This is a genomic window from Rosettibacter sp. KY25, assembly GCF_057554405.1.
Window position 1 is genome coordinate 57672 of sequence record NZ_BAAJAO010000008.1, and the last position, 57671, is coordinate 115342.

At 31.2% G+C, this 57671-nt stretch carries 45 protein-coding genes (2 of these 45 cut by a window edge); 19 read left to right on the plus strand and 26 right to left on the minus strand.

Annotated features, from left to right (window positions below):
- On the plus strand, window positions 1-507 hold the final stretch of the coding sequence (gene thrC / locus AC27L2_RS06620; protein ID WP_487210925.1) for a threonine synthase. It extends 795 nt beyond the left edge of the window; only the last 507 of its 1302 coding nucleotides appear in the window; its start codon lies off the left edge, out of view; the stop codon is at window positions 505-507.
- Between the two features lie 4 nt (window positions 508-511).
- Here thrC and AC27L2_RS06625 read toward each other — a convergent pair whose 3' ends face one another.
- The 4 genes from AC27L2_RS06625 to mnmE all read right to left on the minus strand — a co-directional run bounded on the left by AC27L2_RS06625 (window position 512) and on the right by mnmE (window position 5710).
- Window positions 512-1630, minus strand: a complete 1119-nt coding sequence (locus AC27L2_RS06625) for an SIR2 family protein (protein WP_487210926.1) — start codon at window positions 1628-1630, stop codon at window positions 512-514.
- 66 nt (window positions 1631-1696) lie between these two features.
- On the minus strand, window positions 1697-2341 hold the full coding sequence (gene rsmG / locus AC27L2_RS06630) for a 16S rRNA (guanine(527)-N(7))-methyltransferase RsmG (RefSeq protein ID WP_487210927.1): 645 nt from the start codon (window positions 2339-2341) through the stop codon (window positions 1697-1699).
- A gap of 51 nt (window positions 2342-2392) precedes the next feature.
- Complete coding sequence (gene mnmG / locus AC27L2_RS06635) at window positions 2393-4267, minus strand: tRNA uridine-5-carboxymethylaminomethyl(34) synthesis enzyme MnmG (protein ID WP_487210928.1); 1875 nt, start codon at window positions 4265-4267, stop codon at window positions 2393-2395.
- Window positions 4268-4342: 75 nt separating this feature from the next.
- Window positions 4343-5710, minus strand: coding sequence for a tRNA uridine-5-carboxymethylaminomethyl(34) synthesis GTPase MnmE (gene mnmE / locus AC27L2_RS06640; RefSeq protein WP_487210929.1), 1368 nt, complete (start codon window positions 5708-5710; stop codon window positions 4343-4345).
- Window positions 5711-5895: 185 nt separating this feature from the next.
- On the opposite strand from mnmE, the gene clpB reads away from it, so the two are divergent.
- Window positions 5896-8514: an ATP-dependent chaperone ClpB gene (gene clpB / locus AC27L2_RS06645; protein WP_487210930.1), complete on the plus strand. Its 2619-nt coding sequence runs from the start codon at window positions 5896-5898 to the stop codon at window positions 8512-8514.
- Between the two features lie 35 nt (window positions 8515-8549).
- Window positions 8550-10370, plus strand: coding sequence for a VIT domain-containing protein (locus AC27L2_RS06650; RefSeq protein WP_487210931.1), 1821 nt, complete (start codon window positions 8550-8552; stop codon window positions 10368-10370).
- A 47-nt stretch (window positions 10371-10417) separates the two neighbouring features.
- On the opposite strand, the gene AC27L2_RS06655 is transcribed toward AC27L2_RS06650, so the two are convergent.
- Window positions 10418-11653: a DNA polymerase Y family protein gene (locus AC27L2_RS06655; protein ID WP_487210932.1), complete on the minus strand. Its 1236-nt coding sequence runs from the start codon at window positions 11651-11653 to the stop codon at window positions 10418-10420.
- An 89-nt stretch (window positions 11654-11742) separates the two neighbouring features.
- On the minus strand, window positions 11743-13803 hold the full coding sequence (locus tag AC27L2_RS06660) for an acetate--CoA ligase family protein (RefSeq protein ID WP_487210933.1): 2061 nt from the start codon (window positions 13801-13803) through the stop codon (window positions 11743-11745).
- A 150-nt stretch (window positions 13804-13953) separates the two neighbouring features.
- Here AC27L2_RS06660 and AC27L2_RS06665 point away from each other — a divergent pair, with 150 nt between their 5' ends.
- The gene (locus AC27L2_RS06665) at window positions 13954-14160 is read left to right on the plus strand and encodes a hypothetical protein (protein WP_487210934.1); all 207 of its coding nucleotides are present in this window, start codon (window positions 13954-13956) and stop codon (window positions 14158-14160) included.
- Here AC27L2_RS06665 and AC27L2_RS06670 read toward each other — a convergent pair.
- On the minus strand, window positions 14157-14594 hold the full coding sequence (locus AC27L2_RS06670; RefSeq protein ID WP_487210935.1) for a copper chaperone PCu(A)C: 438 nt from the start codon (window positions 14592-14594) through the stop codon (window positions 14157-14159). The two genes, AC27L2_RS06665 and AC27L2_RS06670, sit on opposite strands and share 4 nt — an antisense overlap.
- Before the next feature lie 125 nt (window positions 14595-14719).
- Here AC27L2_RS06670 and AC27L2_RS06675 point away from each other — a divergent pair, with 125 nt between their 5' ends.
- The 6 genes from AC27L2_RS06675 to AC27L2_RS06700 all read left to right on the plus strand — a co-directional run bounded on the left by AC27L2_RS06675 (window position 14720) and on the right by AC27L2_RS06700 (window position 22974).
- Window positions 14720-15691, plus strand: a complete 972-nt coding sequence (locus tag AC27L2_RS06675; RefSeq protein WP_487210936.1) for an aldo/keto reductase — start codon at window positions 14720-14722, stop codon at window positions 15689-15691.
- 40 nt (window positions 15692-15731) lie between these two features.
- Window positions 15732-17921: a S9 family peptidase gene (locus AC27L2_RS06680; protein WP_487210937.1), complete on the plus strand. Its 2190-nt coding sequence runs from the start codon at window positions 15732-15734 to the stop codon at window positions 17919-17921.
- 30 nt (window positions 17922-17951) lie between these two features.
- Window positions 17952-18422 carry an alanyl-tRNA editing protein gene (locus tag AC27L2_RS06685; RefSeq protein WP_487210938.1) on the plus strand — a complete coding sequence of 157 codons (471 nt, stop codon included), beginning with the start codon at window positions 17952-17954 and terminating at the stop codon, window positions 18420-18422.
- A gap of 6 nt (window positions 18423-18428) precedes the next feature.
- Window positions 18429-18755, plus strand: coding sequence for a thioredoxin family protein (locus tag AC27L2_RS06690; protein ID WP_487210939.1), 327 nt, complete (start codon window positions 18429-18431; stop codon window positions 18753-18755).
- A gap of 617 nt (window positions 18756-19372) precedes the next feature.
- Window positions 19373-21994, plus strand: coding sequence for a valine--tRNA ligase (locus tag AC27L2_RS06695; protein ID WP_487210940.1), 2622 nt, complete (start codon window positions 19373-19375; stop codon window positions 21992-21994).
- Window positions 21995-22008: 14 nt separating this feature from the next.
- Window positions 22009-22974, plus strand: a complete 966-nt coding sequence (locus AC27L2_RS06700; protein ID WP_487210942.1) for a pyridoxal-phosphate dependent enzyme — start codon at window positions 22009-22011, stop codon at window positions 22972-22974.
- 77 nt (window positions 22975-23051) lie between these two features.
- Here AC27L2_RS06700 and glnA read toward each other — a convergent pair whose 3' ends face one another.
- The 3 genes from glnA to AC27L2_RS06715 all read right to left on the minus strand — a co-directional run bounded on the left by glnA (window position 23052) and on the right by AC27L2_RS06715 (window position 26192).
- Window positions 23052-24479 (minus strand): type I glutamate--ammonia ligase, encoded by a 1428-nt coding sequence (gene glnA, locus AC27L2_RS06705; RefSeq protein ID WP_487210943.1) that lies wholly within the window; start codon window positions 24477-24479, stop codon window positions 23052-23054.
- A 12-nt stretch (window positions 24480-24491) separates the two neighbouring features.
- Window positions 24492-24938: an Lrp/AsnC family transcriptional regulator gene (locus tag AC27L2_RS06710; RefSeq protein WP_487210944.1), complete on the minus strand. Its 447-nt coding sequence runs from the start codon at window positions 24936-24938 to the stop codon at window positions 24492-24494.
- Window positions 24939-25052: 114 nt separating this feature from the next.
- Window positions 25053-26192: a 4-phosphoerythronate dehydrogenase gene (locus AC27L2_RS06715; RefSeq protein ID WP_487210945.1), complete on the minus strand. Its 1140-nt coding sequence runs from the start codon at window positions 26190-26192 to the stop codon at window positions 25053-25055.
- A 215-nt stretch (window positions 26193-26407) separates the two neighbouring features.
- Between AC27L2_RS06715 and aspS the strand changes: the two genes are divergently transcribed.
- Window positions 26408-28174: an aspartate--tRNA ligase gene (aspS, locus tag AC27L2_RS06720; RefSeq protein WP_487210946.1), complete on the plus strand. Its 1767-nt coding sequence runs from the start codon at window positions 26408-26410 to the stop codon at window positions 28172-28174.
- Between the two features lie 317 nt (window positions 28175-28491).
- Window positions 28492-30321: an ATP-binding protein gene (locus tag AC27L2_RS06725; protein WP_487210947.1), complete on the plus strand. Its 1830-nt coding sequence runs from the start codon at window positions 28492-28494 to the stop codon at window positions 30319-30321.
- 6 nt (window positions 30322-30327) lie between these two features.
- On the opposite strand, the gene AC27L2_RS06730 is transcribed toward AC27L2_RS06725, so the two are convergent.
- From AC27L2_RS06730 to AC27L2_RS06745, 4 genes are all read right to left on the minus strand, one after another.
- Window positions 30328-32004: a capsule assembly Wzi family protein gene (locus tag AC27L2_RS06730; protein ID WP_487210948.1), complete on the minus strand. Its 1677-nt coding sequence runs from the start codon at window positions 32002-32004 to the stop codon at window positions 30328-30330.
- 217 nt (window positions 32005-32221) lie between these two features.
- Window positions 32222-33526: an MFS transporter gene (locus tag AC27L2_RS06735; protein ID WP_487210949.1), complete on the minus strand. Its 1305-nt coding sequence runs from the start codon at window positions 33524-33526 to the stop codon at window positions 32222-32224.
- 47 nt (window positions 33527-33573) lie between these two features.
- Window positions 33574-36687 carry an efflux RND transporter permease subunit gene (locus tag AC27L2_RS06740; RefSeq protein ID WP_487210950.1) on the minus strand — a complete coding sequence of 1038 codons (3114 nt, stop codon included), beginning with the start codon at window positions 36685-36687 and terminating at the stop codon, window positions 33574-33576.
- A 42-nt stretch (window positions 36688-36729) separates the two neighbouring features.
- Window positions 36730-37791 carry an efflux RND transporter periplasmic adaptor subunit gene (locus AC27L2_RS06745; RefSeq protein WP_487210951.1) on the minus strand — a complete coding sequence of 354 codons (1062 nt, stop codon included), beginning with the start codon at window positions 37789-37791 and terminating at the stop codon, window positions 36730-36732.
- A gap of 465 nt (window positions 37792-38256) precedes the next feature.
- On the opposite strand from AC27L2_RS06745, the gene AC27L2_RS06750 reads away from it, so the two are divergent.
- Both AC27L2_RS06750 and AC27L2_RS06755 read left to right on the plus strand, forming a co-directional pair.
- The gene (locus AC27L2_RS06750) at window positions 38257-40677 is read left to right on the plus strand and encodes a TonB-dependent receptor (protein ID WP_487210952.1); all 2421 of its coding nucleotides are present in this window, start codon (window positions 38257-38259) and stop codon (window positions 40675-40677) included.
- A 242-nt stretch (window positions 40678-40919) separates the two neighbouring features.
- Complete coding sequence (locus tag AC27L2_RS06755; protein ID WP_487210953.1) at window positions 40920-42923, plus strand: GDSL-type esterase/lipase family protein; 2004 nt, start codon at window positions 40920-40922, stop codon at window positions 42921-42923.
- A 275-nt stretch (window positions 42924-43198) separates the two neighbouring features.
- Here the strand turns inward: AC27L2_RS06755 and AC27L2_RS06760 are convergent, their stop codons facing one another.
- On the minus strand, window positions 43199-43627 hold the full coding sequence (locus AC27L2_RS06760) for an FKBP-type peptidyl-prolyl cis-trans isomerase (RefSeq protein ID WP_487210954.1): 429 nt from the start codon (window positions 43625-43627) through the stop codon (window positions 43199-43201).
- A gap of 321 nt (window positions 43628-43948) precedes the next feature.
- On the opposite strand from AC27L2_RS06760, the gene trmB reads away from it, so the two are divergent.
- The gene (gene trmB, locus AC27L2_RS06765; protein WP_487210955.1) at window positions 43949-44596 is read left to right on the plus strand and encodes a tRNA (guanosine(46)-N7)-methyltransferase TrmB; all 648 of its coding nucleotides are present in this window, start codon (window positions 43949-43951) and stop codon (window positions 44594-44596) included.
- 2 nt (window positions 44597-44598) lie between these two features.
- Here trmB and AC27L2_RS06770 read toward each other — a convergent pair whose 3' ends face one another.
- Complete coding sequence (locus AC27L2_RS06770; protein WP_487210956.1) at window positions 44599-45033, minus strand: hypothetical protein; 435 nt, start codon at window positions 45031-45033, stop codon at window positions 44599-44601.
- A 39-nt stretch (window positions 45034-45072) separates the two neighbouring features.
- Window positions 45073-45780: a pseudouridine synthase gene (locus AC27L2_RS06775; RefSeq protein WP_487210957.1), complete on the minus strand. Its 708-nt coding sequence runs from the start codon at window positions 45778-45780 to the stop codon at window positions 45073-45075.
- A gap of 113 nt (window positions 45781-45893) precedes the next feature.
- Here AC27L2_RS06775 and AC27L2_RS06780 point away from each other — a divergent pair, with 113 nt between their 5' ends.
- Window positions 45894-47474, plus strand: a complete 1581-nt coding sequence (locus AC27L2_RS06780) for a sensor histidine kinase (protein ID WP_487210958.1) — start codon at window positions 45894-45896, stop codon at window positions 47472-47474.
- Here AC27L2_RS06780 and AC27L2_RS06785 read toward each other — a convergent pair.
- Genes AC27L2_RS06785 through AC27L2_RS06805 form a run of 5 tightly spaced genes read right to left on the minus strand, consistent with a single transcriptional unit; the run spans window position 47452 to window position 51949 of the window.
- Window positions 47452-48450: a hypothetical protein gene (locus AC27L2_RS06785; protein WP_487210959.1), complete on the minus strand. Its 999-nt coding sequence runs from the start codon at window positions 48448-48450 to the stop codon at window positions 47452-47454. The genes AC27L2_RS06780 and AC27L2_RS06785 overlap by 23 nt on opposite strands.
- A gap of 8 nt (window positions 48451-48458) precedes the next feature.
- The gene (locus tag AC27L2_RS06790) at window positions 48459-49451 is read right to left on the minus strand and encodes a methyltransferase (RefSeq protein ID WP_487210960.1); all 993 of its coding nucleotides are present in this window, start codon (window positions 49449-49451) and stop codon (window positions 48459-48461) included.
- A 2-nt stretch (window positions 49452-49453) separates the two neighbouring features.
- A complete protein-coding gene (locus tag AC27L2_RS06795) occupies window positions 49454-50389 on the minus strand; it encodes a YitT family protein (protein ID WP_487210961.1) in 936 nt (311 codons plus the stop codon).
- Between the two features lie 57 nt (window positions 50390-50446).
- The gene (locus AC27L2_RS06800) at window positions 50447-50767 is read right to left on the minus strand and encodes a hypothetical protein (RefSeq protein ID WP_487210962.1); all 321 of its coding nucleotides are present in this window, start codon (window positions 50765-50767) and stop codon (window positions 50447-50449) included.
- Between the two features lie 30 nt (window positions 50768-50797).
- On the minus strand, window positions 50798-51949 hold the full coding sequence (locus AC27L2_RS06805; RefSeq protein WP_487210964.1) for a T9SS type A sorting domain-containing protein: 1152 nt from the start codon (window positions 51947-51949) through the stop codon (window positions 50798-50800).
- Window positions 51950-52054: 105 nt separating this feature from the next.
- On the opposite strand from AC27L2_RS06805, the gene AC27L2_RS06810 reads away from it, so the two are divergent.
- From AC27L2_RS06810 to nhaA, 3 genes are all read left to right on the plus strand, one after another.
- Window positions 52055-52717, plus strand: a complete 663-nt coding sequence (locus AC27L2_RS06810; RefSeq protein WP_487210965.1) for an SCO family protein — start codon at window positions 52055-52057, stop codon at window positions 52715-52717.
- A gap of 18 nt (window positions 52718-52735) precedes the next feature.
- Window positions 52736-52927, plus strand: a complete 192-nt coding sequence (locus tag AC27L2_RS06815; protein ID WP_487210966.1) for a hypothetical protein — start codon at window positions 52736-52738, stop codon at window positions 52925-52927.
- 113 nt (window positions 52928-53040) lie between these two features.
- Entirely contained in the window at window positions 53041-54195 is a 1155-nt protein-coding gene (gene nhaA / locus AC27L2_RS06820; RefSeq protein WP_487210967.1) for a Na+/H+ antiporter NhaA, read from the plus strand.
- Window position 54196: 1 nt separating this feature from the next.
- Here the strand turns inward: nhaA and AC27L2_RS06825 are convergent, their stop codons facing one another.
- The 4 genes in view from AC27L2_RS06825 to AC27L2_RS06840 are tightly spaced (at most 14 nt apart) and all read right to left on the minus strand, a layout consistent with a single transcriptional unit that may run on beyond the window.
- On the minus strand, window positions 54197-55348 hold the full coding sequence (locus tag AC27L2_RS06825) for a SpoIIE family protein phosphatase (protein ID WP_487210968.1): 1152 nt from the start codon (window positions 55346-55348) through the stop codon (window positions 54197-54199).
- A 14-nt stretch (window positions 55349-55362) separates the two neighbouring features.
- The gene (locus AC27L2_RS06830; protein WP_487210969.1) at window positions 55363-55707 is read right to left on the minus strand and encodes an STAS domain-containing protein; all 345 of its coding nucleotides are present in this window, start codon (window positions 55705-55707) and stop codon (window positions 55363-55365) included.
- Between the two features lie 8 nt (window positions 55708-55715).
- Complete coding sequence (locus tag AC27L2_RS06835) at window positions 55716-57086, minus strand: sigma-54-dependent transcriptional regulator (RefSeq protein WP_487210970.1); 1371 nt, start codon at window positions 57084-57086, stop codon at window positions 55716-55718.
- Between the two features lie 14 nt (window positions 57087-57100).
- Window positions 57101-57671, minus strand: partial view of a PAS domain-containing sensor histidine kinase gene (locus AC27L2_RS06840; protein ID WP_487210971.1) — the end only. 1313 nt of this gene lie beyond the right edge of the window; the window shows 571 of its 1884 coding nt (coding positions 1314-1884); the start codon falls outside the window, past its right edge — the gene reads right to left on this strand; its stop codon occupies window positions 57101-57103.

The window sequence follows — 57671 nt, forward strand, 5'->3', positions numbered from 1 at the left end:
CCAATATCAAAATTTATTGGTGCAGTAAACAGCAATAGTGTATTTGCAGAATTCTTAAGAACAGGAACATTTAATCCTCGCCCTTCAATTCAAACACTATCAAATGCAATGGATGTTGGAAATCCAAGCAACTTAATTAGAATTCGTGAAATTTATTCCAATATTTTGAAAGACATGCAGAATGATATTCATTCAGAATCTTACGATGATATTCAAACACGAAAAGGAATTAAAGAAGTTTATGAAAATTATAAATACATTATTGACCCGCATGGTTCGGTTGGATATTTAGCACTAAGAGATTACATAAAATTCAATCAGCAGTTTAACGGTGTAATTCTTGAAACAGCTCATCCAGCAAAGTTCAAAGATGTAATTGAAGAAGAATTAAAAATAGAAGTAGAAATTCCGGAAAGATTAGCAGTTTGCTTGAAAAAGGAAAAGAGAACAGTGGAACTAAGTTCGCAATATGAAGATTTGAAAGATTATTTGATGAAATTAGTGTAAGAATTTATTTTCTAATTATTTCTTTCAGTAAATCCCTCTCCAGCAGCTCTTCAAACGATGCATTTATAAATTTTGCATCTTTTGATATTGACTTGTAACTAAGCTCAAGTGATTCTTTCTTTTTCGGATTTATTACTGTTACTTCAGTTCCTGCTTGAATATGTTTCTTAAATAATGCAATTATATGTAAATCAGCATCAGACATTGAATATCCAATAAAAATTATTTTTCTTGTCGAGCGAATCTCTCGCGATGCTTCTACAAGTAACTGTGAAATCACAGGATGATGCAGTCTCTTCAAATAAGATGGCGGCATTATCAATGTTTCAAACTCTGTTTCATCAATCGGACATTTAAATTCATATTCCTCTTTGTCGGGATAAGTATAACCAAGAAATTTTCCTCTGTTCAAATCTATTTTTCTATCCCAAGGAGTAAGCAAAGTTAGATTGCAGCAGTTGCAGTATTTCCAGTTCAAGCTACCATGAAGTTTTATAATTTTAATTGGAACTGGAGAAACATTCTCTTCAACCAGAACAGGTTCACGAGGATTAATCCAAAAATTGTAATTTGTTAATTGCGGTATCTTTTCATAATTCATTAATGGAATGCAATAATCAAGATAAAAATTTTGTTTGAATAAAAATTCAAACGACTGTTCAAGCAATGTATCATAATTTAATGTGATGATTGATGAATTAGGAACATTTTCGGCGAGTGTTTTCCAGAAGAGATGATAGTAGTGACTGTTTTTATCTGTATTCAAATTAACAATGTAATGAACAAGTTTAATTAAATATTCTTTAATATCTCTCAATACTGAATTTGTGTATTTCGAATTCAGACTTTCATTATGCTGAATAAAATAATCAATAAAACCAAAAACTGCTTCAAGACGAGGATAAAGATTCAATTCTCTGTTAAACTCAAAATTATCGTTAATAAATTCGATAACAATTTTTCCAATTGCAGAATTTTTTATTTCTTCATTTTCATTTGATAAAATTTGAGGAAGAATATCTCTTTGAAGTGGAACTCCATCGGGATGCGAAGCACCTGCGCCAAGCACAAAAATCAAATCACGATGCTGTGGATATTTTATAAACTTTTCAATTTTATTCATAAACTCAAACTGAGAATATCAGCCAAATCTGCGCAATCTGCGTGCTTTTTAATTAAAAAAGGAAAATCATTTATTGATTTCAAAAAGTATCAGCTTTTTTCCTTTTTCGTTTCTTGAATTTGTTGGCTTATAGGCAAGTTCAAAAATTGTAGACTTCTTGATATAAGCTTTATACTTTAGTTCTGCAGCACTAAATTCATCATTCAAATCGCCGCCTTTGATTGATGCAATAAAAGATTTTTCTTTTAACAATGGCAATGCATAACTAAAAAGAATTAACAATGGAACTGTTGCACGACTAATAACAAGATCAAACGACTGTGAATATTTTTGTCTGAATTCTTCACTTTCTACTCTGCAATTTTCAGCTGTTAAATTATTTAATTTAAGTTTAGAAATGAATTCTTTTACTGCATCAATTTTTTTTGCAGTTGAATCTACAAGAACACCTTTAAGTTGTGGACGAGTTATTGCAAGAGGAATTCCAGGGAATCCGCCGCCAGTTCCAATGTCTACAAAATTATTAATTTTTTGAGGAAGAAATTCAGAAACATAAGATGAGATAAACACATGATTTTCGATTATCTTTTGAACATCTTTGCGGGAAATTAAATTAACTTTAGAATTTTTTTGAGCCACAAGAACAGCAAAATTTGCAAGGCGCTCGAGCTGATACTCATCTGGGTTTATATTGTTTTCCCAGAAGAGCATTTTCAACTCACGAAGATACTGCTCGTATGAATTCAAAGAAAAACCTCAAAATTAACTCTTCAAATATACTAATAAAACTGAAATATCTGAAGGTGTTACGCCAGAAATTCTTGAAGCCTGACCAATTGACCTTGGCTTTACCTTACTCAACTTTTCCCTGCCCTCTGCTGATATTGCTTTCAAATTAGAATAGTCAAAATTTAATGGGATTAATACGTTCTCTAATTTTTCCATTTTTTCTATTAATTCCATTTGTCTCTGAATATAACCTTCATACTTAAATTCAATTTCAATTTGTTCTAAGGCTTTCAAATCTTTAATTAAACTTTCATACTCTCTATTTTTATTTTTTATTATTTCTAGTAAGTCTTTTAGACTAACTTCAGGTCTTTTGACAAGCTTATCAATTGTTTCTGCATTATCAATTGGTGCAGTATTTAATTGAATTAAATACGGATTAATTTCTGAAGGAAGAAGTTTTGTTTTGCTCAAAAGTTCTTTTGATTTTGTAATCAATATCTCTCGTTCTTTCAATTCATCATAAAGTTCTTTTGGAATTAAACCAAATTCATAACCATATTTCATTAATCTTCTATCTGCATTATCCTGTCTTAAAATCAATCTATGTTCAGCACGAGATGTAAACATTCGATATGGTTCATCGGTTGACTTATCAACAAGGTCATCAATTAAAACACCAATGTAAGCTTCACTTCTTTTAAGAACAAATTCCGGTCGTTTTTGAATTTTTAATGCAGCATTAATTCCTGCAACAATACCTTGAGCTGCAGCTTCTTCATATCCTGAAGTTCCATTAATCTGTCCGGCAAAGTAGAGTCCCTCAACAAGTTTGGTTTCAAGAGTTAAATCTACTTGATGAGGAGGAAAGAAATCATATTCGACTGCATAACCGGGACGAGCCATTTCAACATTTTCGAGACCTTTAATTTTTCTCAAAGCTTCAAATTGAATATCTTCTGGAAGAGAAGTTGAGAATCCATTAATATAAATCAAATCGGAATCCAGACCTTCTGGCTCAAGGAAAAGCTGATGTCTTTCTTTATCTGAAAATCGATAAATTTTATCTTCAATAGATGGACAATATCTTGGACCTCTTCCTTTAATTTTTCCTGTAAATAGTGGTGACCTGTCAAATCCTTTTTCTAAAATTTTATGAACTGTTTTATCCGTATAAGTTATATAGCAGCTTAATTGAGGAAGATATGGAAATTCTTCTTTAGGAGTTCTAAGAGAAAATGGCTGAGGTGGATTATCTCCTTTTTGTTCTTCAAGAATATCCCAATTTATTGTATCTTTTTTCAATCTTGGTGGAGTACCGGTTTTAAGTCTTCCTGCTTCAAATCCTAATTTAACAAGTGATTCTGTTAAACCTACTGCAGGTGGTTCACCATATCTTCCGCCTTGAAATGACCTCAAACCAGTATGCATTAAACCATTCAAAAAAGTGCCTGTAGAAATTATAAGTGCTTTACATTTAAATTCCTGACCTTTTTGAGTTTTAACTCCTACAATTTTTTTATCTTCAACAATAACTTCTGTTACAGAATCTTCAATTATATCAAGATTTGGGACAGAAAGAACAATTTTTAATGCTTCTACAGAATAAAGTTTTCTATCATTTTGACTTCTGCCTGCCCAAACTGCGGGACCTTTAGATTTATTCAAAGTTCTAAATTGAATTCCAGACCTATCGGCAATCATGCCAATCATTCCGCCAAGTGCATCAATTTCATGAACAAGGTGACCTTTTGCACTTCCCCCGACTGCAGGATTGCATGACATTCTGCCCATTGCATTTTTATCCATTGTAATCATAGCAACAGAGCAGCCCATTCTTGCTGGAGCAGTTGCTGCTTCTATACCTGCATGACCACCACCAACTACAATTACATCGTATTCCTTCATATTAATCCTTTCTGTTTCACGTGAAAAATTTTAATCGATATTGGAAAAATTTTTAAGGTTTCACGTGAAACTGATTTATTTCCCAATGCAAAATTTTGAAAATATATTATTTAATATATCGTCCGTTGTAACTTTGCCTATAATTTCACTTAAAGCATTTTCAGCATTTCTTAAATCAACAGCAATAAATTCTCCTGTTAACTTTTCTAAGATTGAATTTTTTGCATTTATTAGATGCTCTTTTGCTTTTTTGAGTGCATTATAATGTCTTATGTTAGATACAATCGCTGTTTTTTCTGTGTAGACATTTGTTCCAATTGCTTTTTCTTTTAATTTATGAAATAAATTTTCGATTCCTTCCCCTGTTTTTGCAGAAATCCCAACATCAAATCTATTATCATTAATCTTCTTCAAATCTATTTTGTTTACCACCTTTAATATTTTGTCTTCCTTATTTAATGATAAAATTTCTTCAAAAAGTTCATTATCAAATCCTGTTTCTACATCATTCAAAAATAAAACTATATCTGCATCTTTCACCACATTTCGGCTTCTTAAAACTCCTTCTTTTTCAATCGCATCTTCAGTCATTCTAATGCCTGCAGTGTCATGAAGTCTAAATAATATTCCATCAATTGTTAATTCTTCTCGAATTACATCTCGTGTTGTTCCAGGAATTTCACTTACAATTGCTCTTGCTTCTTTAAGCAAATAATTCAATAGTGATGATTTACCTACATTTGGTTTTCCAACCAATGCAACATTAACCCCATCTCTTATTACTCTTCCAAAGGAAAATGTGCTCAATAAGTTATCTATTTCATTTTCTATTTCATTAATATTCTTCAAAATTTGTTCTACCGGCAAAAGTTCAATATCTTCTTCAGCAAAATCAAGTTCTAATTCAATCAAAGAAGATGTATTAATTAGTTTTTCTCTCAATGAATCGACTTTTTTTGAAAGAATGCCATCAAGTTGATTTCTTGCACCACGTAGCGATGCTTCTGTTCTTGAATTAATTACATCTGCAACTGCTTCTGCTTGAGCAAGGTCCATTTTACCATTTAGAAAAGCTCGTTTAGTAAATTCACCTGGCTCTGCTAATCTGATATCTTGTTCAACAAGCAAAGAAATTATTTTTTCTACAATTAATTGACTTCCATGCGTGCTAATTTCAACTGAGTCTTCTCCAGTATATGAATTAGGAGCTCGAAAAACTGAAATTAAAACATCATCTATTATTTCATTATTCGAATCAATTATTTTACCATAATGAATTGTGTGCGTTGGACTTTCTGTAATTTTTCTTTTGCCTTGAAATATTTTATCTACTTTAGCAAAAGTTTCCGGTCCGCTTACTCTTATAACAGATATTGCACCAATTCCTGGAGGAGTAGCAAGTGCAACTATTGTATCTTCGTTTTGTGATAGTATTTGTGACATAAAAATTCTTTCAAATTGAAATGCAAAATTAAAATAAAAGAAAAGCAGTAACAAGGTAATTGAAAAGAATCAGTATTAAGATTTATTATATTACGAGTTAGTAATGTTTTGATTAGTATTTTTTTATTTATTATGAAACTTTATTAAATTAATTTTGTATGAGCGAAAAAAATAGGTGAGAAATTATGGCATTTAATTTTAACAAATTTACAGTAAAAGCTCAGGAAACAATTCAGGAAGCTGTTGAAATTGCACAGAATTACAACAACCAGATTGTTGAACCTGAACATATTCTTGCGGCGTTGCTTCAGGATTCAAATGGTGTTGCTGTTTCTACAATACAAAAAGCTGGTGGAAATGTTAATTTAATAAAAATAAAAGTTGGTGAACTGCTTGAAAGACTGCCTAAGGTTACAGGCGCTGGTCTTGGAAGTCAACAGCTTTCTATGCATTCAGCAAGATTATTTGATAAAGCTTTCGAAGAAGCTAAAGCTCTTAAAGATGAATATGTTTCAACAGAACATATTTTACTTGCTTTAAGTGAAGATGATGGAGTTACTGGAAAACTGCTTCGAGAAAATGGCATAAACAAAAATGTATTACTTGCAGCATTAAAAGATATTCGAGGCACACAAAGAGTTACATCACAAAATCCAGAAGATACATATCAAGCATTAAAAAAATATGGAAGAGATTTAAATGAACTTGCTCGTTCCAACAAACTTGATCCAGTCATTGGAAGAGATGAAGAAATCCGAAGAGTTCTTCAAGTTCTTTCAAGAAGAACAAAAAATAATCCTGTTTTGATTGGTGAACCTGGCGTTGGTAAAACTGCAATAGCAGAAGGAATTGCTCATAGAATTGTTGCTGGAGATGTTCCTGAAACATTAAAGACAAAAAGAATTGTTGCACTTGATATGGGGGCTTTGGTTGCTGGTACTCAATATCGGGGTCAATTTGAAGAGAGAGTAAAAGCAGTTGTAAAAGAAGTTCAGGAATCGAATGGTGAAATAATTTTATTCATTGACGAGCTTCATCTTCTTGTTGGTGCAGGCAGAGCTGAAGGTTCAATGGATGCAGCTAACATTTTGAAACCAGCTCTTGCACGCGGAGAACTTCATGCAATTGGTGCAACAACACTCGATGAATACCGCAAATACATTGAAAAAGATGCTGCACTCGAAAGAAGATTTCAACCTGTTTATGTTGCAGAACCAAACGAAGAAGATTCAATTTCGATTTTACGCGGATTAAAAGAACGATACGAAGTTCACCATGGTGTTCGAATTACAGACGGTGCTATAGTTGCAGCAGTTCAGCTTTCCAATCGATACATTACAGACAGATTTTTACCTGATAAAGCAATCGACCTGATTGACGAAGCTGCATCAAAATTAAGAATTGAAATTGATTCAATGCCCGAAGAACTTGATGCAATTGAAAGAAAAGTAAAACAATTAGAAATTGAACGCGAAGCTCTTAAGCGAGAAAAAGATTCTGATTCTGCTTCGAGACTTGAAGAACTGCAAAAAGAATTAAGTGAACTCGAAGAAGAAAGAAACAGATTAAGAAGTCACTGGCTGCTTGAAAAAGAAAAGATTCAAAAAATTCGTTCAATGAAAAGTGAAATCGAAAAAGCTAAAGCTGAAGCCGATAGATATGAAAGAGAAGGAGACCTTGGCAAAGTTGCAGAACTTCGTTATGGAGTAATTAATGAACTTGAAAGAAAACTTAAAAAAGAAACTGAAGAACTTGCCGAGATTCAAAAACAAAATAAAATGTTGAAGGAAGAAGTGGATGCCGAAGATGTTGCAGAGGTAGTTGCTAAATGGACAGGAATTCCAGTAAGCAGAATGCTTGAAAGTGAAAGAACAAAATTATTGCGTCTCGAAGAAGAACTTCATAAACGAGTTGTAGGTCAAGATGATGCTGTTGCAGCTGTTGCTAATGCAATTAGAAGGTCGCGTGCTGGACTTCAAGATACTAATCGTCCAATTGGTTCATTTATCTTTATTGGAACAACTGGTGTTGGTAAAACAGAACTTGCACGTGCATTAGCTGAATTTTTGTTCAATGATGAACGTGCAATGGTCAGAATTGACATGAGTGAATATATGGAAAAATTCTCTGTATCTCGTTTAATTGGCGCTCCCCCAGGTTATGTCGGCTATGAAGAAGGAGGTCAATTAACAGAAGCTGTTCGCCGCAGACCTTACTCGGTTGTTCTGCTTGATGAAATTGAAAAAGCTCATCCTGATGTATTTAATATTCTGCTTCAAGTTTTGGATGACGGCAGATTAACTGATAATAAAGGTAGAACTGTTGATTTCAAAAATACAATTATTATAATGACTTCAAATCTTGGTTCTCATTTAATACAAGAAAAACTAAGTGTGATAGACGAAAATAATTTTGAATATGTAATGGGAGAATTAAGAATTGCTTTGACTGAATTATTACGGCAGACAATCAGACCAGAGTTCTTAAATCGTATTGATGAAATTGTTCTTTTCAAACCATTACTGAAAAATGAGATTAAACAAATTATCGACATACAATTACAAAAAGTTGGCAACATGCTTGCTGAAAAAGGTTTATCCCTTGAAGTTGAAGAAGATGTAAAAGATTTCTTGATGGAACATGGTTATGATGTAACTTATGGTGCTCGACCATTGAAGCGAACCATTCAGAAATATTTAATCAATCCACTTGCTACTGAATTGCTAATGAATAAATACGAAGCAGGAGATACTGTTGTTGTTCGTTATCCAGGTGCTGGAAAATTAGTGTTTGAGAAAAAATAATATTTAATAAATTATTAACAAAGAATTATTAATAAATGAAATACTATAATAAATTATTAATAATAGTATTTATCTTTAATGGAATTTCATTTGGGCAGGTAATATTAGATTCATTAGCAATCAATACTGAATTTTATGGGGTTATAAATAAAACTTCTGTAGAATTATATTTTTACAATCCTACTGAAAAAGACAGTTTAGAAGCAATTTTTAGTTTTAATACAAATAAATGTTCTTTTGTTGAAAATTTATATCTTGATATAGATAATAAATTGACAAAAGCAAGATCATTTCAAAAAACTATTGGTTGGAATTTATACAGAAAAATAGTAGGAAAAAAACTTGACCCAGCATATTTAACAACAACTTTCCCAGGTTATTTCATATTAAGAATATTTCCTGTAAACAAGCATCAATTTAGGAAAGTTGTAATTGTATATTATACTATTTTAGAAAGGAACAATAATTCCAACATAAATAATAGTTTTACCGATTTGAACTGGTATTTTAGACCCCATAAGACTGCTAATAAGAAAATTATAAATATTTTTTCACTACAACCTAAGAATGTGTCAATTAATTACTCTCAAATAAACAACGGTCTAAAACCAATTATAAGACTACACAAAAACTTAATAGAACATAGAATTAATAATACTACTGTAGATAATTATTTAATCACATTTAACTTTGATAAATGTAGTTCCTATACAAAATATTATAACAAATCAGTTTATTATTTTTCTAATAATATACCAGTAAATGAATATAACTATCCATTAGAAGGTTATTCTTCACTAACCAATACATCTCCATCAAATTTTATTAAATATCTTATCATAAACAGTTCTAGATTAAAAGATACAATTTATTATGATAATTATTATTCTGAACATAATTCTTTCCTTACAGACATGCTAAACTATCTTTCTAAGAAAAAATTAATCAACATAAAATTATTAGATAATAAAACATATAATAAAACTAACTACTTATGGAAAATAAATGATAGTATAATGTTTACAGGGGACATAAAATTTCATTTTACGAAACCTAAAAGATATATTAGCATTTTTTGCCCATTTGCAAATAAAATTAAAGAATATTGTAAAATCATCAATAGTAATACTTCTTCACAGTTAAAATCAGGTTTTTTAACTTATGAATTATCCAAAGTAGTTTTAGAAAATGAAAAATCTTATAAAAAAATAATTGATTCTTTAATTTATAGATATGATTATATTTATTATAATAAATACTTAGATGAACCCGTTTCTTTTTATATAGGTATCGATAAATTGCCCAATATAAAGAGTTTTGAAAAAGTAAATGCACAACTTATCTATCCAAATATTGATGAAGAAATAAAACCTCACAAATTATATATCAGGGTCATGGTTAATAACTTGGGTGAGCCAATTTTTACAGAACCAGTAAAATGGGAGAACGATATTATTGCACAGGGTTGTCAATTTGTTTTAAGTTTAGCTTCATATGAGCCTGGTTTTCATAATGGATTTAATATTACATGCCCATTAATAATCCCTCTTGTAATACGTGCAGATTCTATAAATATTTACAAGAATAAAAACTGGTCTAAATCATACATTATTAATAAGAAAAATTTCTGGACCAAATTGCTTAATAATTCATTGTTTATTTCTGAGGAGAATTTCGATATTAATAAAGCATATATTATTAAATTTAAAACCGAAGAGTTCTTTGAATTACTCTATAAAAATCCTGATGTTATTGAAATTGTTTACAAAACTCTATACGTGGGAAATATCAAAAATTTGGGGCTAGTATTAGAAAAAAATGATATTAAAAATCACATTTTAATATGTAAAGAATAAATATAATACTTCCAACTTCGATAACAATATTAGGATACTCTATTTATTTATATCTCTTCTATATCATCCTCTTCAATTTCCAGATTTGGAATTTGAGTAAATGCTATTCTCATTGGTGCTGAATTAATTGCAAAATGTGAACCGGCAAAGTATGCTGCTCCATATCCATATTTTTTATTTAACAAATCAATTGCATGGTTGAGAGATTGAAATTTTTCGTCATCTTCAAAAAGTGAAAGTGTGTATTGATTCTCTGGCATTAAATTATATAACGTAACTGCAACAGCTAAAGGTTTTTCACTTGTTGAAGGATAAAATTTCCACATTTCTTCAAAAGCTTTTATAAGCAGCAAAGTATTTTGTGTATGATTAAATGAAATTTCATTGCGCCATTTTTTACCATTCATAAATTTTACTTTTATAGACATTGTAGCACATACAAAACCCATATACCTCAATCTCATTGCGGCTTTTTGCAAAAGCCTATGCAATACTGAATAAGCTCCTTCTTTTGAACGAAATTCCGGAGGCATTACATGCGAATGTCCAACTGTTGTTCGATGTGTAGGAGGTCTTTTAACAACTTCGCCGCGCAACTGCATATACATTCTTTCACCTTCAATCCCTCCCCAAACTTTTCTTAACATAGATTTACTTGCATTACAAAGTTTTTCAACTGTATCAATTCCAAATTTTTTTAAGCGAGGTTCCATTCTTCTTCCAATTCCAACAAGGTCATTCAATTTCAATGAATATAAAATCTGCGGCAAATCTTTTTCTTCAATAACAACGAGTCCATCGGGCTTTTGCATATCTGTTGCTGTTTTAGCAAGATATTGATTTGGGGCAATTCCAATTGAACATCTTAAACATTCACCAACCTGCTCGTAAATTGTTTTTTTAATTTTTTTTGCAAGTTCAATTGCGTTTTCACGAATTTGTTGTTTACCAATTAATGTGCATGACATTTCATCAATCGAAAAAACACTATCAACTGGAATACAGGATTCGACTGCTTGAACAAGTTTATGGTGATACTCGATATAAACTCGATGACGTGCTTGAACTATAATTAAATCTGGACACACTTTCTTAGCATCAGCAACGAGTGTTCCTGTTTTAATTCCATATTTTTTTGCTTCGTAACTTGCAGCAATGCAGCAAGTTGTATCTGCTTTAACTGGAACTACTGCAACTGGTTTTCCTCTTAAATGAGGGAACTGCTGCTGTTCGCACGAAGCAAAAAATGAATTGAAATCGATGAATAAATTTCTAAGCGGCATAGTTCACAAACTTGTTTCTAAAATTATAATCACTATTTCCAAATTATGAAATGCAAAAGAAATTCACTTTTTCACATACTTAAAAACTATCAACTCATTTTAATTCTTACATCAACTGCATAAAGATTATTCTTACTGTCAATTATTAATGGATTTATATCAAATTCTTTAATCGAAGGATTTTCAATCATCATTTTCGCACATGATTTAATTATTCTTTTTAATTCATTTATGTTACTAAATTTTTCATTCCGCACACCTGAAAGTATTTTCCCAATTTTTGTTGATGCAATCATCTCTTCAACATCTTCATTGCTTAAATAACATGATTTGATTGATACATCATCAAATACTTCAACATATTTTCCGCCAAGTCCAAACATTATTATTGGTCCAAAAGAAACATCTCTATAGCCGCCAATCAATATTTCATGCATTGGCTTAATATATTTTTGAATTAAAAATTGCTCAAGTTCATATCCGCTTTGAGTTAAATTGTTTTCAATATTTCTGGCAGCAGTCAAAAGTTCTTCCATATTTTTAATATTCAATGCAACTGCTTTTGCTTCTGTTTTGTGAGTTAAATTTTTTGAAAGTCCTTTAAGAACAAGAGGATAAAAATTTAGTTCTATGTTTTTCAAATCATCTGGCAAACATATTTTGCTTTGAACTAAAGGAATACCATATTCAGAAAAAAGTTCTTCAATATCTGAATGATTCAAAACTTGATTTGATTGAAATGCAAAATCTTTTTTTTCACTTGAAGAGAAAAACAGATGCTTATTTTGATTTATACTTTTTTGAAAATAAAAGAGCATATTAGAAATAATTTCTGGCGGGTCTTCTGGATTTCTAAAAATTGGCAATTTATATTTTGAATTAATTCGATAATACTGCCAGAATTCAGGCAAAGGCATTGCAACTTGAAATATTGGTTTACTGCTCTGAATTGAGTTTATCTCTTCAATTACATCAAAAGCAGAAACCATAACCGGCTCAACAAAAATTGAAATTACAGCATCAACATTTTCATCTTGAATTATTGTTTCAATAACTTTCTTAAATGTTTGTGCATCTCCATTTGGCAGAAGGTCAACTGGATTTTCAACACTTCCTTCAGGGTGAATAATTTTTCTTAATTTTTCTTTTGTCTCTATTGATAACGAAGATAATATCAATCCTTCTTTTTCGATTTTATCTGCACAAAGAATTGCAGGACCTCCAGCATTTGTTACAACAGCAATTTTATTTCCTTTCGGCATGGGAAAATTTTCAAATCCTTTTGCAGTATTAAAAAGCTCATTCAAATTTTCTGCTCGAATAATTCCAAATTGATTTAAAACAGCATCAACTATTTTATCTGTTGTACTCATTGCCCCTGTATGAGATATTGCAGCTTTCATTCCGCTTTGAGTTCTTCCAGCTTTTAGAACTATAACTGGTTTATCAATTTTTCTTTCGATAAACTTTTTTATAAAACTTTCTCCATCAACAAAACTTTCAAGATAAAGTGCAATTGTTTTAATGTTTTTATCTTCCTGCCAGAATTCCAGAATATCGTTTTCATTTACATCGGCTTTGTTTCCAACACTTATAAAGTGAGCAAATTTAATATCAGTTACTCTAAGTGAATTAAGAACTGCTGCTCCAAGAGCTCCGCTTTGAGATAAAAATCCTGTTGAACCAATCTCTGGTTTTTCTGCTACAAAAGTTGCATTGAGTTTAATTTCATCAAGAGTATTTATTACTCCCATACAATTTGGACCAACCAATCTTGCACCAGAATTTTTAATTAATTTCAAAATTCTAGTCTCTAATTCTTTTCCTTCTTTCCCAATTTCCTTAAAGCCTGCTGTAACAAGAATTATTGACTTAACCTTTTTATTCAATAATGAAATAATAGATTCTTCTGCTATATTCTTTGGAACAACAACAATTGCTAAATCAATTTTTTCAGAAATTTCTTCGACTGTGTGATAACATTTGTAAAATAAAATTTCACCAGCTTTTGGATTGACAGGAAATATTTTCCCTTTATAACCATAATCACGAATATTTTTCAACAATTCATAGCCAATACTTTTTTCTTTGCTTGAGGCTCCAACAATGCAAATTGATTCTGGATAAAAAATTTTTTTCAGTGATTCCATTTTCATTCTCAATTTTATTCAGAAGAAAAATTAACTCTTATCTTTCACTGTTAAATTAAATCAATTCTTTTTGAGATTGAAGACGAAAATTTTTTTAATTTGACAGAAAAAATATTAGCTTGGAATAGAAATAATAAACCGGAGGAAATAATGAACAACCCAAATAATGAAAAAGAAGTTGATAGAAATACATCAAAGAATGAAAAAGAAGGGAATCATTTTTTTCAAAATGCAATTTGTCCTTTCTGCAATTCAAACATTACGATGATTTTGGACAACAAAAAAATTGAAAACCACACATCAGACTGGATTTGTCTGATATGTGGTCATGTATTCGAACATCAAAAAAATTTTTAATGCATCATCGGATTTGTCATATCCTTTACGGGCACTTTCAATTTAATTTCCTTTGAGTGCTTAAATTTTAGAACAAGGTTAATTGTATCATTACTCTTCAAGCTTCTATTTAGATTAATCAACATAATATGAAGTCCGCCTGGTTTGAAATTTATTTCGGATTTAGCAGGAAGATCAACAAATTTAACTGCACGCATTCCCATTTTATTGTTCTCTTTGAAAGTTTCATGAATTTCAACAATTTCAGCAGAATTGGATTGAGCACCAACTAAAGTATCATTTTTATTACTATTGTTTATAACTTTGAAATAAGCAGCTGAGTTACTCCCTTTTGCAGAAACCCGCGCCCATGCATCTTTAACATTAATTGTTTGAGCATAATAACTGCTTACAAAAAGAATTGAGACAATCAAAAAAAATTTTATCTGTTTCATAATTATTCCCCATCATATTTCGCTTACAAATATATATTTCATATTATTGAAATGAGAATAAACATGTGTTAAAAAAATATTGTTTTTATATTTTTGCTAATAAACAAAAAAGAAAGGGAATCAAAATGGAATACACTTACTTAGGCAGAACTGGATTAAAAGTAAGCCGACTTTGTTTAGGAACCATGAATTTTGGTCCTTACACAAGTGAAGAAGAAAGTTTTAAAATTATGAGTCGTGCACTCGAACTTGGAATAAATTTTTTTGACACAGCAAATGTTTACGGTTGGGAAAAGGGCGTTGGTTTTACAGAACAAATAATAGGCAGATGGCTTTCTGAAGATAAAAGCAGAAGAGATAAAATTGTTCTTGCTACAAAGGTCTATGGCAAAATGGGAGATGGACCAAATGATTCAAAGCTTTCTGCTTATCACATAAGAAAAGCTTGTGAAGATAGTTTAAGAAGACTACAAACAGACCACATTGATTTATATCAGATGCATCATATTGACCGCAACACTCCATGGGAAGAGATTTATCAGGCAATGGAACAGCTTATGAGAGAAGGTAAAATAATTTATGTAGGAAGTTCTAACTTTGCTGCATGGAATCTTGTTGAAGCACATTATAAAGCAAAAGAAAGAAATTTTCTTGGTATTGTTTCTGAACAAAGTATTTATAGTTTAAGAAACAGACATATCGAGCTTGAAGTAATTCCCGCCTGTAAAGCACTTGGAATAGGATTAATTCCGTGGAGTCCATTAGGCGGCGGAATTTTATGCGGAGTTTTAGAAGGAGTAAAAGAAGGAAGAAGAACAAGAGAAGCCTTACAAAAATCTGTTGAAAAATTGCGCCCTCAACTTGAAGCCTATGAAAAATTATGCAAAGAAATTAATCAAAAGCCGGCTGATGTTGCACTTGCCTGGGTTTTAAGCAATCCTGCAGTTACATCGCCAATCATTGGTCCAAGAACATTAGAGCAGCTTGAAGAAAATGTAAAAGCACTTGAATTAAAATTAACTGATGATGTATTGAAAAAATTAGATGAAATCTGGCCTGGACCAGGCAATCAGGCTCCAGAGGCTTATGCATGGTAAAATTTAATTAAATAGATTTTTCATTTAACACAGGTGCAGCATGAAATTCAAAATTTTCTTTTTAGTAATTCTTGTTTTAATTCAGAATAATTTATTTGCACAAAACAGGAATCTTACTTATAAACAGGTTTATAATTTTGCAGAACCTCGATTAACAAAACCGCTGCCTCAGTTAAAAGGCTGGCTTGATGATAATCATTATCTTGAAGTTAAATCAGATTCATCAAAATCTATTTTTCAACCAGTCCTGATGAAAGTAAATGTAAAAGACGGCTCTTCTGAAATTTTTATTGATTACAGAAAAATAAATGAAAATCTCCCAAAAGGTTTTGATGTTGAAGATGCAATTGTATCTTCTGATTATAATGGATTTTTATTCAATGAAAAAAATGATTTGTATTACTATTCATACAAAGAAAATAAATTCTTACAATTAACAAAAGATACACTTGAAGAAAAAAATCCAAAATTTTCTTCAGACGGGAAAAAAATTGCTTATACAAAAAACAACAATCTTTATGTATTTGATTTAGAAAAACAAAAAGAAATACAGCTTACATTTGATGGCAGCAATTTAATTTACAATGGCTGGGCATCTTGGGTTTATTATGAAGAAATACTTGGCAGAGCAAGTCGTTATGCTGCATTCTGGTGGTCGCCAAAGAATGATAAAATTTGTTTTCTAAGATTTGATGATTCTCCTGTTCCAGAATTCCCGCTCTATCGAGCTGACGGACAACACGGTTCACTCGAAATTCAGCATTATCCTAAAGCAGGCGACCCAAATCCAAAAGTTAAATTTGGCATTGTTGATTTGAATAACCTAAAAATTATCTGGGCAGATTTTGATGAGAATATTGACCAATACATTGCATGGCCATTCTGGACTTCTGACGGCAAGCTTACAATTCAATGGATGAACAGAGCTCAAGACAATATTAAAATTTATTTTGTCGATACATCAACTGGGAAATTGAATGAACTCTACAACGAAACACAAAAGACATGGGTTGAATGGTTTGAAGATTTATATTTCCTCAAAAACAACAAAGGATTTTTATTAAGAACTTCTGTTGACGGCTGGTATCATCTTTATTATTATGATATGAACGGAAAGCTCAAGCAAAAATTAACAGACAGCAATTTAACTGTTCTTGATATAGCATTTGTGGATGAATCAAAAGAAAAAGTTTATTTTCATGGATGGAATGAGAACTCAACCGAAAAACATTTATTTGTTGTAAATCTGAATGGAAAAGGACTTAAACAAATTACATCAGTTGAAGGAACTCACACATGCACAATTTCTCCAAGTGCAAAATTTTTTTACGACAGATTCAGTAACATTAATACTCCAACCAAAATTGATTTATGCACAATTGATGGGAAAAAAATTAAAACTCTTGGCGATTCAAAAAATTCTATTATGAATGAATATAAACTTGCAAAAGTAGAAATGTTTAGAATACCAACTGAAGATGGATATCAACTTCCTGCAATTTGGTATTTGCCACCAGACTTTGATGAAAACAAAAAATATCCTGTAATATTTTCAATTTATGGCGGACCTGGAACACCAACTGTTCGAAATTCTTTTCCATACTTTATGGAACCATATTATCTTGCTCAAAACGGAATAATTTATATTTCAGTTGACCATCGCGGCTCTGGACACTTTGGCAAAAAAGGAATTGATTTAATGCATCGTAATCTTGGCAAATGGGAAATGCATGATTATATCGAAGCTGTAAAATGGCTTAAGAAAAAATCATTTATCGATACTACAAAAATTGCAATCAACGGTGGAAGTTATGGAGGCTATGTAACTGCGCTCGCTCTAACTTATGGTTCAAATTACTTCAATTATGGAATTGCAGAATTTGGTGTTATGGACTGGCATCTTTATGATAATGTTTACACAGAAAGATATATGGACACACCAAAAGAAAATGAAGAAGGTTATAAAAATTCTTCTGTTCTTAATTATGTAAAAAATTATAAAGGTAAATTATTAATAACACACGGCACAATGGACGACAATGTTCACATGCAAAATTCAATTCAATTAATTTATGAATTACAAAAACTCAATAAAGATTTTGAAATGATGATTTATCCAAATGCGCGTCATGGTATTACAATGCCTTTGAGAAATCATGCATTGAAATTGAAAACTCAGTTCTGGTTTAAATATTTGCTCGGCAAAGAACTTGATATCGAAAAAGATTAGAAATTTATTAATCAAAAAACGAGAACAAAAATGGAATACAATGTAAATCCAAAAGAATATTATCCTCCAATGCATTCTGCAGAACATCTTTTGAATGGAACAATGGATAAAATGTTTAATTGTGGAAGAGCATTCAGTGCTCACATTGAAAAGAAAAAATCAAAGTGTGACTATCACTTCAACAGAAATTTAACAGAAGAGGAAATTAAAACAATAGAAGAAAAAATTAATTCACTTATTGAAGAAGATTTGCCAATTACAGAAGAATTTATGAAACGAGAAGAAGCAGCAAAATATTTCAGTCTTCATCGTCTTCCAGAAGAAGCAGGCGATATTCTTCGTGTAATTAAAATTGGTGATTATGATAAATGTTTATGCAGCGGACCTCATGTTAAATCCACAAAAGAAATTGGCTCTTTCAAAATTGTTTCTACAAGTTATGAAAATGGAGTGTTGAGAATCAGATTTAAGATTAATGAAAATAAAAATTCGGAATCATAAACAACTATGAATAATGCTTTAACATTTGAAGAAGCGACTCAATATTTTAGAACTCATAAAATTGTTCTTGCATATTTCAGCACGGATGATTGTAATGTTTGCAAAGTTCTAAAACCAAAAGTAAAAGAGTTAATTGAAAATGAATTTCCGATGATAAATTTTCTTTACATAAATGTTGAAGAATCAAAAGAAACTGCAGCACAATACAGCATATTTACGGTTCCAACAATTATTTTGTTTATAGAAGGGAAAGAACACATAAGAAAATCTCGATACATAAATTTAGAAGAATTGAAAAGTGAAATAGATAGATTTTATAGTCTAATCTATTAAAAAGAATTTGAGAAATTCTTTTAATTTACCTGGTAGCTTCGTTCAAAAACATTTTTACTTTTTGATTTTTCCTGATTTAATCTGTCATTGCAAATCGTGATGAATTTTGTTAGGATGAAGCAATCCCAAAAATTTTATTTCTCACAAAGTTGCAAAGCCGCAAAGTTTTTCTTTGCATCTCTTATCCTTTGCGTCTTCGCGTGAAATTATTTTAAGATTATTCTTTCATGACTTATTCACTTGTGTCATTCTTGGGTCCGACAAAGGCGAACGAAGAATCCCAAAATAAAAATAAAGCAATCAAGTCTTTCTGAGCGAAGCGAAGAACCTAAAAAAATAATGAAGTAAAAATCATCCCGCAAAAGGCGGACGAAAAATCTCTTAATAATCTTTGCGAACTTTGCGGTTTAATAAATTTTAACCGCTGAGAACGCAGAGAAGGCGCAAAGATTTACAAATCAAATATTTAAGAAACCAAGCTTCTTAAAACCCAGTTTGTAATAATCTAAAATCACAGAAACATTAATAAATTCATTACTTACAAAATTTCTTCAAATGTAAAAACGAAATGCTTTTCTTATATTTGCATTTAATTTTCAGAATAAGTTGAGTTACAAATGCGTCCTAAAAGTCTTTCTGATATTCCAAAAGCTTATAATCCAAAAGATGTTGAAGACAAATGGTATAAATACTGGTATGACCATAATCTTTATCATTCAGAAGTTGACGAAACAAAAACTCCATACACAATTGTAATTCCTCCCCCAAACATTACAGGCATACTTCATATTGGACATATTCTTAATAACACTCTGCAGGATATTTACATTCGTTATAAACGAATGAAAGGATTTAATGCCTGTTGGGTTCCGGGGATTGACCATGCATCAATTGCAACTGAAGCAAAAGTAGTTGCAATGCTTAAAGAAAGACATATCACAAAAGATAAGATTTCGCGTGAAGAATTCTTAAGATATTGCTATGAATGGAAAGAAAAATATGGCGGAATAATTTTTCAACAATTAAGAAAACTTGGAGTAAGCTGCGACTGGCAGCGTGAACGTTTTACAATGGATGACCACTACTACCGAAAAGTAATTGAAGCTTTTGTTCGACTTTACAAAGAAGGCTACATCTATCGTGGATACAGAATGGTAAACTGGGACCCTGCTTCAAAATCTGCTATTTCTGATGAAGAAGTTTTTTATAAAGAAGTAAAAGGAAAACTCTGGTATTTGAAATATCCAGTAAAGGGTTCTAATGAATTTATTATTGTTGCAACTACTCGACCCGAAACAATGCTTGGCGATACCGGAGTTGCAGTTAATCCAGCAGATGAAAGATATAAACATTTAATTGGCAAAAAAGTTATTCTTCCAATCGTTGGAAGAGAAATTCCAATTTTTGCTGATGAATATGTTGATATGACTTTTGGAACTGGTGCGGTAAAAGTAACTCCTGCTCACGATGTTAATGATTATGATATGGGATTAAGACATAATCTTGAAATAATTAACATCTTCAACGAAGATGCTACAACAAATGGAAATGTTCCCTTTGAGTTTCAGGGATTGGATAGATACGAGGCAAGAAAAAAAGTTATTGATAGATTCATAGAATTAGGATTACTCCATAAAGAAGAAGATTATGTAACTAAAGTCGGTTACTCACAGAGAGGTAATGTTCCTATCGAACCATATCTTTCAGAACAATGGTTCATGAGAATGAAAGAATTAGCTGAACCGGCATTAAGAGTTGTTCTTGAAGGAAAAATCAAATTCCATCCGGAACACTGGATTAAAACATACGAACACTGGATGACAAATATTAAAGACTGGTGCATCTCCCGTCAATTATGGTGGGGGCATAGAATTCCAGTTTGGTATCACAAAGAAACCGGCGAAATTTATTGTGAAGTTGACCCTCCAAAAGATATTGAAAATTGGCGTCAGGATGATGATGTGCTTGACACATGGGCATCGAGCTGGTTATGGGCTCAAGATGTTTTTACTAATGAACGTGACCAAAAATATTATTATCCAACAGACCTTCTTGTTACTGCTCCAGATATAATCTTCTTCTGGGTTGCAAGAATGATAATTGCCGGCATGCATTTTATGAATGAAATTCCATTCAAAGATGTTTACTTCACAAGCACTGTGCGCGATACTCAAGGCAGAAAGATGAGTAAATCACTTGGCAATTCACCTGACCCGCTCGATCTGATTAATGAATATGGTGCTGATGCTCTGAGATTTACTATGACTTACATTTCTCCACTTGGTCAAGATGTTTACTTCAGCAATGAAATGGTCGAAATTGGAAGAAACTTTGCAAATAAAATTTGGAATGCCGGAAGATTCTTATTGATGAACGCTCAAAACATTAAAATAGATTTATCGCTTAAAGATAAACATATTGATTTTACTGATAGATGGATTTATTCTCGTTTCCACAAAACAATTAAAGAATTCACCAATGCAATAGATAACTTCGAAGTTAATTCGGCATCAAAAATTATTTATTCTTATGTATGGAATGACTTCTGTGATTGGTATGTTGAACTTTCAAAATATAGATTATATCACGGCAGTGACGAAGAAAAATCTGCTCTTTTAACAAGAGCAATTCTATTGTATGAAGAAATGCTGAAGCTCGTTCATCCATTTATGCCATTTATTACAGAAGAAATTTGGCAAATGCTTGATGAAAGAAAAGAGGGCGAAAGTATTTCTATTACTTCTTTCCCTGAATTCAATGAAAAAATGATTGATGAGGAAGCCGAAAAAGAAATTGAGTTCGTTCAAAATATTGTTACTGCAATCAGAAATATTCGCGGAGAAATGAACATACCTCCAGCTAAACAAATCAATGTTTATCTTAAAACAGATAAAATTACTGAAGAGCAAAGTAAATACATAAAATCCCTTGTAAAAATTGAACAATTAATAATTGATTCTGAAATTCAAAAACCGAAAGCAAGTGCATCTGCGGTTGTAAAAGGTTGCGATATTTTTGTGCCTCTTGAAGGTTTGATTGATATAAATGTTGAACGACAGAGAATTCAAAAAGAAATTGCGCGATTAACTTCTTCTCTTGAATCAGTAAAGAAAAAATTATCCAACGAAAGTTTTGTTACAAAAGCTCCACCAGATGTAATTGAAAGAGAAAAAAATAAATTAAATGACTGGCAGAAAGCTCTTGAAAAACTTCAGAACATTTTAGCAGATTTGAATTAGTCATTTTAAATAAAATGTTTTTACAAGAAGAGCCTTCGAATCAGGATATAATTCAAGCTCATGAAAGAATAAAAAATTATATCCACAAAACTCCTATATTAACATCAAGTTCGATTAATTCTTTATTCGGCTGCAATCTATTTTTCAAGTGCGAAAATTTTCAAAAGATTGGTGCGTTTAAAATCAGAGGAGCAAGTAATGCCGTTCTCTCGTTAACTGATGATGAAATTAAAAATGGAATTGCAACTCATTCATCAGGAAATCATGCTGCTGCAATAGCATTTTCAGCAAAAATTCGAAATGTGCTATCTTACATTGTAATGCCTCGCACAGCATTAAGTTCTAAAAAGAAAGCAGTTGAAACTTACGGTGGAAAAATTATTTACTGTGAACCCAATCTTAAATCAAGAGAAGAAACTTTGAATGAATTAATCAAAAAAACTAATGCTGTATTTATTCATTCTTATGATAATTATTCCGTAATAGCAGGACAAGCAACTTGTGCAAAAGAAATTTTCGAAGAACTTTCTGACAAATTTAAAATCGATTTTATAATTGCTCCTGTTGGAGGCGGTGGATTATTAAGCGGAACTTCTTTGAGTACAAAATATTTTTACCCTTATGCAAAAGTAATTGGAGCTGAACCTAAAGGAGCTGACGATGCTTTTCGTTCATTTCGTGACAATACAATTTATCCTTCCGTGAATACTCAAACAATTTGCGATGGTTTGTTAACCCAGCTTTCCGAGAAAACTTTCTCTATAATCAAAAAAAATGTTTATAAAATTTTAACAGCAGAAGAAGATTCAATAATTTTCTGCATGAAATTAATATGGGAAAGAATGAAAATAATTGTTGAACCATCAAGTGCAGTTGCTCTTGCAGTAGTATGGGATAACAGGGAAGAATTTCTCAATAAAAATATTGTAATCATAATTTCTGGCGGGAATGTAGATTTAGATAAATTTTTTCTGTACTAAATAAATTTTGAATTACAAATAAAAAAGCCTGACTGAAGAGAAAATTCTTCGTCAGGCTTTTAATGTTAGATTACTGATTAAACATCAAAGTATTGTTCGAATTCGAATGGATGAGGACGAAGTGCCATCGGTTTAATTTCTTTTTCTATTTTATAATTTATCCATGCATTAATTACATCCTCTGTAAATACATCACCTTTGAGCAAATATTCATGGTCATCTGCAAGAGCTTTTAATGCTGCATCCAAAGAACCGGGAGTTGACGGCACATTCTTCAATTCTTCAGGCGACATGTCATAAATATCTTTGTCTAATGGTTCGCCTGGATCAATTCTATTTATAACTCCATCAAGACCAGCCATTAAAATTGCCGAGAAAGCAAGATATGGATTGCTTGATGGGTCTGGGCAACGGAACTCTATTCTCTTTGATTTTGGAGAAGGTGAATACATTGGAATTCTTATAGAAGCACTTCTATTTCTTTGAGAATATGCAAGATTAACCGGGGCTTCGAAACCTGGAACAAGTCTCTTATAAGAATTTGTAGTTGGATTTGTAAATGCAAGAAGTGAAGGTGCATGTTTTAACAAGCCGCCAATAAAATACAAAGCTGTTTCACTTAATCCAGCATAGCCACCGCCTGCAAATAATGGTTTATCTTTCAACCACAAACTAACATGAACATGCATGCCGCTTCCGTTATCACCAAAAATTGGCTTAGGCATATATGTAACAGTTTTATTGTGTTTTCTTGCTGTATTTTTTACGATGTATTTGAACATTAGTAATTGGTCGGCAGCTCTTAATAATGGTTGAAATTTCATATCAATTTCGCATTGACCGCCGCTTGCAACTTCATGATGTTGAGCTTCTACTTCGATTCCAACTTTGATTAAATTCTGAACCATTTCATTTCTTAAGTCCATTAACTTATCGGTTGGAGGAACAGGGAAATAACCTTCTTTATAACGAGGTTTATAACCAAGATTTGGATTTTCTTCTCTTCCAGAATTCCATTTTCCTTCAATAGAATCTATTTGATAAAATGCAAAGTTTGGTCCTGAATCAAAGCGAACATCATCAAAAACGAAAAATTCAGCTTCGGGACCAAAATAAGATGTATCTGCAATGCCAGTAGATTTCAAATAAGCTTCTGCTTTTTGTGCAATGTTTCTTGGACAGCGGGCATATTTTTCTTTTGTGATTGGTTCATATACATCACAAATTAAAGATAAAGTTGGTGCTTCAATGAAGGGGTCTACAAACATTGTTGTTGGGTCTGGAATAATTAACATATCACTTTCATTTATACTTTTCCAGCCCCTGATTGATGAACCATCAAATCCAAAGCCGCTTTCGAATGATGATTCATCCAGCTGATTTGCAGGAACAGTGAAATGCTGCCACTGTCCAGGAAAATCCATGAATTTGAAATCAATGAATTCGATTTTATTATCTTTGATAAAAGATAATACCTTTTCAATAGGTGATTCAGTTTTACCCATTTTAGTTACTCCTTAGATGTTTATTTTTGTTGTTTCTTTGATTGTTGATAATACAAAATTTGTAACTGTTCTCGTTACACCCTGCCAGGATTGAATTTTGCTTAAAAGCTGTTCCAGCGATTTTGTATCTTTTACAACAGCCTTAAGTATGTGAGAACCCTCTCCCAGAATTGCATGGCATTCCAATATTTCTGGTGTCTTTTTAACATGTTCAATTAATTTTTCATAATTTTTTGATGAATCCATAAAAACAACTATAAAAACCATAATATCATAACCAAACACATGACGATTCAATTTTGCATAATAACCCTCGATTACATTATTGTCTTCAAGTTTTTTTAATCTTTCGCTAAGCGAAGGCAATGATAAGCCAATAAGCTCAGCCAATTCACTTCTTTTTGTTCTGCCATTTTCCTGGAGCTTTTTAAGTATGGAAATATCTAATTCGTCTATCATATTTGCTCTTATTTTTTTAGGTAATTTGTAAATTATGGTTTAAAATATAAGGCAATACAAAGAAATTTGCAAATATTTTTTATAGGCGGGCTGATTTTTTCGCTTTTCTGCTTGTTATAAAATTCTAAATCTCAATGTCTCTAAAATCTTTTTTATTGTTTCATTTTCATTGCTTATTAATTGAATTGAGTAATTATTAAACTCTCTTCTTATTCTGTAATGCTTTCTTAAGCTGTCAAAATATTTTCCAAGTTCATCAGGATTATAATTTTTTGCTTTTTTCAAAAGCAGGCTGTCCTCATTTATATCATAAACTTTTTTGCAAATCTTATTTAATAATTCTTCAATCTGTTCACTTGGTTCAATAGTGATAACTGAATTTTCTACTTTACTTAATACTGGCTGCCATGATGGTTTGACATTCATGTAATCACAAAATTTATTATAAATAAAAACCGTGCTGTTAATTTTTCCTTCATAAGAATAACCTGCTATATGAGGAGTTCCAATATTTACCAATTCAAGAAGTTGAGTATCAATCTTTGGTTCATCTTCCCAAACATCAAGAACTGTGATTAACTCTTTTTTTTCGAGTAATCTTTTTTTAAGAATCTTATTATCAACAACAGGTCCACGTGAAGTATTAATTAACAATGCTCCTTCTTTTATCAATTCAATATTATTTTCATCTAACAGATGAAAAGTTTTATCAATCCCACTTTTATTTAGCGGAACATGAAATGTTACAACATCGCAGGCGAGAGCTTCATCTAAAGAACAAAATTCTTCGGGATATCCTTCTCTTTGAAGAGGCGGGTCATTAATCAAAACTTTAAATCCGAGTGCACGAGTAAACTTAGCTACTTTTTTCCCAATGTTGCCGTATCCAATAATTCCAATTGAGCTTTCATTAAATTTTTTATTTAATTCAGAAAATAAAAAGGTAACAGCACATAAAACATATTCAGCTACAGAATATGCATTGCAGCCGGCTGCATCTGCAAATGCAATATTTTTTTCTTTCAGATAATCTTTGTCTATGTGGTCCGTTCCAATTGTTGCAGTAGCTACAAATTTAATATTGGTATTATCAAGCAAATCTTTGTTCACTTTTGTAACTGAGCGCACAAGAAGAACATCAGCATCTTTCAAATCTTTATTCGTAATTGACCTTCCAGCAAGCAGTTTTACTTCACCAAAAGCACCAAATGCTTCTTTAACCTGAGGAATATTTTCGTCTGCAACTATTAACATTTTTATAATTCCTAAAAAAATTTATTTGTGAAGTTCAAATATAGAAATGTTATCAGCTTTATTAAATTTTATGAGAAAATTTTTTGATAGAGCTCATGATAATTAAATCTTCTTATTGAAAAGCTTTGAAAATTTGTAATCCCTTTAATATTTGTTTATTTTTGCCAAAATTTTTTGATTCCTCAACAAAAAAATCAAAGGAGCTCTTGGAAAAGATGAAATTCAAAAAACGAACACATACATGCGGTGAGCTTAGAGAATCGAACATCGGCGAAAATGTTGTATTAAACGGTTGGGTAGCAACCAGAAGAGATTTAGGAGGTGTAATTTTTATTGAATTAAGAGATAGATATGGAATTACTCAAGTTGTATTTGAACCAAGTCATAATGCAGAAGCACACGAACAGGCAAAAAAATTAAGAAGTGAATATGTAATTTCTGTTGAAGGTAAAGTAAGAAGAAGACCTGAAGGAACTGAAAATCCTGCTCTCGAAACAGGAAATATTGATGTTATGGCAGATAAACTTATTATTCTTAATCCTTCCGAAACTCCGCCCTTCCCAATTGAAGATAATATTGATGTGAGTGAAGACATTCGATTGAAATATCGATATCTCGACTTAAGAAGACCAGAAATGCAAAAGAATCTTTTGCTTCGACATAAAATGTATCAACTCACAAGAAAATATTTTGATTCTAATGGATTCATTGAAATAGAAACTCCTGTATTAATGAAAAGCACTCCTGAAGGTGCAAGAGATTTTCTTGTTCCAAGCAGATTACATAAAGGAAAATTTTATGCATTACCGCAGTCACCTCAAACCTATAAACAAATATTAATGGTTGCTGGATTTGACAGATATTTCCAAATTGTAAAATGTTTTAGAGATGAGGACTTAAGAGCCGACCGTCAGTATGAGTTTACTCAAATTGATGTTGAAATGTCCTTTGTTGATGTTGAAGATGTTCTGGAAATAGCTGAAGGATTAATGAAAATCTTTTTCAAAGAAATCTGGAACATTGACCTTCAAACTCCAATTCCTCGATTAACTTTTGATGAGGCAATGGAAAAATATGGAAGTGATAAACCAGATTTGAGATTTGACCTTCAACTAAAAACATTAAATGATGTTTTCAAAAATTCTGAATTCAGAGTTTTCAAAGAATCAATTTCTAAAAATGGAATTATTACAGGACTTGTTGCAGAAGGATGCGGAGATTATACAAGAAATCAATTAGATGGATTGACTGATTACGCAAAGAAATTAGGTGCAGGCGGTTTAATCTGGATGCGTGTCAAAGAAAATGATGTTGAGGCTCCTATTGCTAAGTTCTTAAGTGATGAAGAAAAAAAGAATTTAATTGCAGCTCTTCAAGCTAAACCAGGAGATTTAATACTGCTGCTTACAGGAGAGAGATTAAGAACACTTTCTATCATGGGCACATTACGACTCGAGATGGCAAAACGAATGAATTTAATTAAACCAGATGCAAAACCATCTCTTCTGTGGGTTACGGATTTTCCATTATTTGAATGGGACGAAGAAACAAAACGATACTATGCAATGCATCATCCTTTTACATCGCCAAGACTTGAAGATGTAGATTTGATGGAAACTGAACCACTGAAAGTAAAAGCTCGTGCTTATGATTTAGTATTAAATGGAAATGAAATTGCTGGCGGTAGCATTAGAATTCATAATGCTGATTTGCAGGCTAAGATGTTCAAAGTTCTTGGTATAGATGAAAATGAAGCCAAAGAAAAATTTGGATTCCTGATGAATGCATTTAAGTATGGCGCTCCGCCCCATGGCGGGATTGCTTTTGGTTTTGACAGACTTGTTATGCTTTTTGCTGGCAAATCTTCTATTCGCGATGTAATTGCATTTCCAAAAACTTCAAGCGGCATGTCTCTTATGGACGATTCGCCTTCCCATGTTGATGAATCACAATTAACAGAACTTCATATAAAAGTTAGATAAATTTTCAATTGAAGAAAGGTTGTTTGTTTTTATTAAACAAATGACCTTTCTTCATTAAAGAAAAATCAAAAAATTTCGATAATGTAGTAAAGAAAGTTGTCTTTTCTTCAATTATTCTTCTTAAAGTGAATTATTATGATTTATTGCTCATTAATTCCACTCATACATAAAATAGAGGGAAGTTCTTCCAGCCGGTGTTTTGCCCTCGACATCGGTTTCTCCACTTCCCTCTATCCCCAATTATGTTGATATTTTTAATTCCATTAGTATTTCAAAACAATTAATTTTATTTTTATTAGTAATTAATTAAATCAACAATGAAAGAATCACATAAATATAAAATTGGTTTGCTTTCTCATAACATTGATATAAATAAAGTAATCAGCCGCCACAAGTTAACTTTTGTTCTATTGTTGATAGGGTGGACTGCTGTAATTATTTTTTTCCTTTCATGGAAAATATCAGAACTCAATTCAACACATAATGAATTATTTTTGAACGAAGCCCGCACACTTGTTGAACAAGATACACTTTATTCAAATTGGATTATATCCAAGGGATGGGTTTATGTAAAAACTGATACTACTATTAAAAACTATCCTCACATCGTTTATCCTTCCTTAATGTATAAACAATTTCAAAAACAGTTAAAAGACAAAAACAAACTAATAATTAGATTAACTTCGTTAAACTCTGTCAATCCTGATTATAAAGCTGATAATTGGGAATCAAAATCATTCGAATATTTCAAGAAAGGGAAAAGTGAATTCTATTCTTTTGATACTCTTAATAACAATGAATACTTTCGATACATTATTCCATTAAAAATTAAGAAAGAATGTTTATCTTGTCATTCGGACCAAAAGATTGGAGAAATTAAAGGAGCTTACAGCATAGCAATTCTTTCTACTAATTACGACAAATATTATTATCATCAACTTAAAAATGATATAATTCTTCACCTATTGATTTGGTTCATCGGTTCATTTGCTTTCGTTTTTGTCTTTAGAAAGCTTTATTCATATTTGAAAGAAGTTAAATTGAGTCAAGAACAGTTTTATGAATTTCTTAACAATTCACCAATGAGTACATTTATCAAAGATGAAGAAGGAAATTTAGTTTACATGAATAAAATTGCAGAACAATATCTGCCGGAAAAGTTCAGAAATGGAAAATGGAAAGGATTAAAAGATTCAGATATTTGGGAACCCGAGATTGTTCAAAAACTTCGCGAGCATGATGCAGAAGTTCTTAACTCAATGCAGTCAAAAGTATTTGAAGAGATTATTATAAATGAAGGGAAAAAGTATGTATGGTTGACTCATAAATTTCCATTGAGAGATGCATCAAATGGAAAAGTTTATATTATTGGAATGGAGATTGACATAACAGAAAGAAAAGAAAAAGAAGAACAAATTAAAAAGTATTCCAAACAGCTTGAAGAATTAAACAAAAACAAAGACAAGTTCATTTCGGTTTTAGCTCACGATTTAAGAGGTCCATTTACACCAATTTTAGGTTACACTGAATTACTTGCTACAAGTGCTGAATACCTGACTTACCAGGAAATAAAAGAATATGCTCATAGTCTCGATGTTATTGTAAAAAATCAATTTCAGCTGTTGGAAAATGTTCTTGACTGGAGCCGACTCGAAGGAAACAGACTAAAAATTGAACCAAAAGAATTAAACTTATTTGATGAAGTAAAAAAAGTTCTTAATCTCTATCAGCCAATTTACAGTGATAAAGAAATTCAAATAATTGAGAAAGTTGATCCTGCTTATGAAATTATCACAGACCAGCATGCGCTAAATACTATTCTAAGAAATTTAATTTCTAATGCAATCAAATTTACTCCACGCAAAGGAACTATTCAGATTATTGCATCAAAAGAAAATGATGGTTATAAAATTAAAATTATAGATTCAGGAATAGGCATACCAAAAGAAAATCTTTCCAAAATTTTTGGCGGTGAATTTGGTTTTACAACAAGGGGAACAAATAACGAGAAGGGAACAGGACTTGGTTTAACAATTTGCAAAGAATTGGTTGAAAAACTTGGTGGTAAAATCTGGGTTGAAAGTGAAGTTGGAAAGGGAAGCACATTTACAATTGTTATTCCAAATATGAAAATCGAAAATCAATAATACTTATTAAAACTCAAGAGTCATTTTCAAATAAGCATAGCTCGAGTAGAATGATTTTTCTTTTGTAATATTTTTTTGAATCAAATAAGAATAATTCAAATCAAAGAATATTTCTCTAAAAGGTTCATAACGAAATCCAAGAGTAAAAATATCTTTATTTATTCTTTCGCCGTCTAAAAATTTTATGTGCTGTGCATCTATTCCATCTCTGAATGGTTGAAATGCATCTCCTCCTGCATTAAAGACTAAGTTGCCCTGAGCATCATAAATATTTTCACCTGAACGAATATGCTGATATTCAAACCTTCCTCTTAACTTTTCAGAAAAGTTATATGAAAGTTTAGAATAAATTTCATCTGCATTTGGTCCAATTCTATGTCCAAGTAATTCACCATGTGCAGTGTATGAATTTTTAATGTTAGTATGGCTATAAACATAAGGACGAATTTTTGTGTATTCCAGTACTAATGATAAATCATTAATTGAAAATGGTGAATACCAGAAAGCTCCAATTTGATATGCAGTTTTATTTGAATATAATTCTAAATCCTGAAGATGTGAAAGAATATTTTCATCAAGAAAAAATGTAGCTTGAATTTCGAGATTTTTAAGAAAGTCCGATTGAAAATCTAAGAAGAGAACCCCATTGTCCCTATCCTGAAGCGACATCTCTTCGAATTTATAAAATGCAAAAGGATTTAGATATGCAAGGTCAATTCCTCTTCCAGTGTAAATAACTGCTTCTCCAATGCCCGCTTCGAACAAATCTTTGAATGAAAATTTCAATTTGTTGTATGCATAAAATTTTGTGTAATTAAGAGAGCGATCAACATGAAATTCGCCAACTGTAGTTGCATGAAGAGAAGAAAAACTAATTATGCCATAATTAAAATCCATTTTAATAAAATCGAGATAAGGATGGTCGCCAGAAAGAACTAATTTGCTTCCATAACCATAACCTAATTTTATTTTTTCTCTTCCTATCTGAAATGATAATTTCATTTTATCAATTGGTTCGTTGAAGTATCTTAAGTATCCTTCAGTAAAATCATAGTTGCCGATATTTTCAATGTTTTCGTAGAATTTAAAATTGTATCTTAATCTTGGATCGAATGTAGTAGCATAATTTTGAGAACCTGCAACTCCTCCTTTCTGAACAGTCAAATTATAACCAAGTTTATCGAACAGAGTGCCGCGAAGCCTAAAGCCAATATCAAACAATTCTGAGTTATTGATTTCAGGTTTTAAATTTTGTCCATGCAATGCTCTTCCAAGCATTTCGAGATATAGGTTTGCTTTCTCTTCTCGGTAAGCATAAATGTATTTTATTTTATTTGAAAAAATATCAAGCAAGTCTTTTGAAAATATTTCTGAATAACCTGCAAACTGCATTGTGTTTGTTGAATCGGCTAAATCATCATAAAATTCATCCTGATATTTTTTTAACAATCTTTTCTCCGTATCACTTAACAAATTAAATTTGGCTTGAATTTCTTCAAGATGATTTCGAACTTCTGCCCTTGACATTACTGGATTATCATCATGAATATTCTGTAATATTTTTTTCACTTTCATTTCTTTAAGAAAAACATAAACATCATGTTCAATTGGAACATTTTCCTGCTGTGCATAAAATGTTGATGACAAAAAAAGAAGCAGAAGGAGAAATAATTTTAATTTCATAACATTCAACATAAATTTTGTGATTAGTAAAAAATAATTTTTATTTATTTGATGGGATACTTCATTGTGTTCTTCATTATAAATTTTTCAGAAGTTACTTATTAATCATTTTCAAGTTAATTAAAATTAATCAAAACAATAAACTCCTCTCAATAATTTTTACAAAAAAGTTTTGAGGGGTAATAAAAATGAATTCAGAAATTTTTTATGTAATTGATTATGCATCTACATTTTTGGGTGCAAGAAATTTATTATAAAGCAATAAACCAGCAATTGTGAGCAATCCAATAGAACTAAAAATTATCCAGAGTAAAGTAGGGTTTTTAAGATTATCAACAAAATGAACATAAAGATTTGCACCAAGTATTCCGCCAATTCCGCTGCCTAAAACACCATATAAAAATGCATATCCAAGATAAAGTGCTTTTTTATCTTCGGGAGCAATTAATCCAACATAACTAATAAACTTTGGATGCGCAGTCATCTCTCCAATTGAAAAAATGAAAATTCCAGCAATAAAAACAAAAGGATGAGTTGATACAGCAAGAATTGCCATTCCAAGTGTTCCAAGAGTAATTCCTGCAATCATTGTTGGAAGAGCTTTTTTATTCTTAACTAAATTTGAAATAAAAATTTGCAGAACAATAATTGTTCCTGCATTGATAACAGTAACATGCTCAACATCAAACTTCCAGTTTGGATTGGATACAAAAATTGATAAGAATGAATTTACAAGTTTATTTACAGGTTCAGTATCAACATAATCTTTTACATACCAAAGAACTGTATCGAACTGCTGGAAATATAAAATCCAGAAACCCGAATAAATTACAATCATAATCACAAATCTAAAATCTCCAAGAACTTTGAACATATCAAATAATACATTCTTCAATGTTTTAGTGCTCGTTGGTTTTTCGGGTTCTTTATATACAAAAAGATTTAAGAGCAAAAGCCAGCCTGTTCCAATTGCTGCCATTATAAAAATATATTTCCATGAAATTTGTTTAAGCATTGGGACAAGAATTAATGGAAATAAAAATGCACCAAGATTAATTGACCAGTAATAAATTCCAAATGCAAGTGTGGAATTTGATTTATCTGTTGTTCTTGCAATTGTTCCAGAAATTATTGGTTTGAAAAAGCCGGCACCAACTGCCATCAAAATCAAACTTGCAAATACAAGAGCATAAGAAGTAAATAAAGAAGTGAGAAAATATCCCAAACTCATCATAACAAATGCAAACATTAATGTTTTTCTGTAACCAAATCTATCTGCAATTGCACCAGAAAGAATTGGAAGAAAATAAAGTAATGGTGTAATTGTGCTTTTAATTACTCCAACGCTTTCTTTAGAAAAACCCAAGCCTCCTTCGTTTGCATTCAAAACAAGATAGACAGACAACACAGACATAACTCCATAATAAGAGCCGCGTTCAAAAAATTCCATTACAATTACTGTCCAAAAATTCTTTGAGAAAGATTTTAGGATGCTTGCTTTGGAACTGGGACTTTCATTCATAAAATTCCAACAAATAAATGGATGAATAATGCAAAGATATGAACTAATTATTTTGTAATCATTTCTTTTTCATCAATATGTAGAATTTCTTTTTCAACTTCTCCAACAACTACATTGCTTACAGATTTAGTTTTTTCAGATAAGTAAGAATAAATAACTGGAATTACAAACAAAGTTAATATAGTTGAAAAAATTAAACCGCCGATTACTGCTATTCCCATAGAAACACGACTTTCAGAACCAGCACCAAGTGCAAGTGCAATTGGCAGTGTTCCAAGTATTGTTGAAAAACTTGTCATCAAAATTGGTCTCAATCGTAAACGAGCAGCTTCCTTAACAGCTTCGATTACTGATAGTCCCTGTGCTTTTTTCTGATTAGCAAATTCTACAATTAAAATTCCATTTTTGGTTACAAGTCCAATTAACATAATTTGACCAATTTGACTAAAGATGTTTAGTGTTTGATTAAAATACCAGAGAGAAAATAGTGCCCCTGCAATTGCAAGCGGAACTGTGAACATAATAATCAGCGGGTCACGAAAACTTTCGAACTGAGCTGCAAGTGTTAAATAAATTAGAATCAAAGCCAGAACAAATGTAAAAAGAAGACTTGAAGAACTTTCAACAAAATCTTTGGATGCACCTTCAAGTGCTGTAGAAAAATTATCATCAAGAACTTTTTTAGCAATGGCATCCATTGCTTTAATTCCATCGCCGATTGTTTTGCCTGGTGCAAGACTTGCAGAAAAAGTTGCACTCACATACCTGTTAAATCTATAAAGCTGCGGAGGATTACTTCGTTCTCTCATTGTTATAAGATTATCCAATTGAATTAATTCACCTCTATTATTTCTTACATACAGCGAAGCAAGGTCAATTGGTTTATTTCTATTTTCACGAAGAACCTGACCAATAACCTGATATTGTTTTCCATTCATTATGAAATAGCCAAATCTTTGACCACTATAAGCAAGCTGAAGTGTTTGAGTGATGTCCATTGCAGTTACACCAAGTTCTCTTGCTTTTGTTCTATTGATTTCAACAACAATTTCAGGTTTGTTGAATTTCAGATTAACATCTACATTTGCAAATGTTGGGTCTTCTTGAGCAGCTTCAAGAAATTTTGGAACAACTTCTTTCAGCTTTTCAAAATTTGGAGCCTGAATAACATATTGAACTGGCAGTCCTCCTCTTCTTGTAGAAATTGATTGACTTTGAACAACAAATGAACGAGCATCATTTAGTTTACGTGTAATGCCAGTAATTTGTTCTGCAATTTCTTGTTGAGTTCTCTTTCTCTTAGAAGCATCAGTAAGAGTTAATCGAACAAAACCGCTGTTAGCACCACTTGATCCACCTCCTCCAGCTGTTACAGAAATAATTGCTTCTGTTTCTTTGATTGAATCCTGGAGAATTTTTGTCATTTGCTGAATATATCTGTCCATCATTTCGAATGATGTTCCTTCAGGCATTGTGGATTGAACACGTATTTCACCGCGATCTTCAATTGGTGCAAGTTCTGACTGCAGATTTGTTCCAATTAAAAAAATTATTATGATTGAAACAATCATTATAACAAAAGCAAGCCATCTCTTTTTCATAAAACTTTCAAGTGCATTTCGATATGAATTTTCAATCCATCTAAAGAATGGCTCTGTTTTATAATAAAACCAGCTATGTTTTTCTTTTGATTTCAATAATCTTGAACTTAACATTGGTGTTAATGTCAATGCAACAAAAGCAGATATAATTACAGAGCCGGCAATTACAACTCCAAATTCTACAAACAATCTTCCTGTAATTCCGCGCAGAAACATTATTGGAAGGAATACTGCTGCAAGTGTAATTGTTGTCGAAATTACTGCAAAGAAAATTTCCGATGAACCTTTTGTTGCAGCTTCAATAGGATTCATGCCCTGTTCAATTTTTTTGTAGATATTTTCAAGAACAACAATTGCATCGTCAACCACAATTCCAATTGCAAGAACCAATCCCAAAAGTGTAAGAACATTAATTGAAAAATTTGCAAGATACATTATGAAAAACGAACCAATTAATGAAACCGGAATTGCAATAATCGGAATTAATGTTGTTCTCCAATCTCTTAAGAAGAAAAAAATAATTAAAATTACCAGAGCAAAAGCCAGTAAAATTGTTTCTTTAACTTCCGCAATAGAATTACGAATGTATTTTGTTACATCAAATCCAACACCAAGTTCAATATCTGGAGGTAAATCTTTTTTAATTTGTTCAATTCGTTTGTAAAATTCATCAGCTATCTGTATATGATTTGCACCAGGTTGAGGAATAAGAACAACTCCAACCATTGGAACTCCATCGCGCCTTAATATAGAGCGGTCATTTTCCGGATACAATTCAGCATATCCTACATCTTTAAGTCTGACAATTGCTCCATTTGATTCTTTGATGATTAGGTTATTAAATTCATCAACAGTTGATAATCGGCTTAGAGTTCTTACAGTTAATTCTGTATTGCTTCCTTCAATTCGTCCAGAAGGCAGTTCAATATTTTCTCTATTCAAAGCATTTCTAATATCAAGAGGAGTAACACCATGTGCTGCAAGTTTTGATGGATCCATCCATAAACGCATTGAATATCTGCGTTCACCCCAAATATTTACCTGACTTACTCCTGGTATTGTTTGCAATCTTTCCTTAAAAATATTTTGAGCAATATCAGTTAATTGAAGAAGATTTTTTTTGTCGCTTTTGATATTTAAGAAAACAATTGGTACTGCATCAGCATCTGCTTTGGATATAGTTGGCGGATCAACATCTTGGGGAAGACGAGCACGTGCAATTGAAACTCTATCTCTAACATCATTTGCTGCTGCTTCAAGGTCTACCGAAACATCAAATTCAACTGTAATTACACTTCTACCGTCACGGCTTACTGAAGTTAATGAACGGATTCCAGCTATTCCATTAATTTGTTCTTCGAGTGGTTCTGTAATTTGTGATTCTATGACTTCTGCATTTGCACCAACATAACTTGTTGATACTGTAATTATAGGCGGGTCAATGCTTGGGTATTCTCTTACTCCTAAAAAAGTATAACCAATAATTCCAAATAAAACGATTGTAAGCGACATTACTATAGCAAGAACAGGTCGACGTATGCTAATTGATGATAAACTCATATTAATCTTTTCTTTTTGTTATCAAACATTTTTTGAAATTATTTAATTCATTAAGTTGAGCTTAACTTTAAGATTTGGTTTCAATTGAATAATTCCTGAGGTAATTAATGTATCACCAGCTTTAAGTCCACTTAGTATCTGAACTTCTTTTTCTGTTCTAATTCCAGTTGTAACATATTGTGGAACAGCTTTCCCATTTCGATAAACAAAAACTTTTTCTCCTTCAAAATCTGGAACAATTGTTTCTGATGGAACCAGAATTGCATTATTAAATTCTTCAAGCACAATATCGATTTCAACATAAGCTCCTGGTGTAAGTTCACCTCTTTCATTTGGAATTACAGCACGTGCTTGGACCGTTCTTGTATTCTGGTCTATCTTCGGTTCTACTGCATAAATTTTTCCAGTATAAACTTTGCCTGTTGAAGATGACCTGACATAAATTGTTTTTCCTTCCCTAATTAAACCAAAATATTTTTGGGGAACAGAAAAATCAACTTTCATTGGATTAATATTTTGAAGAGTTGCAATTTTTGTTTGAGGTGAAATATAACTTCCAACACTCACAGAACGCAGTCCAATTATTCCATCAAATGGTGCTCGTATTTCTGTTTTTTCTATTTGTGCTTGAGTAAATTCAATATCTGCAAGAACTGAATTAAGCTCTCCAAGTGCCACATCATATTCCTGCTGACTTGTAAGATTTTTTTCGAGAAGTTGTTTGTATCTATATTCTTTATCTCTGGCTAATGTTTCACGAGATTTATTTTTCTTTAATGTTGCCTGCAGTTCTGCATCATTTATCTTAACAAGAAGATCTCCCTTTTTAACTCTTTTCCCTTCTTCAAATAAAATTTGAGTAATCTTTCCGGTGATTTCACTTCTAATCTCAACTTCTTCATTACTCATCAATGTTCCGTTAGAAAAAATTTTATTCTGCAAATATTTGGGTTTTATTATGATGCCATTTACATTCAAAGCCTGCATTCTTGGACTTTGAGAAGGTGAGTCATTATTCTTATTTATTATGATTTTGGGCAAAATTAATATGATTAGTAAAATGATTATAGCAATCCAGATAGAAAATTTTTTCATGTTTTTCATAATTGACCTGTTTTAATTAAGATAGTACAATATGCATGATTTTGACAAATAGAATTCCCAATTAGATTAATTAAAATCATAAAACTGAATTATTTACTTGAGGATTAAAGATGATGTACCGTGGATAAAAAAGATTTTTTATGTTTTCGAATCATTATTTCTTGTTTTAAATATTTTATAAAAGCAATAGAATACAAGTAAAATTATTGCACCCCATGCAAGAAACATAAAGATGTAACCAGAAGTTTTCATAATCCATCATTTTTTTATTAAGTGGAATAATATGTTAAGTGAACTTAATTATAGTAGTTGAAAGTATCAATAGAAATCAACTTAATTTAATACTGTTGTAAAGAAATTTTACATTGAAATGAACTTTTATGCACAAGGAAAACTTATATCTTAAACCATATTAAAAAACTTTCTGTCAAATAAACGATTTTAGAAAAAATAAAGGTGCTTTTTATGGCAAAAAATACTCTTAAGATTTTGATTGCATTTTTGTTTACATCATTTTTATCATTTGCACAGCCAAGACAAATGGGAAGCGGCGAAATAGTTGGTTATGTTTATGATGCTTCTTCTTCTGTTCCAATGGAATTTGCTAATATTGTTTTGTTTAGAGCATCAGACAGCACACAAGTAACTGGAACTGTTACAAATTCTCAAGGTTATTTCTCTTTAGAAAACATTAGAAGCGGAAATTATTATTTAAGAGTAAGTTTTATCGGATTTGAAAATACATTCATTAACCAAATTCAAATAAGAGGAAATACAAAAGTCGATTTGGGAAAAATTTATCTTAAACCAAAAACCATTCAAACAAAAGATGTTGTAGTAAGCGGCGAGAGAGCTCAAATATCTTATCAGATTGACAAAAAAGTAATTAATGTTAGCGAGAGTTTTTCATCAATTTCCGGAACTGCTGTAGATGTACTTGAAAATATTCCATCAATTACAGTTGACATTGATGGAAATGTAAGTTTAAGAGGCAGTGGAAACTTTACAGTATTAATTGATGGCCGTCCATCTATCTTGCAAGGCAGCGAAGCATTGCAGCAAATTCCAGCAAGTGCAATTGAAAACATTGAAATCATTACAAATCCATCTGCAAAATATGACCCTGAAGGAACGGCTGGCATAATCAATATTGTAATGAAAAAAAATAAAAATATTGGTGCAAGCGGAATGTTGAATTTGAATGGCGGCTTGAGAAATAAATACGGCGGTGAAGCTGTTGGTGATTTTAAAAGAGATAATGTGCAAGTGACACTCGGTGCAAATTATAACAATAGAAATATGTATATCAATTCTGTTGAACGCAATTGGACTTATGATGGAATAAAAACTTCTTATTACAATTCTGATGGAAGAATGAATAGAAAAATGAATTTCTGGGGACTACGCGGAAGTGTATCTGTTGATTTTGGCAGCAACAATATCTCTTTAGGCGGAAGATGGGGAGGAAGATCTTTTGGCGGAAACTCAAATAGAAATTATAGTGAATGGACTTCTCTAAATGAAAATCCCTTAAGTTATTTGAGTTATACCGATGATAATCGTTCCGGTGATTATTATGAAATATTTACTAACATCAAACATCAATTTGAACAAAAGGGACATGAAATAACTGCCGACATATCTTACAACTCAAGCCAATCAAATAGTGAATCGACAAATAAATTATTTAATATCAATCAAATCATAACTGGAAAAAGAACCGAGGAAGATGAACCAGAAAATCAATTGAGAACTAAAATTGATTACACACTTCCACTTGGTTCAAATAGAAAATTTGAAGCTGGTTATCAAGGAATAATTGAAAAATCTGGTGAAGACCACAAGTTGTTCGATTTTAACAGAACATCAGAAATTTTTGAGCTCAATCAGCAGTATAGCAATAAATCAGATTTTTCAAGAAATGAACTTGCATTTTATACACTTTACTCAGATAAAATTTCTTCATTTGGTTATCAGCTTGGTTTTAGAACAGAATACACGGGCATCAAAACAATATTAAACGAAACAAATCAAAGCTTCACTATCAACAGATGGGATTATTTTCCAACAATTCATTTCTCATACGAAATTTTTCCTGGACATCAGATAATGTCGAGCTATGCAAGAAGAATTAATCGTCCACGCGGATGGGATTATGAACCATTTTATACATGGATGGATGCTTACAATGTACGAGTAGGTAATCCATCTTTGCTTCCAGAACTTATTGATTCTTACGAATTAAGTTATCAGGCATTATTCGGAAAAACTGTTTTTTCAATTGATGCATATTACAGAGTAACAAATAATAAAATTGAGCATGTTCGTTCTGTCTATTCAGAAAATGTTAATCTTGAATCTGTAAAAAATGTTGGAAAAGATTACTCGTTGGGAACAGAGTTATTCTTTAATTTCGACTTAATCAAAAACTGGAATGTAAACTTAATGGGTAATCTATACAATTATAAAATTGAAGGTGACTTAAATGGAATCCCATTTTCTCGAAACAGCTTTAATTGGAATTTGAGATTTAATAATAACATTAAATTATTTAGTTCAACACAGCTGCAAATTAATTTTATGTATAACAGTCCAACGGTTTCGTCTCAAGGAAGAAGAGAAGGTTTTGTTACAACAAACATTGGACTTAAACAAGATTTAATTGGAAAAATGTTAACAGCTACTTTGCAGGTTAGAGATTTATTTGGGGCATCGAAATTTAAAACGGAAACTCAATCATTCGATTTTTATAATTATCGTTCCGCAGAGCGTGAATGGCCTATGGTCATGCTGAATTTGAGATTTAACATCAACAATTATAAAAATGAAAGAAGAGAACAAGAACGTCCAGACGAAATGGAGATGCAAGGAGAATACGAAAATTAATTTTATAATCGGGCACAGAATTTTTTCTGTGCCCATTTTTAATTCCTTCAAGATAATCCCTGCCAATTATGAAATATCCCCATCAAAAAAACTCTATTAATAAACAATTTTTCTTAATTAAACTTAGATTGATAAAAATTACTATCATACGCATCTTTTGTTTCTTAATTTCATTTCTTAATTTGACTTTCAGTTAATTCCTTTTCATATATTCAATTTATAAACATCATTAGAGAAATATTATGGGAAACATAATTTCTAGTAAAACTTCAAAATCGTTTATTTCTTTAATAACGATACTATTTTTCATTTTATTGTTTTGTACAGAATTTATTTCGGGACAATCAAAAAAATGGGTTGGCACATGGGCAACAGCACCTCAGCTTGTTGAACCAAACAATATGCCTCCCTCTCCAGGTTTAACAAATAATTCATTAAGACAAGTAGTTCGAGTTTCTATAGGCGGCGATACAATTAGACTTAAAATTTCTAATGAATTTAGTTATCAACCAGTTGAAATAAAATCTGTTCAAATAGCTGCATCAACTGGAGGAAGTTCAATTGATGTATCAACCAACAAAGAATTAACATTTAATGGCAAATCTGAATTAACAATTAGTCCAGGAACTGCGGTTACATCTGACCCAATTGCATTTGAATTAAAACCAAGAATGGATGTTGCTATAACAATTTATTTTGGACAAACATCATCAACTGTTACTGGACATCCTGGTTCTCGAACTACTTCTTACATAATTTCAGGAAATAATCCAGAAGTAAAAGATTTTACTGGCGCAGTTACAACTGACCACTGGTATAACATTAATGCAATTGAAGTATTAGTTCCATCAAATTATGCGAGTGTTGCAATTCTCGGCAATTCAATTACAGATGGAAGAGGTTCAACCACAAACATGCAAAATCGCTGGACTGATATTTTTTCAGAAAAACTCTTGCGAGATCCGAGAACTCAACATATCGGTGTTTTGAATCTTGGAATTGGCGGCAATTGTGTTTTGTCACAATGTCTTGGTCCATCAGCTGTAAGCAGATTTGACAGAGATATACTTGGCCAATCGGGTGTAAAGTGGATAATTGTATTTGAAGGAGTAAATGATATTGGAAGTGTAAAAACTGCCGATGCAGCAAAAACTGTTGCAAATAATCTCATCGATGCTTATAAACAGATGATTGCCAAAGCTCATGTAAAGAACATTAGAATTTATGGTGCTACAATAATGCCATTTAAGGGAAACCAATATTATAATCAATATAGTGAATTATGCCGAAGCATTGTCAATCAATGGATTCGAACAAAAGGAAATTTTGATGCATGTATTGATTTCGATAAAATTATGCGTGACCCACAAGATACATTAAGAATAATTTCATCATTTCAGAATGATGGTTTGCATCCTGATGCTGAAGGTTATAAAAAAATGGGAGAATCAATTGACTTAAACTTATTCACCCAAGAAGATACTGTTTTTCAGCAGGGTCAACTCGAATATCTATGGTTTGAAGCTGAAAGATTTGTAAAAGAAGGAAGTAATTACAATATCATTTCAGATGCTGCTGCATCTAATGGAAAATACATAACGGTTCGAGCAGGAATTCAATCAATTAATTCACCGCCCTTGTTACAAGAAGATTTACTTACAATTCCATTTAATGTAAAACTTGATACAACCTATTATGTTTTTGCACGGGTAAATTGTCCCACATACGATGATGATTCATTCTGGATTACAGTTGATAACAATCAATTTTATAATTCCAATGGATTAAAAACAAACGGCTGGGAATGGAAAAAATTAAACAGCTATCAATTAACAAAAGGGAATCACACAATTCAAATTGGATATCGCGAAGATGGCGCCTGTCTTGATAAACTTTGCATTACAAATGATATTACTGCCCCAGCTGGATTTGGTGGAATTGATTCTTCAGTAATTACGAGTATTATTCCATCAGAAATAAAATATAAATATTCTTTAGAACAAAATTATCCAAATCCATTTAATCCCGCTACAACAATTAAATTCAGCATTTCAACAAGTTCATTTGTAACATTAAAGATATATAACACGCTTGGAAAAGAAATATCTACTTTAATTTCAGAAAAATTGCCGGCTGGCATTTATTCTTTAAATTGGAATGCTGCAGACTTACCAAGTGGAATATATTTTTACAGATTAATCGCTGGTTCTTTTACACAAACAAAAAAACTTGTATTGCTGAGATAAGTTCTTTTTCAACATGATTTTAAGCAGCATAAATATTCTTTTTGAAATAATAAATTCACGCCTTCAATAAATTCATTAAGTTTCTTAAAAGTAAATTCAATCAAAGCAATATAATATTACAATTGAGTATGAATTTTAAAAAGTTGATAGAATTTAATATTTGTGGTAAAAAATTTTATCGGTTAGTAAAATAGAGTTTAAGGGTAATAAGAAAAAAAGCGACCCATGGTATTGGGCCGCTTAAATACATCTATAAGATGCAAAATATTATCTAATTATAGAATTTCAATCAGCTGAATGTTGAAGTTCAAATCCTCGCCAGCCAATTCATGATTTGCATCTATCATTACACCATCTGGTAATACTTCAACAACGCGCAAAGCAAGAATTTGATTATCCGCTGTCTGCATGTGAAGTTTCATTCCAACTTCTGGATTTAAATCCGGGGGAAGATTCGCATTGCTAATTTTGATAATCAAATCATCTCTTCGAGCACCATAAGCTTCTTCAGCCGGAATTGTGATGTTAATTGATTCGCCGGGCTGCAGACCAATAACAGCTTCTTCGAATTTTTCCAGAATTGTTCCATCGCCTATGGTAAACTCTAAAGGTTCACCACCAATTGATGAATCAAATTGTTTACCATCTTTCAGCGTTCCTGTATAATGAACTCTTACAGTATCGCCGCTTTTTGCTACTGCCATATTAAATTACCTCCAACGACTATAAGTCGTTTCTTTTTGTTTTGTTATTAATTTGTTTATACCACTTTAGAAATTCTTTCAGTCCTAACAGAAATGATTTCCTTATTATGGATTGTTAATAAACGAGTTGCAACAGCGTGGAATACAAAGTGAATCAGCAGCAACCTGCTCAAATATAAACAATTATATATTTATTAAAAATTTTATTCGAAAAATTTTTTTACCTGCATTAATCAAAAATAAATATCTCTGGCTCAAATGTTTTTTATAAACTCAAGAAAGTATAATTATATATTTTTGTGTACTAAAATTTCATACACTATGCCAAGAAGAAAACATATAAAAATTGCAGAAGTCAGAACTTTTCCAAATGTATTTGATTACAAACAGGAAAATATTGAAGAAAAAATCATTAGTTTTTTTGGAACCGTTAAACCCGTTACACTTGAACTTGGATGCGGTCAGGCAGATTATTCAATTAATCTTGCCAAACTTTATCCAAACAGAAATTTTATTGGAGTTGACAGAAAGGCTGCACGCTTGTGGAATGCTTCCAAAAATGCAACGAAAGAAAATTTGAATAATGTAGCCTTTTTAATCGCATACATTGAAAAACTTGACGAGATTTTCAAACAGATAAAAGCTGAAGAAATCTGGATTACTTTTCCAGACCCATACCCAAGAAGAAGCAGCATGAAAAAACGTCTTGTTCACCCAAGATTTCTTGAAGTATATAAAAAACTACTACTGCCAGAAGGAAAAATATTTTTAAAGACAGACGATGAAACTTTGTTTACTTATGCATTGAATGTTATTGAAGAGGAAAATTTAATCTTGCACAAAGCTACAGAAGATCTTTACAAATCAAATTCGCTTTCCGAAGAAGAAAAAATTCAAACAAAATATGAAAAACAACATCTGGCAGAAGGGAAGAAAATTAAACTGATTTGTTTCTCATTCAATAATTAAGTTTATTTTCTTTTAATAACAAGTTCAATTTTATAATCTTCCTTTTTAATTACCTTGTCAATTTCGGGATAGGGCATTAATGAATTTAATTTTACTTCATAACCATAAATTAAAACAGATTTAGGTTCCAATGTCGTATGAAGAATAGTTTGAGTAATTTCTTCATTATTTGAAAAACTAAGTATAACTTCTCCATCACCTGCCCAAACACAAATAGCATAAAGCGGACATCTTGAATCTGCTGCAACATCTTCAAAAGTTAGAGTTAAATTATCATCAAGCAATATTTTTTGTTTATAGCCCAATTTCACAACAAGAGAATCATTTGTTTTTACAGTATAATTTTTTAGTTCGGGAGGAACAACTCCATCATGTTCAAAGCAGGATGATAAAAACAATGCAAATAGAATTAAACCCCCAGTAATTAACTTTCTCATATCATTTCCCTTTTAAGATGTGATTATAAAATAAAAAATTTATTTGAATAATTTTATTTCATCATCAGTCAAATATCTAAATTTACCTTTTGCAAGATTTCCCAACTTAATTTGTCCGATTGAAATTCTGATTAATCTGAGCACATTAACTCCAAAATGTGAAAGAAGTCTTCTTATGTGTCTATTTTTTCCTTCATCAAGAACAATTTCAAGCCAGCTGTTCTTCTTTCCAAATCTTATAATCTTGGCATCTTTTACATTTAAGAATTCTCCTTCATCATAACAACCTTTGAAAAGTTTTTTAATTAAATCTTCATCTGCAATTCTATCAATCTGAACATGATATTTTTTTTCAATGTGATTATCAGGGTTCAAAATGTTATTTGCCCACTCAGTATCATTTGTGAAAAGAAGAAGTCCTTCGCTTGCTTTATCGAGTCTTCCAACAGGAAAAATATAAGGCAAATCAGAATCTGCAAAGCATTGAAAAACTGTTTGACGGTTTTTCTCATCCGACAATGTTGTAACCAATCCTCGTGGTTTATTCAAAGCAATATAAATTTTGTTTGTCTCAGAAATAACTTTATTTTCAACTGAGATAGTATCTTTGTTCAGATTAACTCTTTTATGAACATCTTTAATTAATTCACCATTTACAAAAACTTTTCCTTCATGAATCAATTTTTCAGCCTGTTTTCGAGAACAATAACCAAGCTTTGACAATGCACGTGGAAGACTGACAATCATAATCAACTAAATACTTTTTTGTTAAAATAACTTTTTTATTCAATAGGATTCAAAAATTTCTTTACTTATTCGATTATTAAATAGCGATTTATCACTTTTCGTGAGTGCATGCTTTGAGAAATTTTTTCAAAAAATTATTTAGAAAAAAGAAGAATCTTCTAAAAGAAAGAGCATTACTGTGTGAGGAACGAAACAGATTAATTCTTAATAACCTTGATGCAATTGCATATCAAATTGATGTAAGAAATCCACAGTTAATTTATATGGAGGGAAATGTAGAAGAGCTTACCGGTTATTCAAAAGAGGAATTTATAAATGGGAAAAAATTCTGGATTGATATAATTCACCAAGAAGATGTGAATAAATTTTTGAACGAAGCAAAAAATCTGGCTTTATTAGATAACTACACTGCAGACAATGAATACCGAATAGTTCATAAAACTGGAAAAATTCTATGGGTTAGAGATATTGCAACAACATTCAAGGATGATAAAAAAATAATTCATGGAATTTTGTATAACATCACTCAATACAAAGAGAATGAAGAAAAATTAAAATTAGTAAGCTACTCAGTTGATAATTCAAGGATTCCAATTTTCTGGATTGGTAGCAAAGGTGAAATTTTATATGTAAACAAAGCCGCTTGCAATTCTCTTGAATATTCTGAAGAAGAACTTTTGAAAATGACCGTTTTCGATATTGACCCAAATGTAAAAAAAGAAAATTGGGAAGAACACTGGCAAAAAACAATTGAAAAGAAATCCTATACATTCGAAACAACTCATCGTTCAAAATCTGGAAGAGAATTTCCCGTTGAAATTTTTGTTGATACTATCAAATATAAAGGAGAGTACATTCACACCGACATCGTTAATGACATATCTGAAAGAAAAAAGTATGAACAGCAGCTGATAGAAGCTAAAGAAAAAGCAGAAGTATCAGACAGATTGAAAACTGCTTTTCTATCTCAAATGTCGCACGAAATAAGAAGCCCGCTTCAAAAAATTCTTGGATTCGTTGAACTAATTAAAGAATACATAGAATATTCAAATGATAATGTTGATCCTGATATACATGAATACTTCACACTGATAAACTTATCAAGCCGAAGATTGATAAGAACAATTGACACAATCCTGAATATGTCGGAGATGCATACAAATTCATACACGCCAATTTTTGTTGAACGCGACCTCTATTCACTTGTATATGATATTTATCAGGAATTTAAACATGATGCATCCGTTAAAAAATTGGATTTCAGTTTCGAAAGTTTAACGAGTAATTCGAAAATAAAAATTGATGAATACAGCACAATTCAGATATTTGAAAACTTGATTGACAATGCAATAAAATATACGGACAGAGGTTTTGTGGTTATTTCTATTGGAAGAGATACAAAAAATAATTTATATGTTGAAATCAGCGACTCTGGTATTGGAATGACAAAAGAATTTATGAATAAATTATTTTATCCATTTAATCAGGAAGAAATTGGTTATACAAGAACTTATGAAGGTTTGGGTTTGGGACTTGCACTTGTAAAAAAATACTGCGATTTAAACAACGCAATTATTGATGTGAAAAGTGAAAAAGGAATTGGAACAACAATAAGAGTTACGTTTCAAACATTGCAGCGGGGTGGCAGTCACTCAACAAATTTTTATCAAACTATTTCACAGAATAAATTATAGAATTATTCTTGATATAACCTTTTTGAATAAGCTCATCAGTAGCTTCCGTAATAATAAATTTATATACCCAACTCAGCCACTCGCGAAATGATGTTTCATCTTTATAAGTTGAATTCAAAAAATATTTAACGAGCTTTGGTTTTTGTTTATCGAGATTTTCAATTAAATCCTTTGTAATAATAGATGCCATTTCTTTAAAATGATTTTCATCATCTTTGTTGATATGCAATTTAATATTTTTATGAAGAGTAAAATTTTTTGATGCTATTTGAATCGGTTTTTCAGAATAAAAATTTTTTGAGTAAACTCTAACTGAATCATTAAATTCTTTAATAGAGTTTTCAAAATAAATCATTGAATCATTATTATCCTTCAACTGAAAGAGAGCAGCATAATAATTTTTATTCCCTCTTTTTGTTGGAACTGATTTTATAAATTTTTCTTGAATATTATTCTGCTGCCATTTATTCAAAACTACATTACTCAATACAAATAAAGACACTTCTTCAAAAGAAATTTTTTGAAATGAAGATTTTTCTTCCGAATTCAGAAAATGTTCTGAATAATAATTTTTAATTAATGGCAATCTGTCAATCACAATATCAGCAACAATTATTCCAATTGGTCTTGCAATTCTTTTTAATTGTTTCTGATTTTCCAAATCTACAATCATACAAGATGGAACAAATGTTCCATCTTCTTTCTTTTTAATCAGACTATTAGCAAAAAGAAAATTTATTTTCTCATCATACTCGGAATCGTTCAAGTCGAGATGTTTTTTTATTTCTTCTTCATCAAATTTGTTATGCAGAAGAATTAAAATCTCTTTGAAATATTTTTTATTAAGTTCTGTTTCAAGCGAATCATCTTGAGGTATGGTTTTAATAACAAAGTTTCCCTGTAAAACTTCATCAACATTTTTCTTTGAGCTGCATGCTGTAATTAGGATTATGATTAGAAATAAAAACTTCTTCATCCTGCTTTTTAATTTTTGTAACCAATTAAAAGAGAAAAACCAAAACTTGTATCTTTTCTTTCAATTTTTGAAATGCCTGCGCTATTTAGCCAGTCTCTCATCTCAGATTCTGTGTATGTATCTCCATTTTTTGTTCCTACAAGCATATTAAGTGCAAATAGAGCTCCGCCTGCAGGTTTTGTTCTATCTTCGTCCATTATCCAGTCTTTAATTATGATTTGACCATTTTTATTCAGCAAATCCGCGCATTTTTTAATCAGTAATTTATTTTCATCAAAGCTGTTGCTGTGAACAATTGCAGAAAGGAAAATTAAGTCGTAATCACTGCCAAGATTATCTGTAAGATAATTGCCTTCAATAAATGAGATATTGTTCTTATATAAAAAATCATCAACATATTTTTTTGTTAATGGAATAACTTCCGGCAAATCAAAAATAATAGCATTCATATCATGATTAGCTTCAATAAATTTCATTGTGAATGCACCAGAGCCGCCGCCGACATCGAGCATTTTTTTAACATTTTTGAGTTCAATCATGTATGAAACAATTTTAGCTTCTTTCAAAGCACGATAATGCATTGCTGCAATGAATGAGTTTGTCCAGTCAGAATTTTCATGTGTTCTTTTATAAACAGAAGTTCCTTTTTTTACTGCTTCGGTTAAAGTACTCCAAGTTTTCCACAATTCATTAGTATGAAACAAACTGCCCATAAATTCAGGTTTGCCTTCAACAAGAAATTGAGATGCACTTTCTGAATTGTAAAATTTGCCGTGAATTTTTTTCAACAAACCCATTGCGCACAAAGCATTCATTAATCTGTCAGTTGCTCTTTCATCAGCATCTAATTTATCAGCAACTTCTTTTGATGTAAGCATATGTTTATCAATGACGGTAAAAATTTTTAATTCAACAGCTGTTAAAAGAATTCTGCTTTTCTGAAATGAATATGCAATATTTCTAATATCATCAGCTGTTAAAAATTTTTCTGATTGGTTCATATTTATATTCTTCTTCTAAAACCTTCGCCAAGAACTTCGTGAACATTGTAAATAATAACAAAAGCAGATGGGTCAATTGATTTTACGACATCAACAAGTTTAGAAACTTCTCTTAAAGGAACCACAGTAAGCAGCATTTCTCTTTCTACATTTCGGTAAGCTCCTCGTGTTTTAACTGCAGTGCAGCCGCGTCCCATTTCTTTCAAAATTGATTCTGTAATTTCATCATACTTATCAGAAATAATATATGCTGCTCTTGCGTAATCAAATCCATCAATTATCATATCAATTAATCTTGATGATACAAATAATAAAAAGACAGCATAAAATGTTAAAGTGAGAGCGGGGCGCTCTGGTGAAAGATGTTTAACATCAATAATAAAACCAGCCAGAGCAATAACAAAAAAATCAATAATCATAATTGCTTGACCTGGTTTTATTCCAAATCTTTTGTGAAGAATTGATGCAATTATATCCGAACCTGCTGTTGTGCCTTTGAATTTAAAAATGATTCCAAGTCCAACTCCAAGAAGAACTGAGCCAATAATTATCATAAAAAGAAAATCATTTTTGTAGAGGTCTAATACAGCTTGAGATTTATGAAGTTGAATTGAATGTAATCCGGGAATGTCGCCTCTGAACAAATCTATAAAAAATGAATTAAGAGAAAATCCAACAAAAGTTCTCATTCCAAATTTTTTCCCTAACTCTTTTAATCCCCAAATAAATAAAGGAACATTGAGCAACCATACAAGCACACCAACCGAAATTTTGTTGCCTGATAAATAATAAATTGCCATAGCAAGACCACTAACTCCGCCTGGCACTACACGTGCATCTACAAGAAATACTCCAATTCCAATTGACATTATTGCAGAACCAATAATAATTGCAAAATAATCAATGATTGGATACTTATTGAAAATTTCTTTTATCATATCAAGTTGCGATAATTTTTTTACCAAAAAATAGTGAGACCAAGAGAGTTAAAAAAATTACAGTTCACCTTTTTTATACATCATTTGAGTTTTTATTCTTAACATCTGTCTCTCGATAATTAAATCTGCAAGTTTTTCGGGAATTGCAGTTTTATCTTTTGAGTGTAATATTTCATGAACTTTCCTTTCATCAACATCAATTCTATAAAGATTAATAATAAACCTGTCAAAATTCCTTGACATTAATTCTTTTATCTTTTCAATCAGATATTCTCTAATGAATTTCTGGTCTGCTTTTGCAGGCAGAGATTCATCAGGAATAGATAAATCCTTTCTTAATTTCTGCATTAATAATGAAATTATTTCTTCTTCAGCCATGATTGGTTTATTTTATTTGTAAAATAAATCTTACTTAAGATAAACCATTACTTTTGTTTCTGAAAAATTCTGTGTGGTTAATTTATAAAAATAAATTCCACTTGAAAGCAAATGTTTATCTGCAGAGAAATTAATTTGATAACTGCCTGCCGATTTGAAATCTTCAACTAATGTTGCTGTTTCTCTTCCGAGCAAATCAAATACTTTTAATGTTACAAATGAAGGAACAGGAATTGAATAATTAATTATAGTTTCATTATTGAAAGGATTCGGATAATTTTGTTGAAGATAAAATGTATGCTGATTTCTATCTTCTTTCACATCAGTCGGTCCAGTAAACTTAAAAATTGCATAAACAGGCAAATGGTCTGAAGCAGAAATCAAAGAATCAGCCAGTTCTCTTCCAAAAGCATTATTGCCGTAATTAATTGCCCTGTTAAAATGATTGCCATCGTTTCCTACAATTGTATATGAACCATTAACATATTCAATTCCTCCGGGATCTTTTACTGCTTGAGAAATCAATATCATATCAAATCGAACTGTCAAATTTTGAGCATACATTGTATGTGTAAAGGCATAAGCAGGATTATCGCCCCATTCACCAACAGCATCGAGCGGGTCGATAACATAACCTTTTATTGTTTTATCAATTAATTTTTGAACCGCAGGTTCAGAACCAAACAAAGTGTTAAAGTCGCCAAGCACGATAAAATTTTTATTTGCTGGTAGTTGTGCTGTTCTTTTTCTTAATGAATCCACTGCAATTGCACGGCGCCGAATATTATCTGAATTATCTCCTGTAAGTGAATTTGCTTTTAAATGAACTGAAAAAATTATTAGTGTATCGTTTGTAAGTTTATTAATCAAAGGAAATTCATTGATTGGTCGTGTTTCTGCTGGATGAACAATGTTTCCAAGAGAAATAAATTTATCATCACGATAAAACAATACACTGTTCATGTTAGTTGATTCAACAAATTCAGCTACAGCATATTTATTTTCAACAACATAATTTAATAATTGATTAACCGAAGCTTTATCTTTCACTTCCTGACAAACAAGAATATCCGGCGAAACATAATTAATAACATACTTCAAAGCAGGATTATCCCAATCAAATTGATTTGGATTTGATGGTGTGGGATTGTAAGCAGTGTAATCATGAATATTATAAGTCATTATTCTTACATACTGTTGAGAATATAGGCTTATGGAAAAGAACAGAAAAATTAGAAATAAAATTTTTTGTTTCATTTTTAAAACCAAAATGTTATTAAATTTGTTATGAAGATGAACTTTCGATACATAAAATATAAAATTACAATGTTAACTAAAATGCTTACTAAAAATTCTAAAATGAGATTAATTAAAAGAATTGGTTTTTATTTCATTTTTATTGCAACAATAACATCATGCAAAAATAATTTACCGGTAATTGAGGATTTCAGCAAAGAGAATTTTCATCTAATTAATCAATCTGAAGAAAAAGTTGAATTCCCTTCTCAGTTCAAAGGCAGAATTATTATTGCAGGTTACATATTTACAAATTGTCCTGATATCTGTCCGCTTACCACCAACAATATGCGTTTAATTCAAGAGAGATTAAAAAAAGAGAAGATTGATAATGTAGAACTTGTTTCAATAAGTTTTGACCCTTTGCAGGATACACCAGAAGTATTAAGAAATTTTGCAGAAGTAAGAAATCTTAATTTAACCAACTGGCAATTCCTTACCGGCGAAAAAAATGTGATTGATTCATTAATCAAAAAAGCTGGTGTCTTTGTAATACCAAGTGATTCTACAGTTTTTAAAGATGGTAGAAAAATTTATTATTATGTTCATACAGATAGAATTCAGCTGTTTGATGAACTTGGAAGAGTAAGAAAAAATTATGTGGGAAGTAAAATCAATATCGAAGAAATTATTAACGACATAAAAAATTTATAAAAACAAATTGAGAATTTTATGAGCTCATTTTCATGTCAGTTCATAGACAGTGAAAAAAGTTTTTGCATAAGATTAAAAAAAGACTGCATACCCGGCCGACCAGGCTGTGTATTAAAAGGAAGATTTGTCTTTGCAATTCCAGCAGAAAAAAGAATGAATACAGAATCAAACAAAAATCAAATTGAGAATAAAAGAAAAGAGAATAAATAATTTTTTTGGAATTTATTTCATTTACCCAGTAAAAGAAAAAATATTATTTGAACAAAGGCTTCATTTCCATATCTTGAATTATAATTCCATTCATTTAATAAAGAATAAGAATTATGAAATTAACCAGATTATTTTCAGAGTTTTTTGAAAGTGAAAAAGCAGGTGGAATTGTTCTTGTTATTATGACAATAATTTCGCTTGCACTTGCAAATTCTGCCTGGCAAAGCAATTACATAAATTTCTGGCATTATGATATTGGCGGACACTCTCTTGCTCACTGGATTAATGATGGTTTAATGGCAATCTTCTTTTTATTAATTGGTCTGGAATTGGAAAGAGAAATTTATCAAGGAGAATTATCAGATATAAAAAATGCGTCGTTGCCAATTTTTGCTGCTGTTGGAGGAATGATTTTTCCTGCATTAATCTATTCATCATTAAACTTTGGAACTGAAACTCAAGCTGGTGCAGGAATTCCAATGGCAACCGACATTGCTTTTGCAATTGGTATTCTTTCATTGTTGGGAAAAAGAGTGCCTGCATCACTCAAAATATTTTTAACTGCTCTTGCTGTTATTGATGACCTTGGAGCAATTTTAGTTATTGCAATTTTTTATACAACCAGTCTTTCATTTGTGAATTTATCTTTTGCACTTGGAATTTTTGCCATTTTGATTCTTCTAAACAGACTAAAAATTCACAGCTTAATTCCATATTTGATTGGCGGAATTTTTATGTGGTATTTTATGCTTCATTCTGGTGTACATGCAACTATAACTGGAGTATTACTTGCATTCGCCATTCCATTTACAGACGGAGGAGAAAGTTCACCTTCGTATAAACTTCAGCACTTTTTGCATAAACCAGTTGCATTTATAATACTTCCCATCTTTGCACTTGCCAATACTTGCATTGCTATCGAAACTGAGCTTTATAATAATTTAATTAAAAACTACAGTATTGGAATTTTTCTGGGATTAGTTTTTGGCAAACCGTTAGGAATAACAATTTTATCTTATGCTGGAGTAAAATTGAAATTATGTAATCTGCCTTCAGAATTAAAATGGAAAAATATAATTGGGGTTGGATTTATTGCTGGTATTGGTTTTACGATGTCAATTTTTATAACATTACTTGCTTATGATAATCTGCAAATTATTGATAGTTCTAAAATTGCAATATTGATTTCATCATTAACTGCTGGAGTAATTGGTTATATAATTTTAAGATTCACATTAAAGGAAACAGAAGAAGTCAATAACGAATAAATTACTGAATCAGCTTTATTGAAATAACACTTACATCATCTTCTAATTCGCCATTTGTAAAGTTCATAATTTCATTTTTTAATGCATCAATGGTTTTTTCGTTTGAAGATAATGAGCTTAAAAAATTAATCAGTCTCTCCTGACCATATTGTTCACCATTTTTATTTCTCGATTCTGTTATGCCATCGGTAATTAAAATAATTTCATCTCCTTCTTGAAGTTTAATTTCATGGTCTTCATACTGACCTGATTGACTGAAGCCAAGCAATAATCCAGTAGATTGAATATACTTTGCTTGATTTAATGATTTATGAATTATCGGTAAATCGCCGGCTCCAGAATATTTTGCTGTTTTATTTTTAACATCAATTATGATTATAGAAAGAGTTATAAATACTTCCGAAATCCTTTCATCTTTGTACACTGCTTCATTAATTTTTTGAAGTATTTCGCTAGGTTTAAAATCTTTGGATGATTCAAGAACAAATCTTGCTGCGCTGCGGACATATCCTGCATAAGCAACTGCAAAATACCACGCACCCCATCTTTTCCCCATTACATCACCAAGTATTACAACAAAGTTATTATCATCAATGCTAAAGTAATCTATAAAATCTCCGCCAGGCACATTTTTATACGGCATATATAACTGATTAATTTCAAGTCCATGAAATTTTGGAGGCATCTCTGGAACCACAGTAGCAACCATTGAATCTGCAGCCTTTTGAACTTCGTCAACTACTTTTACTCTTTCTTTTTCAAGACTTTTAAGAATAGCCGATACTTTTGCAATTACAACTTTTGGGCTTGATGTTTTAATAATGTAATCTTCGATTTCTAAATCAAATCCTTTAAGAATATCTTCTTCGGAACCTTTTGCCGTAAGGAACACAAATGGAATGGATTTTAATTCAGGGTCTTTAAGTAATTCTTGTCGAAATTGGAATCCATCCATCTCGGGCATCATTATGTCGCTAATAATCAAATCAGGTTTAATTTCATGAGCAAGTTTTAATCCTTCTTTTCCATTAGATGCATGTTCACAATCAAATCCTGCTTTGCTCAAATTATGCATAAAAAGTTTTGCAATATTAAATTCATCTTCAACAAGAAGAATTTTACCGGAAATTTTATTGTTTTCTGCAGCTGCCAAGTTAATCTCCAATTTTAATTTTTCTGAAAGCTTCGAATTGCATCCTGCAGTTCAGAATATGTATCAAAAACTCTGAATAATCTTGTCAATTCGAACATTGAACGAACTGCAGGTTTAAATCCAACAAGTTTTAAATCGCCACCAAGACCTGCAACTTTTTTAAGTGCATTTACAATAACACCAAGAAATGTTGAATCAATAAAATCAACTTTACTCAAATCAATAATTACATTTTTATAGCCCTTATCAATTTTTTCATATATCATGTTTTTCAGATGGCTCGATTCTTTCAATGTTGCTCTTTCAGCATTAATTATTTCTATGACAATATCATCAATAATTTCTTCTACGATTTCCATAATGGCTCCTACTTAATTTCGATATTATATTTTTTTATTAAACGATATAAAGTTGCTCTTCCAATTTTTAATTTTCTTGCTGCTTCAACCATATTTCTGCCTGTCACTTTAATTGCATGACGAATAGCCATTTCTTCTAATTTTTCAATTGGAATTATCGGAGAATCATCTGAAAAGAGAGATGTTTTAGAATCGACTGAAATTGTTTGAGCTGTAATTGAAGGGGGCAGAACATCAACATCAATATAATCTCCATCTGTAAGAATCATGCATCTTTCGAGTGTGTTTTCAAGTTCACGAACATTTCCAGGCCAGTTATAGTCATACATTAGTTTCAATGCATTTTTTGTAACACCTTTGATGTTTTTGCCATGCTTTATGTTTAATTGTTTGATGAAGTGGTCTATTAAAACAACAATATCAGCTTTTCTTTCTCTTAGAGGAGGAATATATATTGGAAAAGAACTTAATCGATAATACAAATCTTCTCTGAATAGTTTTTTATCAACACATTCTTTTAAATCTCTGTTTGTTGCCGAAATAATTCTTACATCAGTTTTAATTACTTCATTGCCGCCAACTCTTTCAAATTCTTTTTCTTGAATAACACGAAGAATTTTTGCTTGAAGAGACATTTCCATTTCGCCAATTTCATCAAGAAATATTGTTCCACCATTAGCCAGTTCAAATTTTCCAATTTTTCTTTGATGTGCACCTGTAAATGAACCCTTTTCATGTCCAAATAATTCGCTCTCTAAAAGTTCTCTTGGTATTGATGCACAATTGACAACAACAAAAGGAGCATTTTTTCTTTTTCCGTTATAGTGTATTGCTCTTGCAATTAATTCTTTTCCAGTTCCGCTTTCTCCTTGAATCAAAACTGTTATATCATTATCAAGAACTTTTGAAACCATTCTAAAGGCTTCCTGCATTTTTTTATCTGCAGAAACAATGTTATCAAAGCTGTATTCTTTTTGAATATTTTCTTTTAATTTTTTTAACTCTCGTTCGAGGTCATAATTTTTAATTGCATTTCTGATTGCAGATTCAAGTTTGTTTTTATCAATTGGTTTTGGAAAATAATCGAAAGCTCCAAGTCTTATTGATTCAAGAGCAACTTCAATACTTCCCTGAGCAGAAAGCATTATTACAGGCAGTTGAGGATTTTGCTGCTTTATCTTTACCAACAATTCATTACCGTTAATATCTGGCAGCATGATGTCGAGTAAAATTAAATCCGGTTCTTCTGATAGAGCATTCAGGACTTCTGTTCCAGAGATGAATGTTTTTACTTTGTAACCCCATTGGTTTTTACACCAATGTGTCAGCATTTTTAATATTGATTCTTCGTCGTCTACAATAAAAATTAATTTTTCCAATTCACCCTCTTAATTTATTTGGGTAATCTTATAATAAAAGTTGTTCCTTTGTTTTCTTCGCTCTTTACTCTGATTATTCCTTTATGCAAATCAACAATTTGTTTTACGACTGCCAAACCCATTCCTGCACCCGAGACAGGTGCATTTGGTCTATAAATTTTACTGAACTTTTGAAATAACTTTGGAATTTCTTTTTCAGGTATTCCGATGCCGGTATCGCTTACAGTAATTTCAATTTCCTTTTCAAAATCACCAATCATTAAAGAAATTCTTCCGCCGTTTGGAGTATATTTAATTGCATTTGAGATAAGATTGCTCAATGCCTGTTTTATTCGTCTTTTATCTGCAAAAATTTTTACTTCCTGCTCTGGATATTCTTTTGATAAAACAATTTCTTTCTTTTTAATCTCTTCAGAAAATTCAGATGCTGCTTCATCAACGAGTTTATTTAATAGAAATTCTTCTTTCTTTAATTCTTCTTCTCCGGATTCTAGTTTAGAAAAATCAAGAACATCATTGATTATTTTAGCTAATCTTCTTCCTTCGTTCAAAATTATTTCACTGAATTCTTTGACAGTTTCGCGA

What these genes read in the sequence shown, in the direction of transcription:
- AC27L2_RS06625 (WP_487210926.1), bottom strand. Translation starts at nt 1,630, where the DNA reads ATGAATAAAATTGAAAAGTTTATAAAATATCCACAGCATCGTGATTTG.
- rsmG (WP_487210927.1), bottom strand. Translation starts at nt 2,341, where the DNA reads ATGCTCTTCTGGGAAAACAATATAAACCCAGATGAGTATCAGCTCGAG.
- mnmG (WP_487210928.1), bottom strand. Translation starts at nt 4,267, where the DNA reads ATGAAGGAATACGATGTAATTGTAGTTGGTGGTGGTCATGCAGGTATA.
- mnmE (WP_487210929.1), bottom strand. Translation starts at nt 5,710, where the DNA reads ATGTCACAAATACTATCACAAAACGAAGATACAATAGTTGCACTTGCT.
- clpB (WP_487210930.1), top strand. Translation starts at nt 5,896, where the DNA reads ATGGCATTTAATTTTAACAAATTTACAGTAAAAGCTCAGGAAACAATT.
- AC27L2_RS06650 (WP_487210931.1), top strand. Translation starts at nt 8,550, where the DNA reads ATGAAATACTATAATAAATTATTAATAATAGTATTTATCTTTAATGGA.
- AC27L2_RS06655 (WP_487210932.1), bottom strand. Translation starts at nt 11,653, where the DNA reads ATGCCGCTTAGAAATTTATTCATCGATTTCAATTCATTTTTTGCTTCG.
- AC27L2_RS06660 (WP_487210933.1), bottom strand. Translation starts at nt 13,803, where the DNA reads ATGGAATCACTGAAAAAAATTTTTTATCCAGAATCAATTTGCATTGTT.
- AC27L2_RS06665 (WP_487210934.1), top strand. Translation starts at nt 13,954, where the DNA reads ATGAACAACCCAAATAATGAAAAAGAAGTTGATAGAAATACATCAAAG.
- AC27L2_RS06670 (WP_487210935.1), bottom strand. Translation starts at nt 14,594, where the DNA reads ATGAAACAGATAAAATTTTTTTTGATTGTCTCAATTCTTTTTGTAAGC.
- AC27L2_RS06675 (WP_487210936.1), top strand. Translation starts at nt 14,720, where the DNA reads ATGGAATACACTTACTTAGGCAGAACTGGATTAAAAGTAAGCCGACTT.
- AC27L2_RS06680 (WP_487210937.1), top strand. Translation starts at nt 15,732, where the DNA reads ATGAAATTCAAAATTTTCTTTTTAGTAATTCTTGTTTTAATTCAGAAT.
- AC27L2_RS06685 (WP_487210938.1), top strand. Translation starts at nt 17,952, where the DNA reads ATGGAATACAATGTAAATCCAAAAGAATATTATCCTCCAATGCATTCT.
- AC27L2_RS06690 (WP_487210939.1), top strand. Translation starts at nt 18,429, where the DNA reads ATGAATAATGCTTTAACATTTGAAGAAGCGACTCAATATTTTAGAACT.
- AC27L2_RS06695 (WP_487210940.1), top strand. Translation starts at nt 19,373, where the DNA reads ATGCGTCCTAAAAGTCTTTCTGATATTCCAAAAGCTTATAATCCAAAA.
- AC27L2_RS06700 (WP_487210942.1), top strand. Translation starts at nt 22,009, where the DNA reads ATGTTTTTACAAGAAGAGCCTTCGAATCAGGATATAATTCAAGCTCAT.
- glnA (WP_487210943.1), bottom strand. Translation starts at nt 24,479, where the DNA reads ATGGGTAAAACTGAATCACCTATTGAAAAGGTATTATCTTTTATCAAA.
- AC27L2_RS06710 (WP_487210944.1), bottom strand. Translation starts at nt 24,938, where the DNA reads ATGATAGACGAATTAGATATTTCCATACTTAAAAAGCTCCAGGAAAAT.
- AC27L2_RS06715 (WP_487210945.1), bottom strand. Translation starts at nt 26,192, where the DNA reads ATGTTAATAGTTGCAGACGAAAATATTCCTCAGGTTAAAGAAGCATTT.
- aspS (WP_487210946.1), top strand. Translation starts at nt 26,408, where the DNA reads ATGAAATTCAAAAAACGAACACATACATGCGGTGAGCTTAGAGAATCG.
- AC27L2_RS06725 (WP_487210947.1), top strand. Translation starts at nt 28,492, where the DNA reads ATGAAAGAATCACATAAATATAAAATTGGTTTGCTTTCTCATAACATT.
- AC27L2_RS06730 (WP_487210948.1), bottom strand. Translation starts at nt 32,004, where the DNA reads ATGAAATTAAAATTATTTCTCCTTCTGCTTCTTTTTTTGTCATCAACA.
- AC27L2_RS06735 (WP_487210949.1), bottom strand. Translation starts at nt 33,526, where the DNA reads ATGAATGAAAGTCCCAGTTCCAAAGCAAGCATCCTAAAATCTTTCTCA.
- AC27L2_RS06740 (WP_487210950.1), bottom strand. Translation starts at nt 36,687, where the DNA reads ATGAGTTTATCATCAATTAGCATACGTCGACCTGTTCTTGCTATAGTA.
- AC27L2_RS06745 (WP_487210951.1), bottom strand. Translation starts at nt 37,791, where the DNA reads ATGAAAAACATGAAAAAATTTTCTATCTGGATTGCTATAATCATTTTA.
- AC27L2_RS06750 (WP_487210952.1), top strand. Translation starts at nt 38,257, where the DNA reads ATGGCAAAAAATACTCTTAAGATTTTGATTGCATTTTTGTTTACATCA.
- AC27L2_RS06755 (WP_487210953.1), top strand. Translation starts at nt 40,920, where the DNA reads ATGGGAAACATAATTTCTAGTAAAACTTCAAAATCGTTTATTTCTTTA.
- AC27L2_RS06760 (WP_487210954.1), bottom strand. Translation starts at nt 43,627, where the DNA reads ATGGCAGTAGCAAAAAGCGGCGATACTGTAAGAGTTCATTATACAGGA.
- trmB (WP_487210955.1), top strand. Translation starts at nt 43,949, where the DNA reads ATGCCAAGAAGAAAACATATAAAAATTGCAGAAGTCAGAACTTTTCCA.
- AC27L2_RS06770 (WP_487210956.1), bottom strand. Translation starts at nt 45,033, where the DNA reads ATGAGAAAGTTAATTACTGGGGGTTTAATTCTATTTGCATTGTTTTTA.
- AC27L2_RS06775 (WP_487210957.1), bottom strand. Translation starts at nt 45,780, where the DNA reads ATGATTGTCAGTCTTCCACGTGCATTGTCAAAGCTTGGTTATTGTTCT.
- AC27L2_RS06785 (WP_487210959.1), bottom strand. Translation starts at nt 48,450, where the DNA reads ATGAAGAAGTTTTTATTTCTAATCATAATCCTAATTACAGCATGCAGC.
- AC27L2_RS06790 (WP_487210960.1), bottom strand. Translation starts at nt 49,451, where the DNA reads ATGAACCAATCAGAAAAATTTTTAACAGCTGATGATATTAGAAATATT.
- AC27L2_RS06795 (WP_487210961.1), bottom strand. Translation starts at nt 50,389, where the DNA reads ATGATAAAAGAAATTTTCAATAAGTATCCAATCATTGATTATTTTGCA.
- AC27L2_RS06800 (WP_487210962.1), bottom strand. Translation starts at nt 50,767, where the DNA reads ATGGCTGAAGAAGAAATAATTTCATTATTAATGCAGAAATTAAGAAAG.
- AC27L2_RS06805 (WP_487210964.1), bottom strand. Translation starts at nt 51,949, where the DNA reads ATGACTTATAATATTCATGATTACACTGCTTACAATCCCACACCATCA.
- AC27L2_RS06810 (WP_487210965.1), top strand. Translation starts at nt 52,055, where the DNA reads ATGAAGATGAACTTTCGATACATAAAATATAAAATTACAATGTTAACT.
- AC27L2_RS06815 (WP_487210966.1), top strand. Translation starts at nt 52,736, where the DNA reads ATGAGCTCATTTTCATGTCAGTTCATAGACAGTGAAAAAAGTTTTTGC.
- nhaA (WP_487210967.1), top strand. Translation starts at nt 53,041, where the DNA reads ATGAAATTAACCAGATTATTTTCAGAGTTTTTTGAAAGTGAAAAAGCA.
- AC27L2_RS06830 (WP_487210969.1), bottom strand. Translation starts at nt 55,707, where the DNA reads ATGGAAATCGTAGAAGAAATTATTGATGATATTGTCATAGAAATAATT.